54 protein-coding genes and 1 riboswitch (2 of these 55 cut by a window edge) are annotated in these 57,671 nt (G+C 36.6%); of the genes, 19 read left to right on the top strand and 35 right to left on the bottom strand.

Annotated features, from left to right (window positions below; genetic code table 11):
* Positions 1 to 58, top strand: the end of a protein-coding gene (locus ABMA76_RS06035; RefSeq protein WP_392908052.1) for a universal stress protein. The gene continues 392 nt to the left of window position 1, outside the view; only the last 58 of its 450 coding nucleotides appear in the window; its start codon lies off the left edge, out of view; the stop codon is at positions 56 to 58.
* A 9-nt stretch (positions 59 to 67) separates the two neighbouring features.
* Positions 68 to 469, top strand: coding sequence for a c-type cytochrome (locus tag ABMA76_RS06030; protein WP_392908054.1), 402 nt, complete (start codon positions 68 to 70; stop codon positions 467 to 469).
* A gap of 41 nt (positions 470 to 510) precedes the next feature.
* Here ABMA76_RS06030 and ABMA76_RS06025 read toward each other — a convergent pair whose 3' ends face one another.
* The 3 genes from ABMA76_RS06025 to ABMA76_RS06015 all read right to left on the bottom strand — a co-directional run bounded on the left by ABMA76_RS06025 (position 511) and on the right by ABMA76_RS06015 (position 3,087).
* On the bottom strand, positions 511 to 1,305 hold the full coding sequence (locus ABMA76_RS06025) for a hypothetical protein (protein WP_392908056.1): 795 nt from the start codon (positions 1,303 to 1,305) through the stop codon (positions 511 to 513).
* A gap of 100 nt (positions 1,306 to 1,405) precedes the next feature.
* On the bottom strand, positions 1,406 to 2,515 hold the full coding sequence (locus tag ABMA76_RS06020) for a hypothetical protein (protein WP_392908059.1): 1,110 nt from the start codon (positions 2,513 to 2,515) through the stop codon (positions 1,406 to 1,408).
* An 8-nt stretch (positions 2,516 to 2,523) separates the two neighbouring features.
* On the bottom strand, positions 2,524 to 3,087 hold the full coding sequence (locus ABMA76_RS06015; protein ID WP_392908061.1) for a hypothetical protein: 564 nt from the start codon (positions 3,085 to 3,087) through the stop codon (positions 2,524 to 2,526).
* 187 nt (positions 3,088 to 3,274) lie between these two features.
* Here ABMA76_RS06015 and ABMA76_RS06010 point away from each other — a divergent pair, with 187 nt between their 5' ends.
* Positions 3,275 to 4,600 carry a serine hydrolase domain-containing protein gene (locus tag ABMA76_RS06010; protein ID WP_392989014.1) on the top strand — a complete coding sequence of 442 codons (1,326 nt, stop codon included), beginning with the start codon at positions 3,275 to 3,277 and terminating at the stop codon, positions 4,598 to 4,600.
* An 8-nt stretch (positions 4,601 to 4,608) separates the two neighbouring features.
* Here the strand turns inward: ABMA76_RS06010 and ABMA76_RS06005 are convergent, their stop codons facing one another.
* A complete protein-coding gene (locus tag ABMA76_RS06005; RefSeq protein ID WP_392908063.1) occupies positions 4,609 to 5,109 on the bottom strand; it encodes a TlpA family protein disulfide reductase in 501 nt (166 codons plus the stop codon).
* A gap of 202 nt (positions 5,110 to 5,311) precedes the next feature.
* Between ABMA76_RS06005 and ABMA76_RS06000 the strand changes: the two genes are divergently transcribed.
* Positions 5,312 to 6,673, top strand: a complete 1,362-nt coding sequence (locus tag ABMA76_RS06000; protein ID WP_393061140.1) for a sensor histidine kinase — start codon at positions 5,312 to 5,314, stop codon at positions 6,671 to 6,673.
* 3 nt (positions 6,674 to 6,676) lie between these two features.
* Here the strand turns inward: ABMA76_RS06000 and ABMA76_RS05995 are convergent, their stop codons facing one another.
* Genes ABMA76_RS05995 through ABMA76_RS05985 form a run of 3 tightly spaced genes read right to left on the bottom strand, consistent with a single transcriptional unit; the run spans position 6,677 to position 10,190 of the window.
* The gene (locus ABMA76_RS05995; protein WP_392908067.1) at positions 6,677 to 7,171 is read right to left on the bottom strand and encodes a hypothetical protein; all 495 of its coding nucleotides are present in this window, start codon (positions 7,169 to 7,171) and stop codon (positions 6,677 to 6,679) included.
* A complete protein-coding gene (locus ABMA76_RS05990) occupies positions 7,168 to 8,268 on the bottom strand; it encodes a hypothetical protein (protein ID WP_392908069.1) in 1,101 nt (366 codons plus the stop codon). The genes ABMA76_RS05995 and ABMA76_RS05990 overlap by 4 nt, the downstream gene beginning before the upstream one ends.
* A complete protein-coding gene (locus ABMA76_RS05985) occupies positions 8,268 to 10,190 on the bottom strand; it encodes a hypothetical protein (protein ID WP_393061138.1) in 1,923 nt (640 codons plus the stop codon). Before ABMA76_RS05985 ends, ABMA76_RS05990 begins: the two co-directional genes overlap by 1 nt.
* 169 nt (positions 10,191 to 10,359) lie before the next feature.
* On the opposite strand from ABMA76_RS05985, the gene ABMA76_RS05980 reads away from it, so the two are divergent.
* Together ABMA76_RS05980 and ABMA76_RS05975 are read left to right on the top strand one after the other, a co-directional pair.
* On the top strand, positions 10,360 to 11,268 hold the full coding sequence (locus ABMA76_RS05980) for a hypothetical protein (RefSeq protein WP_392908074.1): 909 nt from the start codon (positions 10,360 to 10,362) through the stop codon (positions 11,266 to 11,268).
* Positions 11,269 to 11,285: 17 nt separating this feature from the next.
* On the top strand, positions 11,286 to 12,119 hold the full coding sequence (locus ABMA76_RS05975) for a hypothetical protein (RefSeq protein ID WP_392908077.1): 834 nt from the start codon (positions 11,286 to 11,288) through the stop codon (positions 12,117 to 12,119).
* A 49-nt stretch (positions 12,120 to 12,168) separates the two neighbouring features.
* Here the strand turns inward: ABMA76_RS05975 and ABMA76_RS05970 are convergent, their stop codons facing one another.
* A complete protein-coding gene (locus ABMA76_RS05970) occupies positions 12,169 to 12,573 on the bottom strand; it encodes a hypothetical protein (RefSeq protein WP_393061136.1) in 405 nt (134 codons plus the stop codon).
* Entirely contained in the window at positions 12,574 to 13,299 is a 726-nt protein-coding gene (locus tag ABMA76_RS05965) for a YebC/PmpR family DNA-binding transcriptional regulator (protein ID WP_393061134.1), read from the bottom strand.
* A 188-nt stretch (positions 13,300 to 13,487) separates the two neighbouring features.
* Here ABMA76_RS05965 and ABMA76_RS05960 point away from each other — a divergent pair, with 188 nt between their 5' ends.
* A complete protein-coding gene (locus ABMA76_RS05960; protein WP_393061132.1) occupies positions 13,488 to 14,303 on the top strand; it encodes a hypothetical protein in 816 nt (271 codons plus the stop codon).
* On the opposite strand, the gene ABMA76_RS05955 is transcribed toward ABMA76_RS05960, so the two are convergent.
* The 9 genes from ABMA76_RS05955 to ABMA76_RS05915 form a co-directional block, all read right to left on the bottom strand.
* Positions 14,300 to 16,348 carry a TonB-dependent receptor gene (locus tag ABMA76_RS05955; protein ID WP_393061130.1) on the bottom strand — a complete coding sequence of 683 codons (2,049 nt, stop codon included), beginning with the start codon at positions 16,346 to 16,348 and terminating at the stop codon, positions 14,300 to 14,302. The genes ABMA76_RS05960 and ABMA76_RS05955 overlap by 4 nt on opposite strands.
* A riboswitch (TPP riboswitch) is annotated at positions 16,339 to 16,451 on the bottom strand. (Overlaps the previous gene by 10 nt.)
* Before the next feature lie 73 nt (positions 16,452 to 16,524).
* On the bottom strand, positions 16,525 to 16,884 hold the full coding sequence (locus ABMA76_RS05950) for a hypothetical protein (protein WP_392860922.1): 360 nt from the start codon (positions 16,882 to 16,884) through the stop codon (positions 16,525 to 16,527).
* Positions 16,885 to 16,981: 97 nt separating this feature from the next.
* Positions 16,982 to 17,908: a hypothetical protein gene (locus ABMA76_RS05945; RefSeq protein WP_393061128.1), complete on the bottom strand. Its 927-nt coding sequence runs from the start codon at positions 17,906 to 17,908 to the stop codon at positions 16,982 to 16,984.
* Entirely contained in the window at positions 17,908 to 18,585 is a 678-nt protein-coding gene (locus ABMA76_RS05940; RefSeq protein WP_393061126.1) for a hypothetical protein, read from the bottom strand. Before ABMA76_RS05940 ends, ABMA76_RS05945 begins: the two co-directional genes overlap by 1 nt.
* Positions 18,586 to 18,603: 18 nt before the next feature.
* A complete protein-coding gene (locus ABMA76_RS05935) occupies positions 18,604 to 19,503 on the bottom strand; it encodes a hypothetical protein (protein ID WP_393061124.1) in 900 nt (299 codons plus the stop codon).
* Between the two features lie 19 nt (positions 19,504 to 19,522).
* Positions 19,523 to 22,486: a hypothetical protein gene (locus ABMA76_RS05930; protein WP_393061123.1), complete on the bottom strand. Its 2,964-nt coding sequence runs from the start codon at positions 22,484 to 22,486 to the stop codon at positions 19,523 to 19,525.
* A 132-nt stretch (positions 22,487 to 22,618) separates the two neighbouring features.
* Positions 22,619 to 33,265 carry a tandem-95 repeat protein gene (locus tag ABMA76_RS05925; protein ID WP_393061121.1) on the bottom strand — a complete coding sequence of 3,549 codons (10,647 nt, stop codon included), beginning with the start codon at positions 33,263 to 33,265 and terminating at the stop codon, positions 22,619 to 22,621.
* 354 nt (positions 33,266 to 33,619) lie between these two features.
* A complete protein-coding gene (locus ABMA76_RS05920; RefSeq protein ID WP_392908099.1) occupies positions 33,620 to 33,940 on the bottom strand; it encodes a hypothetical protein in 321 nt (106 codons plus the stop codon).
* 109 nt (positions 33,941 to 34,049) lie between these two features.
* Positions 34,050 to 34,664, bottom strand: coding sequence for a Crp/Fnr family transcriptional regulator (locus ABMA76_RS05915; RefSeq protein WP_392908102.1), 615 nt, complete (start codon positions 34,662 to 34,664; stop codon positions 34,050 to 34,052).
* A 115-nt stretch (positions 34,665 to 34,779) separates the two neighbouring features.
* Here ABMA76_RS05915 and ABMA76_RS05910 point away from each other — a divergent pair, with 115 nt between their 5' ends.
* The 4 genes from ABMA76_RS05910 (at position 34,780) to ABMA76_RS05895 (ending at position 37,790) form a co-directional block, all read left to right on the top strand.
* Complete coding sequence (locus ABMA76_RS05910) at positions 34,780 to 35,187, top strand: YeeE/YedE family protein (protein ID WP_392908104.1); 408 nt, start codon at positions 34,780 to 34,782, stop codon at positions 35,185 to 35,187.
* Complete coding sequence (locus ABMA76_RS05905; protein WP_392908106.1) at positions 35,187 to 35,603, top strand: DUF6691 family protein; 417 nt, start codon at positions 35,187 to 35,189, stop codon at positions 35,601 to 35,603. Before ABMA76_RS05910 ends, ABMA76_RS05905 begins: the two co-directional genes overlap by 1 nt.
* 78 nt (positions 35,604 to 35,681) lie before the next feature.
* Positions 35,682 to 37,028, top strand: a complete 1,347-nt coding sequence (locus tag ABMA76_RS05900) for a sensor histidine kinase (protein WP_392908108.1) — start codon at positions 35,682 to 35,684, stop codon at positions 37,026 to 37,028.
* Between the two features lie 3 nt (positions 37,029 to 37,031).
* Complete coding sequence (locus ABMA76_RS05895; RefSeq protein WP_392908110.1) at positions 37,032 to 37,790, top strand: hypothetical protein; 759 nt, start codon at positions 37,032 to 37,034, stop codon at positions 37,788 to 37,790.
* Here ABMA76_RS05895 and ABMA76_RS05890 read toward each other — a convergent pair.
* The 3 genes from ABMA76_RS05890 to bfr form a co-directional block, all read right to left on the bottom strand.
* Positions 37,762 to 38,202: a hypothetical protein gene (locus ABMA76_RS05890; RefSeq protein ID WP_392908112.1), complete on the bottom strand. Its 441-nt coding sequence runs from the start codon at positions 38,200 to 38,202 to the stop codon at positions 37,762 to 37,764. The genes ABMA76_RS05895 and ABMA76_RS05890 overlap by 29 nt on opposite strands.
* Positions 38,202 to 39,893, bottom strand: a complete 1,692-nt coding sequence (locus ABMA76_RS05885; RefSeq protein WP_392908114.1) for a FecR domain-containing protein — start codon at positions 39,891 to 39,893, stop codon at positions 38,202 to 38,204. The genes ABMA76_RS05890 and ABMA76_RS05885 overlap by 1 nt, the downstream gene beginning before the upstream one ends.
* Before the next feature lie 79 nt (positions 39,894 to 39,972).
* Positions 39,973 to 40,449 (bottom strand): bacterioferritin, encoded by a 477-nt coding sequence (gene bfr / locus ABMA76_RS05880; RefSeq protein WP_392860904.1) that lies wholly within the window; start codon positions 40,447 to 40,449, stop codon positions 39,973 to 39,975.
* A gap of 130 nt (positions 40,450 to 40,579) precedes the next feature.
* On the opposite strand from bfr, the gene ABMA76_RS05875 reads away from it, so the two are divergent.
* Positions 40,580 to 40,813, top strand: a complete 234-nt coding sequence (locus tag ABMA76_RS05875; protein ID WP_392908116.1) for a hypothetical protein — start codon at positions 40,580 to 40,582, stop codon at positions 40,811 to 40,813.
* A gap of 78 nt (positions 40,814 to 40,891) precedes the next feature.
* On the opposite strand, the gene phnE is transcribed toward ABMA76_RS05875, so the two are convergent.
* The 3 genes from phnE to ABMA76_RS05860 are packed head-to-tail and all read right to left on the bottom strand — an operon-like array spanning position 40,892 to position 43,718.
* Positions 40,892 to 41,986 (bottom strand): phosphonate ABC transporter, permease protein PhnE, encoded by a 1,095-nt coding sequence (gene phnE, locus ABMA76_RS05870; protein WP_392908118.1) that lies wholly within the window; start codon positions 41,984 to 41,986, stop codon positions 40,892 to 40,894.
* A 24-nt stretch (positions 41,987 to 42,010) separates the two neighbouring features.
* The gene (gene phnC / locus ABMA76_RS05865) at positions 42,011 to 42,772 is read right to left on the bottom strand and encodes a phosphonate ABC transporter ATP-binding protein (protein WP_392908120.1); all 762 of its coding nucleotides are present in this window, start codon (positions 42,770 to 42,772) and stop codon (positions 42,011 to 42,013) included.
* 28 nt (positions 42,773 to 42,800) lie between these two features.
* The gene (locus ABMA76_RS05860; protein ID WP_392860899.1) at positions 42,801 to 43,718 is read right to left on the bottom strand and encodes a phosphate/phosphite/phosphonate ABC transporter substrate-binding protein; all 918 of its coding nucleotides are present in this window, start codon (positions 43,716 to 43,718) and stop codon (positions 42,801 to 42,803) included.
* A gap of 219 nt (positions 43,719 to 43,937) precedes the next feature.
* On the opposite strand from ABMA76_RS05860, the gene ABMA76_RS05855 reads away from it, so the two are divergent.
* Positions 43,938 to 44,198 carry a hypothetical protein gene (locus ABMA76_RS05855; RefSeq protein ID WP_392908122.1) on the top strand — a complete coding sequence of 87 codons (261 nt, stop codon included), beginning with the start codon at positions 43,938 to 43,940 and terminating at the stop codon, positions 44,196 to 44,198.
* A gap of 14 nt (positions 44,199 to 44,212) precedes the next feature.
* Here ABMA76_RS05855 and ABMA76_RS05850 read toward each other — a convergent pair whose 3' ends face one another.
* Positions 44,213 to 45,661 carry a hypothetical protein gene (locus tag ABMA76_RS05850; protein ID WP_392908124.1) on the bottom strand — a complete coding sequence of 483 codons (1,449 nt, stop codon included), beginning with the start codon at positions 45,659 to 45,661 and terminating at the stop codon, positions 44,213 to 44,215.
* On the opposite strand from ABMA76_RS05850, the gene ABMA76_RS05845 reads away from it, so the two are divergent.
* Positions 45,660 to 45,905, top strand: coding sequence for a hypothetical protein (locus ABMA76_RS05845; RefSeq protein WP_103217354.1), 246 nt, complete (start codon positions 45,660 to 45,662; stop codon positions 45,903 to 45,905). The two genes, ABMA76_RS05850 and ABMA76_RS05845, sit on opposite strands and share 2 nt — an antisense overlap.
* On the opposite strand, the gene ABMA76_RS05840 is transcribed toward ABMA76_RS05845, so the two are convergent.
* Positions 45,868 to 46,989 carry a phosphatase domain-containing protein gene (locus ABMA76_RS05840; protein ID WP_392908127.1) on the bottom strand — a complete coding sequence of 374 codons (1,122 nt, stop codon included), beginning with the start codon at positions 46,987 to 46,989 and terminating at the stop codon, positions 45,868 to 45,870. The genes ABMA76_RS05845 and ABMA76_RS05840 overlap by 38 nt on opposite strands.
* 55 nt (positions 46,990 to 47,044) lie before the next feature.
* On the opposite strand from ABMA76_RS05840, the gene ABMA76_RS05835 reads away from it, so the two are divergent.
* Positions 47,045 to 47,752 (top strand): MgtC/SapB family protein, encoded by a 708-nt coding sequence (locus tag ABMA76_RS05835; RefSeq protein WP_392908130.1) that lies wholly within the window; start codon positions 47,045 to 47,047, stop codon positions 47,750 to 47,752.
* Positions 47,753 to 47,756: 4 nt separating this feature from the next.
* On the opposite strand, the gene ABMA76_RS05830 is transcribed toward ABMA76_RS05835, so the two are convergent.
* The 3 genes from ABMA76_RS05830 to ABMA76_RS05820 are packed head-to-tail and all read right to left on the bottom strand — an operon-like array spanning position 47,757 to position 49,556.
* A complete protein-coding gene (locus ABMA76_RS05830) occupies positions 47,757 to 48,932 on the bottom strand; it encodes an Hsp20 family protein (protein WP_392908133.1) in 1,176 nt (391 codons plus the stop codon).
* Positions 48,929 to 49,276 (bottom strand): hypothetical protein, encoded by a 348-nt coding sequence (locus ABMA76_RS05825; RefSeq protein WP_392908135.1) that lies wholly within the window; start codon positions 49,274 to 49,276, stop codon positions 48,929 to 48,931. Before ABMA76_RS05825 ends, ABMA76_RS05830 begins: the two co-directional genes overlap by 4 nt.
* On the bottom strand, positions 49,251 to 49,556 hold the full coding sequence (locus ABMA76_RS05820; protein WP_392860890.1) for a hypothetical protein: 306 nt from the start codon (positions 49,554 to 49,556) through the stop codon (positions 49,251 to 49,253). Before ABMA76_RS05820 ends, ABMA76_RS05825 begins: the two co-directional genes overlap by 26 nt.
* A 250-nt stretch (positions 49,557 to 49,806) precedes the next feature.
* Here ABMA76_RS05820 and ABMA76_RS05815 point away from each other — a divergent pair, with 250 nt between their 5' ends.
* Positions 49,807 to 50,727 (top strand): hypothetical protein, encoded by a 921-nt coding sequence (locus tag ABMA76_RS05815; RefSeq protein WP_393061119.1) that lies wholly within the window; start codon positions 49,807 to 49,809, stop codon positions 50,725 to 50,727.
* Between the two features lie 15 nt (positions 50,728 to 50,742).
* Positions 50,743 to 51,612: a hypothetical protein gene (locus tag ABMA76_RS05810; RefSeq protein WP_392908140.1), complete on the top strand. Its 870-nt coding sequence runs from the start codon at positions 50,743 to 50,745 to the stop codon at positions 51,610 to 51,612.
* A gap of 12 nt (positions 51,613 to 51,624) precedes the next feature.
* On the opposite strand, the gene ABMA76_RS05805 is transcribed toward ABMA76_RS05810, so the two are convergent.
* Entirely contained in the window at positions 51,625 to 52,512 is an 888-nt protein-coding gene (locus ABMA76_RS05805) for a hypothetical protein (protein WP_393061117.1), read from the bottom strand.
* 121 nt (positions 52,513 to 52,633) lie between these two features.
* Positions 52,634 to 53,296, bottom strand: a complete 663-nt coding sequence (locus tag ABMA76_RS05800) for a hypothetical protein (RefSeq protein WP_393061115.1) — start codon at positions 53,294 to 53,296, stop codon at positions 52,634 to 52,636.
* A 97-nt stretch (positions 53,297 to 53,393) separates the two neighbouring features.
* Between ABMA76_RS05800 and ABMA76_RS05795 the strand changes: the two genes are divergently transcribed.
* Positions 53,394 to 54,629, top strand: a complete 1,236-nt coding sequence (locus tag ABMA76_RS05795) for a hypothetical protein (protein WP_392908148.1) — start codon at positions 53,394 to 53,396, stop codon at positions 54,627 to 54,629.
* Here ABMA76_RS05795 and ABMA76_RS05790 read toward each other — a convergent pair.
* From ABMA76_RS05790 to ABMA76_RS05775, 4 genes are all read right to left on the bottom strand, one after another.
* A complete protein-coding gene (locus tag ABMA76_RS05790; protein WP_392908150.1) occupies positions 54,626 to 55,171 on the bottom strand; it encodes a hypothetical protein in 546 nt (181 codons plus the stop codon). The two genes, ABMA76_RS05795 and ABMA76_RS05790, sit on opposite strands and share 4 nt — an antisense overlap.
* Before the next feature lie 11 nt (positions 55,172 to 55,182).
* On the bottom strand, positions 55,183 to 55,938 hold the full coding sequence (locus ABMA76_RS05785) for a slipin family protein (RefSeq protein ID WP_392908152.1): 756 nt from the start codon (positions 55,936 to 55,938) through the stop codon (positions 55,183 to 55,185).
* Between the two features lie 173 nt (positions 55,939 to 56,111).
* Positions 56,112 to 56,240 carry a hypothetical protein gene (locus ABMA76_RS05780; protein ID WP_255407610.1) on the bottom strand — a complete coding sequence of 43 codons (129 nt, stop codon included), beginning with the start codon at positions 56,238 to 56,240 and terminating at the stop codon, positions 56,112 to 56,114.
* A gap of 9 nt (positions 56,241 to 56,249) precedes the next feature.
* Positions 56,250 to 57,584, bottom strand: a complete 1,335-nt coding sequence (locus tag ABMA76_RS05775) for a nodulation protein NfeD (RefSeq protein WP_393061113.1) — start codon at positions 57,582 to 57,584, stop codon at positions 56,250 to 56,252.
* Positions 57,585 to 57,615: 31 nt separating this feature from the next.
* Here ABMA76_RS05775 and ABMA76_RS05770 point away from each other — a divergent pair, with 31 nt between their 5' ends.
* Positions 57,616 to 57,671, top strand: the 5' end (the start) of a protein-coding gene (locus ABMA76_RS05770; protein ID WP_393061111.1) for an amidohydrolase family protein. Its footprint extends 1,267 nt past the window's final position; only the first 56 of its 1,323 coding nucleotides appear in the window; the start codon lies at positions 57,616 to 57,618; the stop codon falls past the right edge of the window.

Genomic DNA, 57,671 nt, shown 5'->3' with positions numbered 1-57,671 from the left:
CGAGTATATGGTGGGCCATGCCCCTTGTCGTCTTATGATCTTACGTGAAGTTAAATAAGGGGTGATTGTGAGAAATTTGATATTACTCTTTACGCTATTTCTTGCTTACTCTTCATGCTCAAGTGTTAACACTGAATCACGTCAGTATTATGAAGATAAGAGCATGAGGCATGGAGTTGTTCCAGTGGCCGAGAGTGAAGATAAGACTCCTGTGACTCGAATTTATAGTGCCGAATCTGTACTTAGAGGCAGACGTATTTACACTCGTTTCTGTTCTCAGTGTCACGGTGAAAATGGCAGGGGAGTTGATAAGGTTGATCTCCAAGAGCTGTCGAAAGAAATACCTAATTTTAATTTCTACTTACTAGTTTCTAGTTATAAACAAAAGATGCCTGGATGGAAGAATGTTTTAACTGAAAAAGAAATTAAAGACCTTGAGAATTATATTTATTCGCTTGCTAAAAAATAAGAAAGGCCCCAGTCTAAACAGGGGCCTTTGTCATTTTAAAATTATCTATTTGCGCGACCTTGGTGTCTAGGACGATAGCCTAGGGCCTTAAATTCTTCTTTTAGGGCCTTTTTGAGTTCCTTCTTATCGATTACTTGTCCAAAAGTCGTATAATCAAAGTAAGTGTAACGGTATAAAAACCATTCCTTGTACTCTGGTGTTAGTACAGAATCCACTCCATCGATTGTAAGAAGATCCATCCAGTTAAGCTTAACTCCTACTTCGACACTTTTTCTTTCAAGCTCTCTAAGCCCTGCTTCCGATATTTTGTGTACTCTATCACGAAGGCCAGGCTCATTACAAAGACTTCCATTTTCATCCATCTTAGTAAGAATAGACATTAAATCTTCATTTGAAACATGCTTATAGGCCGGAAGATAATTCTTAATTAACCATAGGTCTCTTGTGTTACCAGAAAGTACACTGTAGAGACGACTACTTAATTTAAGTTGGCGCTTGTGATCAATTCCTGAAATTCCATTCTCATCTTTATTTCCATTTTCTATTACAAGAACGATTCCTGCAAAAATTGGAGCAAGAATTGGTAATCCTGCACCTAATGAGACTCCAATAATCGCACCAGGGATATAGGCAGCAAAGCCACAATACAACATATTTTCTTTAAAGTTCTTTTGCTTCGAGAAGCATTCTTTAATCATCTTTCCAGGGATTTTTGATGGTAGATAACTTGTTGATTTAGTTCTAATTTGAATATCTCTTGCTAGTTCACTTTTACAGTTAAAGGCAAAAGTTTGTGTCGCCAGTAGTAGTGATAATGTAAGTGCTAATTTTTTCATTTCCTGTCTCCATTTTTATTTGTTTTTGTTATGGAGGCAAAGTAATGGATATTAGAATTTATCTCATTTACATGAGGTGACGTTTTCAAAAATCGTGTATTTATTTCATAAATACATGGCGTTTTCTTTTTTTGTTTCGATCTGTCATTTCAAAATCAAGTTGTATCCATTTTGAATATGAGTCAAATAAGTTGATAGTCTCTTTAACATCAAGATTATTTGGGAAGTGAAGAGGATACTTTCTCTCTAGTGAAACTTCATTTTCTACTGTTGTTGGAGAATCATTTAAGTATTGCCAAGTCAGGTATTCAAGAATCTCTGCATCGCCATCAAAATAGATATGCTCCCATGTCGTCTTCATTTCTTGATTGGCAACCTGAGCAATATCAAGATCAGCTAGTGTGAGTCCTGCCTTTTCAAAATAGAAGTTAAGCTTGGCCGTCTCTTGCCAGTAGCGTTTTGACTGTATAATTGAAAAAACAGAGTTTAGCTCTTCTTGTGACAAAGCTTTTTTTAGGTCACTGTATAGAGAAATGGCATGGTGTCTGGCAAAGATCTGACCGAGTCGCATATTTGGCCTGTGATCTGCCTGTGAATGTTCTTTTGTGTCAAAGAAGTCCTTTGTTGCAACTCTAAAAGGAAAGGGGGCCCCTTCACGAATCATTTTTCTTCTAACGGCCTCGCCGCGTGAATCCGTACTTTTTAAAAAGTTTTTCACATAGCTTCGATCTCTGATATTTAATAGGTCATTTCGTTGACCAACAAAGCCTTCCCATATTGGATATTCTCCCCACAGTGGCTTTGGTCTTTGACCGTGACATTCTAAGCATTTTGCTTGATTTACAAGCCATTTCTTTTTTTCTAGATCAAGGACGAGAAGTTCATAGCGAAGCTCTTCTTGATTCCAAGAAATCGCCTCAATTGAGTCTTCTTCGTGTTGATCTGTTTCAAATGTTGAGAAGGTGATAACAAATGAATTTTTCTCATTCCAAATTACTGGCCTTAATTTATCTGGCGATGCTGGCAGTAGAGCCCCTGACTTATAGGCCAGTGTCATATTTTGATATTCCTCTTCTGGGATACTTTCAATAACTTGTGTAAGTGTTTGAAAGTTATTTGATGTAACCCATTTTAGGAAGGCATCTTTGTCGAGGACCGTGGCCCTCGACATTGATGTGATAAATATCGTTAGAATGATATATTTAAGCATTATAATTACTATCTTCTGTCGTTGTAAGAGTCGTAATCAAAGTTTTCAAAAAGTACGTCAATTTCTTCTTGTGTCCCGTAGCGAACTTCTGAATCGATGCTACAACGAGCCTCGAAAGTTGTTTCGTTATTGTATAGAGAGGCAATTTTTAGCGTTCCTCTAAGATCATAGCTTTCCCAATCTGGGTTGTAGAGGTGAGCATCCAAGCTTGAAGCAGTTAGACTTAGTGTCGAAGACTTGTCGGCCGACTGATGACTTAGTTCTAGAAGATATCCTATTCTTGTTTGGTTAGTTAGTGGGTCGACAAATTTCTTAGCTTCGAATTTGTAGTCAATTTTTTCAAGTGTTTTAGCATCAATTGAAATTTCGCTGTAAATAGCTTCTCCAGATACTTCAGAGGTCACTTTCTTTACAATTAGTTTCTTGTTGAATTTACCGTAATTGCATGATGTAGTCGTTTCGATAACTGTGTTGATGTCTTCATCATAGTAGTCATCGTATCCGTCATAAGATGCGAATGATGTGTTAGAAGTAAATACAAGTGAAATAAGTAGAAGTAGGGAATTCTTCATTTGGTTCTCCAAGAAAAAAGTTTTGCTTGGAGAATTATTTAGTACGGATTTCTAAGCAGTCTGTCAAATTTAAACTGAGAAAGAAAACTATGTTTTTTCAGCTTTTTATATAATTACTAATGTTTATATTAGAATTTAATATTTAAAGAACAATAATTTAAAACCGATATAGTATTATTACAATTCAATAGAGGTCATCATAAAATCAATTCTTTTTGTCATTTTTGTTCTTTGTCTATCATGTCAATCTGGCCAGGAGTCTAATATTAATACTGAAAAATTAGATAAGTTTTTTGCTGTCTTAGAGAATAAGAAAGTCGTTTCAGGAAGTGCTACTCTCGTTAAAGATGGTAAGACAGTTTATGAAGTAAATTATCATTTTGATAAAAAAATAAAAAATCCTATTTTCCGCATCGGTTCTGTTTCAAAAATATATACAGCGGCAATAATTCTGAAGTTAGAAGAAGAGGGGAAATTAAAGCTATCAGATAAGCTTTCTCTTTATTATCCAAAGATAGACATGGCAAATGCAATTACTGTTGAGGACTTACTTCGACATCGTTCAGGAATTCCAAATATGACTGATCTTACTGATTACAAGGAATATTCTCAAACACCACAATCTGAAAGTCAGATGATGGAGCGTTTCTATCGCTATAAGTTGGAATTTATGCCAGGTGAAAAGTATGAGTATTCAAATACTGGTTATGTCATCTTATCTTATATTGCTCAAAAGGCGGGAAGTGATACGTATGCCAATTTATTAATGACGTATATTACTAAACCACTCTCATTAAGTAGTACTTTTGTTTATGATGCTAAAAGTATTCGATCTAATGAAGTCACTAGTTACTTCAAAAAAGTTAATTGGGAAGAAGCAACTAATACACATCAGAGTGTTCCTCTTGGTGCAGGAGCGATTGCTTCAACTCCATTAGAAGTTGCAACGTTTCTTAGAGGATTATTTAGAGAAAAAATAATCAGTTCAAGCTCTCTTAATAAAATGAAAGAATTTATCGGCGAGGGAGAGTATGGCCTTGGTTTAATGAAGTTTCCATATAGTGATAAATATTTCTTTGGTCACACTGGTGGAGTCGATGGGTATGCATCAATTGCTGCTTATAGTATCGAAGATGATCTTGCGATGGTAAATCTTACTAATGCAATGACATTCAATTTTAATGATATCTCCCTTGCTCTTTTGGCGGGATTTTATGGTGACGATTTTGATATTCCTGTCATTCAAGAGTCAATTTTAGTTAAGAAAGAAATACTTGATCAGTATAATGGAACATACGGAAGCAATGATTTTCCCATTAAACTTAGTTTTAGAAATGAGAATGGAATTCTTCTAGGTGAAGCATCAAGTGATAGTCAGAATGAGATTCCTTTTGAAGCTTTTTCTAATACAGTATTTAAATTTCAACGCGCTCATATCAAACTAGAATTTAAAGATAATGGCGAGACACTTATCTTTACTCAAGGGCAGGAATTTGAATTAAAGAAGCTTTAGGGGCTACTCTATTTAGAGATAAACTTTTCTGCTTTGTAAATCCCCATAAAGCTAATTCCTGTTGAAAAGTATTTGACCTTAGCACTGTCTAGAAAAACTGTTGTAGGCGTGGCCTGAATTGCTAGATCATAGCCAAGATCATTATCTTCGATAAAGGTAAAAGGATAGGGATTCTTTTTTAGAAACTTCTTTATCTGGGCAGTGCTTTCAAAGGGATTGACGGCATAGATTGAGCCTTTGGATATTTTTCCACTTTCAACTGATTTCTTTAATCGTAGCATTTCAATTTTACAAGGAGTACATGTTGTCATCCAAAAGAATGTAACCACCTTCTTGTCTGGTGGGAATTGTATGCTTTTAGGGTTAGCTTCAATTGTTTTGACAGGTCTTTTTGAAATATTCTTTTCTTTTAGTCTGAAGCTATTTGCGATACTAGGGTATTGCTTAAAGGCAAATAGAGTTAATGCAATTATGAGTGCTAAATTTTGTAAAGAGATATATTTTTTCATTTGCTTCTAATTTTATCATTAGACAATTCAGACGCAAAATATTTAGGTAAAGAGTTGGTTATTGAAGTTAGATTCGCCGTGGCACTAACAAAAATTTCGTATCACTATCATTTGTTTGACGTTTCAAATTTATGTGATTTGTTTTACAGCACCTAATTCTTAAACTATTATTTATACGATTGTTTTTATTAAGGTCGTTGGATTGAAGATTAACACTAATATTTTTAAGAAGAAGTTATTCTTGGCCTCTGTCTTGGCCTTTTTGCTTCTTAGTATTAGTAGTGCCTATTATTTTTCAAATAAGAATCGAAAGGCCGTCATTGAGTTAAATCAACGCATTGATCTCTTCGTGTCTGTTGTTGGAAATTTTGGCTATAACGGCCTAATTCATAATTTCAAAAATTTTGTCTTAAGATCAGATGAAGGCTATTACAATAAAGCTGTAAAAAAGTTTGATGAGATCGAAGAAGCTTTTATTCGATCTAAAGATTATAATTTATCCGAAACTGAGTTGAAGTCACTTGAAAATTTATTCTCTACGGCCAAAGAATATCGCGAAAATCTAGAAATATTAAAAAACCTTGATGTCACTCTTTCGGCCGAGCAAAGAGATAATCTCGTGAGAGTAGATGATACTCAAGCCGATCTTGCTGCCAAAGAAGTTATTAGAATACTAGAGAGTAAAGAAGCTCAGTTAAATGATATTTCACAAAATATTTCACGCTTTGGTGTGGCCGCAATTGTTCTACTTATATTGGCCATGGCGGCGATGTACTATTTTGACTTATTAGTTCTTGATCGTACAAATAAAAAGCTTTCGCAAACAAATGAAGAGCTTCTCCAGTTTTCATACCGAACTTCACATGACTTAAGGTCTCCTTTAACAACAATAAGTATTTTATGTGATTTAATCGTCAAGAGTATTGAGAAGAAACGGTTTAATGAAGATGAGATAAAAATAAAAGTTGAAAAGATCAGAAGTCGAGTTACACATTTGGCCGAACTTATTTCAAGTCTTTTAGATTTAGCAAGATTAGATATTTCGACACATACAAATGAGGAACTTGATTTTGAAGCAATGATTTCAGATATTGTTATTTCAAATGAGTACTTAATTGAGAAAAATAATATCAAATTCTCTACCGATGTAGATCTTTCTCGAGGACACTTTTCTCAAAAATTAAGAATCTTTCAAATATTAAGTAATATTATAGTCAATGCTGTTAAGTACTATGATGTAAATAAAGATGAACCTTACGTGAATGTTGAAATTCATGATGACTATAATAATCTTTATATTAAAGTCTCAGATAATGGCGTGGGAATTCCTTGTGAGGAAAAATCTGAAGTTTATGAGCAATTTGTGCGTTTTAATGAAGACAAGTCAATTGGTAGCGGAATAGGGATGTATATCGTTAAGAAGTCTGTTGATAACTTAGGTGGAACAATTGATTTTTCTTCTTCGAGTCAAGGTACGACATTTAAGGTTATTATTCCTACTGATGTAGCAAGTGCTAATATTAATTTGACCGCAAAAGATAGATCAAGTAATTCTCTTCATTAGTGCCTAAACTGATAATGAATAGATTCCATCTGGTGAAATAGTAATTTCGCCGTCTATCTTCTTTTTGAATCGGTAAAGAAGAGATTTAAAGCTTGTTTCTGCCTTAAGGTAGTCGCAGTCTTCCCCATAGATCATTAGTATAAGCTGTTGTCTTTCATATCTTGCTTCTTCTAATGCATTTAAAAGTATATTCTCTTTTTTACTAAGTTTCCCTGTTGTTTTTGGCGAGTTTTGCTTAGGCGCCTTCTGAATTAAGCTTGAAATTAAATTATAGAACGGGTCCTCTAGGGAAGAGTTCACATCAGCTTCTATTATTTTCGAGAAGTCTTCACGATAAAGCTTTTCTGAAAGAAGATAGAAAAGTGTACGATTTAATAAATTATTCTTCTTGCCTTTTATTAAGCTGTGAACAGTCTTAAGTTGTTCTTGCGAAATATTCTCAATATCTACTAGTTCAAATAATTGTTTATCAATCTCTTTTAAAAGGGCCTTAATCATACGATTGACTCCTTTGTGGCAAACTCTATCTTTTCATTATTGGAAAGAGTGAAGGATTGGCCTTCTTGATCGAATCGAATTAACCCCTCTTCCTTTTTGTTAATCCTTGAAACCAATGTCGTTAGACGGTTCTTCGCATCTATCTCACCTATATTTGGGTAAAGTTTATTTATAATCTCGTCAAAATGAATCGGCCCATGAGCAAGCAAAAGGATGAGCTGATCACTCGTTTCTCCCAGTAAGCTCACTATTGCCTTTTCTTCAAGCCTAATTTTCCAGGCCGTTGTCAGATGATCATTGTTTAATTTGTTCTTGCCATTGAGGTAGAGGTTTTCAATTGCTTTTGACGACTCTCTTATTTCATTAAATTCATAGCGATGAAGCTCTTCAAGAGTATTTTTTGCATTCAATTTTTGATCAAGACAGAATTGTGTCTCACAAAGGTGAGTAAGGGCCTGGGCATATTGAAGAGTATTTTTTTGGTCTTTAAGAAGATTGAGAGCTTTTTCGAGGTAGCGGTAAGCACTACGTTGCGCTCCGATTTTATGAAATTCATCTGCTATATTAACACAGACATTTGCGGCACTTGTGAATGATTTTTGTGTGATTAGTTTGTCCACAGCTTCAATATAATTTGAAAGTAGTCGTTTTCGTATATCAATATTTCCTTCAGCTGTAATTGTATTCATTTGTGCATTTAAGGCCTTCTTAAGCGCTCCAATTTTAGAATAAGAATGATAGGCATTCAAAAAATTATTTTTTACGGCCAAATGGTTTTCTTGTTGAGCAGCGATAAGTGCTATTGCAAAATATAGATCACCGATAAATGGTGAGTTCTTAAAAACCTCTATATGATCTATTTGATATGATGAGTTTTCTAATATTGCGATGCGGGCCTTCGTAAAAACATCTAGAAAAGATTTCTTTGTAAGCGTAGCTTGCATACGTTTCAACTTTACTATGTCGTTAAGGTAGTATGCCATCATGATCTGAATATAGTTGAATTCTTCGCTTTGGTACTCAACCTCAAACAAAAGCTTTGTTAACTCGCCGATATCGGCATCAATTAAATGTGAAGGATGGATTGAGTTTCTCATTAATTCCAAGTGTTTATTAGTGGAATGCTTCCTCTTGTACTATCTGATTTTTTCAGACTGTAGAGTACTCTAACTTTAGAGTCTCTTTGTATAGCATCTGAAAGTTGTTGGTTTCTACTACGTTTTGAAATACTTAACATATCTGTAAAGAATAGCTCCTTTATATCAGCAATAATTGAATATTGCTTATCAAGCTCTATTTCAAGTCTTGGGTTAAAATCCTGAAGGTCTCTATTTATTTTAATCGTCTTACGAAATTTCTTCTTATGATATTTCCCATTTATTGTAAGTAGAACCTCATTTTTTCTAGTTTTAAGAGATGATCTTATTGAGAAAGTCTCTTCTGTATTTTTGTCTTTGTTACTCTTGTTACTTTTTAATCTTCTTTTTAAGAGAGAGATCAAATCGATCGAGTCAGTTGTTTTAATTTCTTCACATTGATTGCTTTCGCTATATGAAAGTCCTTCCCAGTTTGCAAAGATATAATCATGATCATTCTTACTGACTTGTCCCTGGCACTTAAATCCAATAACAAGGTTTCCGTTTATTGCTATACCTGTTGGAATATTGATCCTTTCCCTGAAATCTAAAGAGTTTGTCGAAATAGGGCCTCCACCATTGCCATAGCCGTTTCCACCTCTGATGATCGTTTGATCTTTATTGTCGTTTTTGAAGTTTTTAATGACTTCAATTGTTTTAACATTGAGTTTGTTATCATTGTTTATGTCTATTTCTTTCTTCTTTGCTAGATATAGATCATAGAGTTCTTTGATTTTTGAATCTGTTAAGTCGCCATTCGCCTTCCCATGCGAACTTGGAATTTCTTCGATGATAGATTGTGTAGATTTCTGTCGATACGTAGATTGATACTTCTTAGAGTATTTAAATTGAACATTATCTAAGTGTCCACGTCTTCCTTGAATGTAGCTGTTAAGACAGTTCTTAATATTTGAATGAGATGCAAAGATGGATTTTTGCATAATACGATCATAAGAAGTTGCAATTCCGACTATCTCATATTTGCTTTGATTTAAGTCATTATTTTGTAATAGTGGTGAGCCACTCATACCTGGTACGATACTGGATGGAGTTATAATTGAGCGACTTATGAATGACTGGCGACTCTTTTCATGATCCTTTTCTTTTGAATCTAAGTTAATCGTACATTTATTATGAGAGATTAAGTCCATAATAGAGTTCATTGTACCTATTCGATTATGATGATTTTGCTTGTAAGGTATTGGGCCAATGGTTATGGCCTTAATTGCTTCAGAGATCGGAACAAATAGTGCGTTGCCCTTGTATGGTTCAGGGGAGCTTGGATAAAAATTGCATGAAAGATCATACATATTGCCAATTTGGACATATGAAAGAGTTTCACCTGTTCTCGAGTTTTCAAATAATGGCCTATTATTATAGTTCTTCGATTTACTTTCTTCAAAAATAAATTCGTTCTTTCTTATACTCCTAGGAGAGTTATTCATCCCATGGGTATAAAGACTATTCACTTTCGAGTTATAGACTCCAAAAGTTTCTTGTACTTCCTCGTTGACTTCAATAACGGCAATATCATGATTGGCGCAAGATAGGGTTTTCTTTTCTTCAATTGGATAAAGCTTGCCACGGTAGATGAAAAATTTATTTTCACCATCTATTAAGTGTGAGTTTGTGATAATGAATTTTTGATCTTCACTCTGTAGCGTAAATCCTGTTCCTGCAATAGGCATATCACTTTCTTTATAATGCGAACCTATAACAACGAGGGATTCCTTATCGTGAATATGATGTCTTTTGTAATATTCGTATATAGATGTATTGTCGACATTCTTACCAAGTAAGATTTCAGTATAGGGATCGGCGTGTGTTACTAGCGATATTCCCATAAACGTCGTAAATATTGTCTTATATATACTTCTATACATAGCTATTAAATACAGCAAAGTTTATGCCACAATTTGCCTTTGAAGATCAGATTTTTGTTAGTTGAATTGTTTAAACAACTAGGCCTTTGTCTATACTTTAGTCACTTTTTACAAAATGTAGCCTTAGAATTGTGTGATTTTTTGGCACTTTTTTTGCTTAATTAAATATATGACAAAATTTCTCGAAAACGTAATGTTTATAAGTACGCTATTACTATGTTCAAACACAACTTCTGTTGTGGCCAATGAATTATATGGTGTGGAAGCAGGTGTTAAAACAAATTTAGGAAATTGGTATAAAAACCCAAGTCTAGATGAAGGGCCTGTTACTCTGACTTTTAGGGCCGACAGTAATGGAGAGTTAGAACTTTCTGAGCTAGATTGGATGCAATTTGAAAAAAGATATCAAAGAGAAGAGTTTGGTGGAGTTGAAATTGCTCTTAGGGCCTTAGGTGCGAAGTATGAAAAACTCCATCAGTCTATTGGCCAGCATGGGAGCATTCAATATGCTCACTTAGTTATTAGAAAAGCATTTGTTCTCGATGACGGCGCTACAATTATTCTCTCTGGTGTTGCTAAGGCCAGTGATACTTGGAGTATTCATCAGTTTAATGAAGATGATGAGCGAAACCTCGGACGCTCTTATAAACGAATGTATAATCAAGATTCGATTAACTTAGATATTGAGGCCACTGGTGAGATCCATTTTAAAATAGGTGATGGGCGCGCTAGGGCCTATGGGTATTATAAGCAAGGTGATGAAAGAAGCTTTAAAACAGAAGATAATAAATTTAGTTACTCCTATCAAAGAAATGAATATGGTGCCGGTATTGAGTATCGGCCAAGCGAAAAATCAAAACACACCTTTGGCTTTAAGGTTAAGCGCAATGAGTTTGATGAAAATTATGGTAAAGGAAATCGCCAAGTAGATGAAACTCAATTTATGCTCACTTACCAATATCGTTTCGACATGCAAGAGTTTTTCTTTGGAAAGTCGTATGAAGTAGGTACGAAAAAAGGTGATGAAGAATATGATGAATATGTTGAAGAAGAACTCGATCTTCCAGAATTCTACTAATTTAAAATAGGCCATATATGAAGAGATTTTTATTATCAGTTTTATTATTCAGCTCTTATGTATTTGGGGAAAACCTAAATATCAATCATGCACACCTAAATGAGATTGTTGGTGATAACGATGCAGTCTTTGAGCCGATTGAAATTAAAGAGCTTGAACTAGATGAGGAATCCTTTCTTGATGGTATAAGAAAAAGATTTGTGATCTCCTACTCGCAAATAAATCGCTCTGAAATGGATACTTCATATAATGTTTCTCGAGATGATGAATCTGTTTATGACTTTTATGATGAAGATTTTAATCATTATCTTGAAGAGAATTTAAAATTTAAGGAAGGCCATAAAGTCACAATTGAATACTTAGTAACACAGAACTTCAGTATTGAGCTAGCTGATACTTATCGCCGCTATAATATGTCTGGTAGGCATGTTGGAGTGACAGAAGGAGGTCTCTTAGAAGATGATCGCTACGATGTATATGAAGCTAAAAATGTTACAATTTTAAATGATATTCAGCTTGGAATGAAATACGCTATTCGCTTGGTTGATACCCCAAGTTTTAGGTTCGAAGTAAGTCCTGGCGCGAGTGTAGGGCTTGTTCACGTCTATTCTGATACGAAGACATATTATAACGGTCAAAAGTACGAAGAGAATCACTTTAATGATATTGGTGGTTATTCTTATGGAGTCTCTCTTGAGGCAAAAGCCGTTTTTTGGGATAACTTCTTTGTCCAAATAGGTGTTGAACAAAGGGATTATGTCCTCGCTCCGATGTCACATGAAAGCGGTGTCTCACAACATATTGATCAAAGCGGTTATAATTTCTATATCGGGGCCGGAATTAGGTTCTAGTGATATTTTCATTGATAAAAAAAGGGATCCTAAGGATCCCTTCTATATTCTACTTTCTAAGGTCGCTTAAATGACATTTATAAGATTTGAAAACTAATCTCGATTTTTCTTCACAAGTTACATTGTAGAAATGGGTTCCACATGTGTTCTTATTTGAAGAACATGTCGCTTCATTGATGTCAGATAAGGCATCAAAAATATCTTGGGCCTCGCTTCCTTTTACTGTTTTTACAAGAATATCACCATTTGAAAATACACCAACCTTACACTTCTTTCTTTTTAAGATGTCTGTACATAGAATTTGGTCAAGCTCGATAAGACACTTTTTCCCACTACAATCAGGTGTTACAGTTGATTCAAGAGAAAGAAATAAGTTCTTTGCAAGATCTTTTTCAACCCTAAAGTCGCCAGCATTGGCCATTAGTGCGACGAGTGTTATAACTAAATACTTCATCTATTCCTCACTTTCTTCTAGGTTATGATAAACAGTTACGACATCATCATTTTCTTCGAGAAGGTCGATTAACTTTTCAAACTGTTTAAGAGTTTCTTCGTCATCAATTGCCTTGTAATTAAGAGGCACTCTTTCCAGTCTTGCTTCTTCTGGTGTAATACCAATTTCTTGTAATTTTTTTTGAATATCACCAAAAGACTCTACAGGTGCGATGATCTCAAAAACACCATCTTCAAGTGTAATATCTTCTGCTCCAGCATCGATTACTTCGAGTTCAAATTCATCGTGGTCAGATACATTTTCTTCGTTAACTAAAAAATTTGCTTCTCTTTTGAATACGAACTCTAATGATCCTGATTGTCCAAGTGAGCCTTGAACTTTATTGAAGTAGCTTCTTACACTTGCTACTGTTCTTGTATTATTATCTGTTGAAGCTTCAACGAATACGGCAACGCCACCAGGGCCATAGCCTTCATAATTAATATCTGTATAACCGACACCATCTCCACCTTGACCTTTTTTGATCGCACGGTCGATATTGTCTTTTGGAACGTTAAACTTCTTACAACGATCAATCGCAACCTTTAGAAGAAAGTTTGTTTCTGGATCGCCACTTCCACTTTTAGAAGCTAAGAATACATCTTTTAGTGCTCTCGTGAATACCTGTCCACGGGCCTTGTCTGCTGCGCCTTTTTTGGCCGCAATTTTTGCTGATTTTCTTCCCATAAATCTCTCTTACGTTAAATTATTATTCTATAGTTTTAGTCAAATCATCATAATTCGTCTAGTTTTAGGCCTGTTTATTTAAGCTAAGTATTTGAAATATGTATAAGTAATAGTCAGCAATGAAGTATATTCAAAATATGACACTCTGTGTTTTTTAGGTGTTAATCTGTGCTCAAAGGAAGAATATTATGGGTAAATACTTTGCATTAACACTTATCAATTTGAATCTCTTTGCTTCGTTTGGAGGCCTAGGTGGCATGGGGGGATTTGGCCCTGATATCGATCATAATCCTACATATCGCCATCGTTCTCAAAATCAAAAGCAAGAGGTTACAAAGTGTACCATCAGTCGTGGAGACCGTAATTTCGACTTAAATAAAACAAATTACCAACTAGATGATTTGTTCGCATTAGTGTCGACGACTAGCAAGGGAAAGGATGTTATCAAAAAGATCAAGACTCTTTTAGAAAGAGGTGAGCTAAAGATCAAAAATCTCTCGCAATATGAAAGGCAACGTCGAGGATTATCTCATAGAACTTCAGCACTCTTTGATTTCACAATGGAGACTCCAACAATCTTCATTGGCCTTGAAGATGAGCTAGGCCTTGTCGCGCACTTCTTTGTTCATGAAGCAACTCATGCGCTAGACGAGCTAATTCCACAAGAATACGAAGTTGATATGATTTATTATAATACATTTAAAGACTTTCAACGATTATTTGGCCTTGATATAGAACCAATGAAAGAGCTTACACCTTATGAGACTTCTAAAATGTATGAAATCTATGAATTAAAAGAAAGAAACCGCGCCCAACACGCATATCGTGCTGAGCGCTTCGCTTTTGATCAACAGGGCATATTCACGAATCAAGTTTTAGAAGCTAATGATTGTTACGAAGAATATATTTCGCAACATCGAGAGAGAAATAAGCTTAAACTCTATCGTCATACTCCTGATGATCATATTTTCAATGCCTATGGCATTAATAAAGACTATCTTTAAAACTCGTAGCTTGCACTAATGCCATAACTACGTGGTGCCTCTTTTTGTGTATAGAGGTCGTCTTGCCACGCTGGAGGCATATTGGCGAAATAGTAACCACGAAGAGAGTATGTTTCATCAAAGATATTCTTGCACCAAATTGAGATATCTAAAGACTTATAACGATAACCAACTTTCGTATCGACTAATTGATAGGCCGTTGACTTTAAGTCGTGAGAGTTTGAAAAATAAAAATCATCAGATGCATAGAAATTGATATCCCAATACATACCGTTCTTGTACCTGTAATTTAAATTGAGGTTTACTTGGTAATTTGGAGCATGAGGCATCTGTCTACCATCGAGATCTCTTGTTCCGATATTATAATCACCATACCTTGTTCCTAGAAGGCCTAGTCCCGAGCTAATACTTAGGCCATAGGTCTTAGTCAGGGCCGCTTCAATTTCTGCTCCATAATTGAAACCACTTGCCGCATTATCTGTATAGAAAGTAAATGAGCTCGGGTCCATTGGATCATCTTGAAATGATGTTTTTACTTGTGCATTGTTTCGGTACATGAAAAAGAGAGAACTACTTAGTGAAATCCCTTTTTCTTTTAAATGATATTTTTGACCAAGTTCAAATGAGTAAAGATCCTCTGGTCTAAATTCTTTACGTGTATCAGGGATTGCTGACTGTGTATTGATTCCACCAGGCTTATACCCCTTAGATAGTTTTAAGTAGGCAAGATCTCCAAGTAGGCCTTTCTTAGATAGTGTAATATTTAGGCCATACATTAAATCTTCTGGTGAAAGTTTTGTTTTGATTCCACTTTCTTGCGCTTCAAATTCGACATTGCGATATTCGATACGGCCACCATAATTTATATCAATTTTTTCACTTAGGTCTTTCGTTTGTTCGGCATAGATTGAGACTAGTTTAGTGTCGACTTCTCCATCGATACTTTTTCTAACCGCTGAATCTTCATATCCTATTTCTTTAAAATCTTCATTTGATGACTTTAGATAAACACCGATAGTACTGCTTTTTGATGAGAGTCGCTGATCAAGAGTAAAGTCTTCGCGCTTTCTTGGGAATTCAATATTGTAGTCGTAGTCAGCATTCCAGCCAGGGATTGTATTCCAGTAAGGGTTGTTGCCCCAGTCTTCATCATAGCTATAGTATGAGTTATTTTTAAAGTGGGTAAGAATTGTTGTGCTTGTTGAGTTTACACTAAGATCCTTTTCGTATTTTAGGTACTGGCCAAGAGTTTCACTCTTATCCTTTCCTGGTTTGTCTGAACGAGTTGTGTGGCCATTATCTTGCACAAAAGCATCATAACCGTTGGCCTTATCAAAGTAGTGAAGTCCAAAAGTAAGAGTTGAATCGATAAAGTCTTTAACTAGACTTGCACGAATATTTAGTTCATCTTGGCCATTTGTATCGTTGCGTTTGAGGTATTCATTTTCCATGAAACCATCACTGTCTCTCTTTGATAGGCTTAGAGCCAGCCCTGTCGATGAATTAAGCATACCTGAGTAGCTAATGCTCTCTTCCCATGTATTAAATGATTCATATGAAAGATATGTTTTAAACTTTGATTCCTGCGTCGGGTCTTGAGACTTTAGATGAATCATTCCCGCCATTGCACTTGGCCCAAAACGTGTGGCCTGCGGCCCTTTGTATACTTCTAATTGCTTAATACCATTTAGATTTGTTGTTCCTGAAACACCAGTATAGTCGATTTCATCAACCATCAGCCCTACTGAGTAGTTTGATATACCTTCGTAGGCCGATCTCTCGCCAATTCCTCTAATTTGGAAGAAGTTAGAACGTGAGCTTCCATTTGCCATATTAAGATTAGGAACGGACTTAAATGATTCACTCATATCTGTGGATTGTTCTTGTGAAAAGTCTTTGGCCGTCTTTAGAGATGTACTATTAGCGTCGCTATAATATTCTTTTTTTTCAAATAGTCCGTAAATATAAATAGCATCGTCACTATTGGCCGAAGTTGTTTGTGCAAATGTTAGTTGGGAAATTAATACTAATATCAGTATTTTCATCTGAGTCTCCTTACGCCAGCATTACCTGGATCAAGTTAAAAGGTTTGACGGCCAAATCCGCTCTTCTCAGCCACATTATGGTGTAGCTCCCTTGGGTAAATTTTCGTATTAATTACATTAATATAATTAAAAGGGCAAATAAAAAGGCCAGCTTAGCTGACCTTCATATTTTAAAATTAGAATTTAACTTTGTAGTTTTTAACTTTTACAACGCCTTTTTTCATTTTCGCTGCAATGACAAGCTTAACATCTGTTGCACCCTCACATTCGTAACGAAGGTAAACATTAAATAGAGTTGCAGATGCCTTTTGTGGTTGAGCGATACATGCAGCAAGATAGTCATCTTCAACTGTTTCAACGATGGCCTTTACTTCATCACTTGCCATGAGTTCCTCAACGGTTTCTGCAAATACACGCTGAGACTCTTCAATTGCATCAAAGTCAGGCATGCTCATACCTGGAGGTAGTCCAATAGAGATACCAGCTTGTGCGTTAAGAGTTAGTAGACATACTAGAGCTAGAAGTACTTTTTTCATATATTCCTCACTTTTATTTATATTTCTAAATTGATTTACTAGATCCCATTTTGCTCAAGATAAAGCAAGTGAAGCTGTCATTGTTTGAAATAATTTCTTACTTAAATTCAGTAATAATATCGAATATTTCAGTGTAGCTAGTTGATTCAATGTCATCTGAAATTGATAGGTTAAAACGAGTCTGTATTGAAAAGTTAATGGCCGAGCAATAACTCTTTGCTGTGTTATTCTTAATTGTAAGATAAGGAAGGCGTGATGTGAGGGGAAAAGGGACTTTTTCACATTCTATTGAGAATGAATCTCCACCACTTTCACTAGGTGCCACGACAATAAGTGAGTCGATAATTGAGTCACAAGTTGGAAAGTAGATAGGATCAATACTACGTGGTGCTAAGCTTATTAGTGCTTCATCGTTTGCGCCGAAAACACCCTCTAACTCGATATTCCAACTCTTTGATACCGGATTATAGAGATCCTCTTCAGAGATAGAGTAGTTGAAATGAGATTGGTTTCTTATTTGTAAATAGCGACTATTTGCAGGATCTCCAGAACCGTTACTTATAATCCATTCGAAGTCATCGATATTAGTGAGGAAGGGGATTCTAATTCTTATTTGCTCTAATGTTCTGGAGTTGCCTGAGAAAGTGTGGCGGTATGTTTGCCAATACCAACGATCACCATCAACTGCGTCATAAACGACTTGGTTTCTAACCCTTTGAACATGTCTTACACCGTTTGATGTGATGGCCTTAATATCGAGTTCAGCACTACGATTAGTTTTAAAACTAATCTCAAGTGTCACGCCTGCTTGTACACTTATGTCTTCAATGTCTAAATTGTAATTACGTGTACGCCATGAAACACATGAGTAGCTTCCCTCATAGGCTTGCCAAGGGTTGAGGTATAGTCCATCAAGGCCATTATCAGAATAGCTCTCACATTTGAAAGAGCCTCCCATATTACAGCTAGCTTGGATATTAACTGCAATAAGAAGTATGAATGTGAGAGCTATGTTTTTTATCATTAATTACCGTCAATACCTGTCAGGGCAACTTTGATTCTTGTTGAAAAGTCACGTGATTGTGTAGTATCAGTTGTTTCAAGTGAGATAATTCCCCTTACTGTTAGTGCAGTATTGTCTTGAAGAGCAGAAAGTACTTTGGCATTAGCTACGCCTGGGTTTGCAGCTCCTGAGTCATATACGCCTGCTGCAACGTCAGTAAGAACTTCCTTTGTGTCAACCATGATTGAACCATTTGATAGGTTAGAGCTTGTGTCTCCAAGTGTTTGTTGACCAAATAGGTTCGAACCAGCTGATACGAAGATCATTTTTTCAAGAGCAACAGAAACATCGCTTGAAGGGATTTCTAATGACTTTGAGATTTTTAGAGTGTCACCAGCGAAAAGTAGCATTTTAGATTTGATTTCAAATTTCACATACCTTACGTTCGACTCACCATCTAAAGTTCCTAGAGATAGAGATGCATCCTTTTGGTGAGAACCAAATGTCGTTGACTCAAGAGTAGCATCACAGTCGTTAAAAGATACATCTTTCCCACAGTCAACTAGTGCAATTGAAACTGTACTTACTTTTGGCGAAAAAGTACCAGAAAGTGTGATTGACCCATTTGCAGTAGAATCTGCTGCAAAAGAGCTGAAGCTAAGTGCCGAAGCAAGTGTTACAAGTTTAATTAATTTCATGTCTTCTCCTTAAGTAAATTAATTAGTTTGAATCATTACTGATTTTAATCCTAATGGTATGTTTTTATGATTTTTCCAATTTTCATAGTCAATGCCATAGAGAGGAATGGCCGTAAGGTTTAACACCTCAGGGAATTCCTGACCTGGGAATTGATGTTTGAATTGTTTTTTCAAGTTTCTAATATGTGAATCTAAACTGATTTGTGAAAGAATTGTCTTTCCTCCTGGAAGTAAGTGGTTTCTAATATTTGCTTTAAAAAGATACAGCTCGTCTTCATCCACAACCCCGCGTGATTCAAAGCCAGTCATTGGGTCCGTGTAGATCAAATTCATTGTAAAGAAAGTGTATGCATTACCTTTATTGGCAACCGCGTAAGCAAGTTTCTTCTTCTTTTTATCAAATTTCAAAAATCTTAATTGAGGTGATACTTGTGTCTGCTTCGTTGAATAGTAAATTTCTCCAACGATAAAAGAAGTTGATCCATTTAAGTAATCAATTTTGTAACCGGCCTGAAAGCTTCCTATGTTTTGAGCTGCTGGAATATTAATTTGAAGGCCGTAGTGTCTAGTTTCTCCTGGGGCCAGGCGTTGCTCAATGGCAAAACTTTCATTTCCTCTCTCATCAAGAAGAGACATAAAGGGTGCTAGTGAGAATTTTATATCCTGTCCAATTTTGTAAGGGAGGTAACTATAGCTTCCATCTCTTGACTGGATAAGTTCTGTCTTAATGATTGTGAACTGACATGTCTCATCACTCATATTTTTAACAACGATTTCACGCTTCTTGTCTCCACCTTCAAGGTAGTGCTTGATTGCTGGGTGAGACTTCTTGCCGTTGTCGTCTTTTTGGAGGACGAGGCAAGCGGAAGTTGTAAGATTTGCACAAAGTAGAATGAGTGTTAAAAAGTATTTCATCATTATGACCTTTTATGTCCTTCTAATTATTGTAAAAGAGATTTCTAACTCTTTTGATTTGTATTTTTTTACCGTTTTCATTTTCTAATTCAATGTCAATCGTGATCTCATTTTTTTGACTTATTAATGAGATAAGATTTTTAAGGTCAAGATTGATATCCCACAGTCCGGAATATACCTCTTGTGTATCGATATCAACTTGATAGCCATCAAGTTTTACCGAAATATTTGAAAGAATATTATATTCAGTTTCTGCCGTATCGAGAGTTAGAAGTGCGCTAAATTTAGGTGCACTAATAATGCTATTATCAAATTCTGTAATGATTAAGTCTTGGATTGGAAGTGTATCCACATCAATTAGCTCAAAACCAAATGTCACGGTTTGCATATTGTCTCTAGGAAGATCAAGAGTAACTTCCTTTTGAATATCTTTGTAAATAGAAGAGATTGCTACTGCACTCAATTTATACTGTCCATTACGAAGACGTGAATAGTTAATTGTATTTAAAGACTTACCACTAATAGGGATGATCTCATTGTTTTCATCGATTAGTTGATAAGTGATATCTCCTATAAGTGTATCGAAGTCTTTATCATAACGTCCATTCTTATTGATATCATTGTAAGAGAATGTATTAATTGTTGAGATTTCTTTAAGAGCAAAATCAACGTACACCGTTTGATTCTTAAGAACTTTTGTTCCTTTATAATACTCTGACGACTCAAGTGATTTGGCCGTAACTTGTCGCTCTATAAGGGAGATATGATCAATATCTGGCTTAAGCTCATTAATTAGATACTTTCCATCTTTATCTGTTGTAGCACTCCCTGTAACGCTATAAATACTTAGGCCTTCAACACCTTTTTCAAAGTCTTCACAAGTTCCATTTAAGTTGCGATCGATGCAGATGCGACCTGCAATACTTCCGGTACGTTTTCCACCAAAGGCGTCTTCAACTTTTCTTGGAGTTTTTGCTCCAAAGCGGTATTGAAAACGAATTCCGACTTGATAGTCAATATCATCATATTGGTGATTATCTTCTGCTCTTGTGTAGATCTCAAAAGAGTAGTTACTATCTGTTCCTGTACGGATACCAGCTTCAATATAATCGAGATCAGTTTCTGTCTGAGTAACATAATCTCTTCTTTGGCCTTCATCGTGTCCGATTCTTACGTAGGCATTTCCATTGAAGTGATTATTGTCGATATTATAATCGATTCCAATATTTGTGCGCGTACGATATGAGTCATCACCGTATGACTCATATTCAACGTGTGATCTAATCGTAAATTTCGGTGCTTTATAGCTTAAGTCAACTGAGACAAATGGCTCATTTGTATAGTCTTGAATATTACCATCAGTATAATTCTTGCTAGCAACACCTGCTCGCATCGCCGCATATAATTGTTTGTTTTGGTAAGCAAAGGTAATGAATTTTCTCTGCTCTTTCACACTTGAGCTAGTGTGGTCTTGGTAGTTAACACTTGCAGAAAGGCCACCACCCATTGGAAAGCTTACTCTTACTTGATTTGAACTACGGTGTTCTCTATTTTGCTCATTTGTTGCAAAAGTATCTCGATCTAACTCGTCATTGCGACTAAGCTCAATTAGTACTCCGTCAAAGTCATAAGAAAGGGAAGCGTTATTATAAATGACTTCTTGAAAGCGATCCTTTCGATAACCTGATGAAATAGCAATTGGAAGGTTCTTTCTCACCATATAACGAACGGCCGTACGGTAGTCTTGAATGACTCCACGTTGTGGATCATCTGAAATTGTAAGGGATGGTGCAAATGAAAGCTTATCATTCGGATTGAAATTTCCACGATATCCGATTGATCCAGATGTTTCACCTGAGTCCGAGTTTTGATTAATGACTACAAATGTACGCTGTCCTGGCCTTGGGTCGTATTGAACCATGGCCGCAGTGTTAAATTCATCATTTTCGTCAACACCCACAAGTGTTCCAACTTTTAAGTTTGGAAGAATATCTCTTGTATAAGCGACACCATCACGGGCCTCGTTACCAACATTTGTATCCACGTCAAGATCGACGTTATTTCCAGCACTAAAACGCCAGCTGTCACCATCAAAGTGGAAAGTCCCACGTGCATCCTGTGCTTCTCCGTTAACCATATTGGCCTGCACGTAGCTTGATAAAGAAACGTAGTCTGATAGGGCGCCATTTGAGTTTAGAACAACTGAGCTAAGGTTGGAGTCTCTTCCTTCGACACTCATATAATCATTTGTGATGGTAAGTGTTGTATCAAGGTAATTTCCTTGACGGTCTTGATTATTAGCAGAGCTAACAAATTTAACCTGAAACTTCTTCTGAAATTTTGTGATTCCACCAACTTTGGCATTTACTTCGAATGCTGCATATGTCGAAGTACTATTTTTAAAATTAACTCTAACTGGAAGAAGCTTCACCTCATTAGTTGCAATAGTAATAGGGGAGCTATTTACGCTTACACTTACTTCTGGTGTTAGGTTTCTGATTGAAAAATGATAAACCTCGCTTGCATTACCAGTATTTTTAACTTTTAAATTAAGTGTGTGGTTTTTCTTATTTGTTTCAATATTTTGATCAGCATCAAAGAAATCAAGGTCTCGCTTCTTTGCTACAATAAAGCTTATGCTATTTTCAATCTTTTCCTGAGTTTCAATATTTGTGAAAATAATCTTTAACTCATGAATTGTCCCTGCATCAACGAAGCTTGGAGTATATGTATAGAAAGTTAGGTAAGTCAGATCACCTGCAATCAGCTCAACAGTTTCAGGGCCCTCGGCTCGCCACTGTTGATTGCTTTCAATAGAAATTTTATAAGTTGTGTTTGTTGGCGACTTAATCGGCAGAACCTGAATGGCAACCTCTCCAGGTTGAACACTCTTGTCTGGAAGCATACTAATATCGAGTTCACTACCAAGTACTAGTAAATTAACGAAAAACACAAATAGGGACATGGCGATTTTTATCTTCTTCATAATGCTCACATCTTAACTTAAATAAGATGAAAATATTCATTGTTTAGCATTATTTATAACGATGTATACGCTTTGTACATGAGTAATATCAGTGTTTTGTAAGGCGAACTTTTGTAGGGGCCTAATATTGCCTTAGAGGAAATATTCTGCGACCCCATAGAGCCCATTTTGCTCAAATGGGAAGATGATTGAGTCATTTGTCGGGTTGTAGTCGAATTGCACTCCGCGACATGAAAGTTGTGGCATTGTCCAGCTCAGGGCACCTAAGTCTGTATCTGTATCAATATTGTGGCCATAGAGACGACTTCCATAACAGTAGTAAAGGTATTGAGTTCCACCGCGTCTCGTGTAGACAAAACCATCGTCAATATTTCTTGCTGTATAGGCAATCTGCTCGACGTTTCCGTCTTTTATAGCAATAACTCTTCGTTGGGCACCACGGTACATTTTGGCCGTAACATACTTAGCATCGACACTATCGTAGAAGATATTTCTGTAGTTATCCCAATATTCATACTCACATGTGCTTCCCGACGTAGGTGCTGTTCTAAGCTCTGTACAACCTTCGTTTACATCATTGTATCCTAGAACACCCCAAATATGCTCTTGTCTGTAGCTATCGGCCGAGTCGTAGGCTTTAAGCATAAAGTCTTCATATCTAAGATCTGTTGAGTTATGTTTCATTCTACTTAAGAATAACTTTCCATTAGCAAATCCAACAGGGAGGGCCCTGTTATTGCTTCCGGCAACGTCAATGTCACTTCCAATTTTACCATCTGCTGTTGGATCATAGTAGCTTGTACCGCTAGTATTGCTGAAGACATCTTCCCACATACCAGTTGAGCGGTTAAGCATAGCGAAACGGCCATAGTGCCATTCCACTCGGTCCATATAGATATTTCCAGTTGCGCGGTCAACAACTGTCCAGTACGGGTTTCTTACTGGTTGTGTATTAGCAGCTGCAGATGTCGATGCTGTTGCAACGGTACCATTACCAGCTAAAATATTGATATTTCCTTCAATTGTGAATTCTTTTAGATAGTAAGAAGATGTGTCATTTACAACGACCTTTCCATTATCAAGTCTTGTAACACGGCTAATATTACTAAAGCGTGCATTAACAGCATTGACGTTGTCACCATACGACTGACTTTGACCAAAAATCGTCACAACTTTTCCTTCTTCATCAAGTGTTCTAATTCTTCCACGGTCATTAAAATAAACCTTTCCGTTCTTATCGACAAAGACAGAGTAGATATCCATATTACACGCTGTCGCTAGCGTTCCGTCTGCACACTCACCAAGAGTTCCAGAGCCTAGAATTCTTGTATAAGTTCCATCAAAGTTATTTCGATTCATATAACTTCTTGCAACTGTTACATAAGACTTACCATCCATTCCTGTATAGTTGTAGTAGTGATACCAGCGGTAACTATTATCAAATGGTGTGATTGCCTGACCTGTTGTTGGGTCAAAATAAACTCTGGCATAAGTATAGTCAGAAGTTGACCCATACATATCACATCCTGGAAAATTCTTATGGTGGTAGGCCGTTCCAGTGATCCCTTCAATTTGAGATGTTGCCTGATTGAATTTAATTCCAGTATAACCAACACGACACTTAGAAAGGTCTTGAGTTGACTGCCAACCATCTCCTGTTCCACCTAGATAGAATGATTCAACTTGTCCTGTCGCGGCCTTATAGATTCTAACTTTAAAACTTCCGTCAGTATTAATACTCTCAGATCTTTCAGCATTAAACCAAAGGTCACCATTAGGAAGCGGTGTAAAGAGAACAGCATTTGTTCGATAATCTGAGCTTGATAAACTTCTCATTTGAAGATCAAGTGGGTTTGCTACTGTGTCGGCCGTGCTTGAACCACCACCAATAATCGTTTCAATTGTTGGGTTTTCTAGATTTAAGTCAACTCTTCTAATTCTATTATAATCTAGAATTAAAAGACGTCCTTGATAATCTAGAGTAATCTTCATTGGATAGCGGAGAGTTGCACTCTCGGCCGGTCCACCATCACCTGTCGATGTTCCAGTCTTTGCAATAAAGAGCTTTTGCTTACCATCGGCTGGGTCAACTGTAATGATTCCTCTTTTATAGTCAGCAAAGTAAATATTCCCATCATCAGTAAAGACGAGAGTGTGAATATCTGAAGAGTCACCAACACGCTTATTAAAGAATAGGGCAGACCTTGCATCTCCACCAAGGCCGGCCTCAGTATTACCTGCAATAATCTTAATACGATCAGCATTAATTGGCGTCGATGTAAGCTGAGTGCTAATACCAGCTAGATTCGTTACTTTTACTCTAACTTTGTAAGCTGTTGCTAGAGGTGAACCACCTGTCCATTTAAAACAGCCTTCATTTGCTGCCAGTGAAATCCCTGGGCAACCATGGTTTGTATGAGGTGCGATTCCTTGTGCTCCAGCAATCGCAGTAAATGTTTGTTCATCTTGTGTGTAATAGATATTGATTGCTGTCGCAGGAAGGCCAATCGAGTCATCTACTTTCCAACGAATATATAAATCAGTCCCAGTTGGAACAGCTGAGTCAGCTCTTGTTGGAGGAATTGAAGAAGTATCATTATTTGCGGCCGCAACGTCCCAAATCGTCGGAGGAGAAGCCTTGTCATAAGTAATTTGATCGTAGTCAGTACTTAGCGCTTGCGTATTTGAAGAAATATTTCCAGCTTCATCTTTTACCCATGCATAGACATCATATAGTGCTGGCTCCCAACCAAGTAGGTACGAGTAGTCTGTCACAGTGATATTCTGTGCAGGAGTGATTCCAATTGATGTTGAATTAACAGCAATCCAACATGCATCATCAATGGCCGGCTGAACTGTGTTATTTGATTGAAGACAAATATGTGTCAGATAAACATTCGCATTTTGTGAACTGGCCGTTAACGAATATGGCACAAAGTTAGTTGGTGATGGATCTGTAACTCCTGCTGTAATTGAGTTTACTACTGGAAGTCCTGTCTCTCGATACCAGTATCCTAAAACAGTTGTTGTATTTGATGCTCCATTTGTTTGAGAAAAATTATAAGTGTTGTTAACATCTGACGCTGTCGTGGCCGTTGTCCAAGACCAAGTACCAGAAGAACATGTTGTTGTTGTCGTCTGAGGTCCAGTGATATTAATTGTTAGGCCGTCTTCACATGTTCCTGTAAAAGTTGCAGTCGCACCATTATTCTTGATTGAACCAAGATCGATAGCAAGAGCAGGGAAGTTAGAGTCTCTTGTCCACGTATAAGTTAGGGCCGAAGTATTCCCTGCAGAGTCTGCTTGAGTAAATGTAAAAGCTCTTGTTGCATCTGTTGTATAATTTGCAGATGTCCAAGTCCAAGAAGAAGCTGAACAAGTAATCGTGTCTGTTTCAGTTCCAGAAATTGTAATAACATTTGTTCCTTCACATGTTCCCGAGATTGTGAAATTGTCTCTTAGTAGAGTTTCAGATTGGTTTTCTCCAATCTCAATTTGAATTGGGGCCGTGGCATTAAATGCAGGAGGAGTTGCATCTCTTTGCCAAGAAAGAGATAGGGCCGGAGAAGATGTATTTCCTGCAGCGTCGGTTTGTACTAAATTATAAACAAATGTTCCATCTGTTGTTTTTGGTGATGGAGTCCAGCTCCATGTTCCAGATGAACAATTAAATGAAGTTGTTTCATCACCTGTAACATAGATTGTATAAGCTCCTTCACACGTACCAGACCATGTGTTTGGTGTATTGGCATTTGTGAAGTCCGGTGAGATACCAGCTGTCTTTGTTAGGATTGGTGCAACTTCATCGCGAATAAATGTTCTTGAAGCTGATGTTGAGTTACCTGCAGCATCAACCTGATTGATTGTAACAACCTTAGATCCATCATTGTCAGAGAAGTTTACTGTTTGTGAGAATGTTCCACCTGAACAAGCAATAGAGAAGCCTGCTTGAATATCCCCTGAGATATTAATATTAAGGCCACTTTCACAATTACCATTAATCGTTGTACTTGAAAGGTGATATGAGTTATTGGCCGGTGATGTATAGCTTAGGGCCGGGGCAATTGAGTCAATCTCGAACGCACTTGATTCAACTGTTGCAGAGTTTCCTGCAAGATCAGTAAATGAAACTCTAAACTTAGCATTAGTCGTATTAATTGAAGGCACTGTCCAAGCTCTAGTAAATGCTTGTGTGCTAATTGGGCCGTTAATTGCGGCAGTAGTACCTACTGAAGACCAGCTACTTCCATTATAGAAGTCTACTTGGAAGTTTTGAGCTGATGATGTGCTCGCATCAGTTGCATTCCATGCCAGGTTGATATTATTTCCACCCTTTTGAATTGTAGGTGTTGTTAGCGAAAGACTAGGGTTAATCGTATCGTAATAAACACTTATATTTGAAGATGTTGTCGAGATATTACCATGCGGGTCTTTTGACCATGCTTTAAGTGTATGAAGACCCTGAGTCGTACTAGCAAGAGTATATGTTGTTGCATTTGCTCCAGTTGAACATGCTACCCATGCATCGCCAGCAGCTGGTTGAGTTCCCTCATTAATAATAATCGATGCGATATCGCTACAGCTACTAATTGTCATCGTATTTGCTGTAGAAGTTGTGTAAATTGCAGATGTCAGTGCAATTGAAGGAGGCGGCGAAGGAGTTTTGTCAGTTACTGTGATCGTAACTGTCTCAACAGAAGCTGCATCAACAGTTCCATCATTTGCGATAAAAGTGAATGTTTCTGTTCCATGGAAGTTTACATTACTAGTATAAGTACAAGTAAGGTCCGTTCCATAAGATCCAGTTGTGATACAATTTGAAAGTGTCCCATTAGATGGTGCTGTAACAATCTTATATGTTAGAGCATCACCATCAACATCACTTGCATTACTAAGTGTAATTGCTAGGGCCGTATTATCATCAGTTGAATATGACTGATTTGCCGCCATAACAGGAGCATCATTAATAGAATTTACAATAATCGTAACTGTCGCAACACTTGAGTCCGCAACACCGTCATTCACACGATATGTAAACGATGTTGTTCCATTATAGTTTGCAACAGGCGTGTATGTACACGAGCGAGACGTTCCACCTGAACAACTTAGCGTCCCTGTTGCTGGGTCAGTAAGCTTAACATAGTAAAGAGTGTCGCCGTCAATATCCGCGCCAGCATTTAAGCTAAAGTTAAGTGGAGTATCTTCATTTGTTGAAACAGTTTGTGTTGCTGCAAGAGTTGGAGCATCATTAACTGCGTTAATTGTAATATGAACAGTTGAAATGGCCGCTGAGTCTAGTAGCCCATCATTAGCAAGATAAGTAAATGAGTCTGTACCATTAAAATTTGCATTTGGCGTATATGTACAGGTGATATCAGTTCCATAAGAACCTGTAGTAATACAATTTGAAAGAGTCCCATTAGTTGGTAGACTTACTACTTTATAACTAATCGTTTGTGCTGGCACATCCACATCCGTTGCACCATTTAGAGTGATATTAAGAGGAGTGTCTTCATTTGTTACTTCATTTTGATCGGCCACCATTTCTGGTGCATCGTTGATAGCGTTGACAGTAATACTGACTGTTACTGTATTTGAGTCCAGAGCACCATCATTTGCTTTATAAGTAAATGAGTCACTTCCTTCGAAATTTGAATTTGGTGTATAAGTACAGGCCGTTGAAGTTCCACCTGTACATGATAAGTTTCCATTTGTTGGATTCGATACAACGATATAAGAAAGAGTGTCATTTTCAATATCTGTTGCTGGAGTTAGGTTGAAGCTATGAGCTGTGTCTTCATTTGTTGAAAATGACCAGTCGCCCGCTATAGTTGGAGCATCGTTTACACTATTAACAGTTAAACTTACTGTTGCATTTGTAACCGCAACACCAACACTATCAGTTGCTGTATAGGTAAATGAGTCACTTCCGTAGAAATTAGTATTTGGAGTGTACGTACAAGAGATATCAGTCCCATAACTTCCTGTTGTAATACAATTAGAGAGCGTACCATTTGATGGGGCAGAGATGACCTTATAGCTTAAAGTTTGTGCCGGTAAGTCTACATCAGTCGCACCATTAAGAGTGAAGTTTAGTGCTGTGTCTTCATTAGTTGAATGAGCTTGGTCTGCTGCCATAATTGGAACGTCATTAACTGCGTTAACAGTAATTGTTACGGTTGCAGTATTTGAGTCAAGTGCCCCGTCATTTACTTTGTAAGTAAAAGTTGTCGAACCATTAAAGTTTAAGTCCGGTGTAAATGTACATGCTGTCGATGTTCCACCTGTACAGCTAAGGATTCCGTTTGCTGGAGTTGAAACGATAATATAAGACAGAGAATCAGCTTCAATATCTGATCCGGCCGTTAAATTAAAGTTTAAAGCTGTATCTTCGTTTGTTGATACACTTTGCGTGGCCGCAAGAGTTGGAGCATCGTTAACAGACGTAATTGTAATTGATACTGTCGAATCAGTTGCTGAATCAGTTAGCGTATCATTTGCTCTATATGTGAACGAGTCATTTCCATTAAAATTCGCCCCAGGTGTATAGTTACATGTAATATCTGATGAATAAGTAGATGTGTTAATACAATTAGACAGAGTTCCATTTGTAGGAGCTGTAATTAGCTTGTATTCGATAGTTTGTGCCGGAATATCAACGTCTGTTGCCCCGTTAAGTGTGATACTTAAGACCGTGTCTTCATTTGTTGTTAGGTTTTGATCAGCTACCATAACTGGTGCATCATTTTCTGATGTAACACTTATTGTTACAGTCGCAACACTTGAGTCTAGTTGTCCATCGTTTACTTTGTACGTGAATGCTGTTGATCCGTTGTAATTTAAGTTTGGTGTGAATGTACATGCCGTTGAAGTTCCACCTGTACAGCTTAGAGTCCCATTGGCAGGATTCGATACAATCAGATATGATAATGAATCACCTTCAATATCTGATCCAGCAGTTAAGTTAAAGTTTAAGACTGTATCCTCATTTGTTGTTAAACTTTGAGTTGCTGCAAGTGTTGGAGCATCATTAACAGAGGTAATCGTAATTGATACCGTTGAGTCTGTTGATGAATCTGTTAATGTATCATTTGCTCTATATGTGAAAGAGTCACTTCCGTTAAAGTTTGCACCTGGAGTGTAGTCACAAGTAATATCGGTAGAGTAAGTTGTCGAGTTAATACAGTTAGTAAGTGTTCCGTTTGCAGGAGGTGTAATGATCTTATATTGAATAGTCTGTGCCGGAATATCGACATCTGTGGCACCTGAAAGAGTAAAACTTAAAGTGTTATCTTCTGCAATTGTTTCGGCCTGATTACCTGCCATTACTGGAGCATCATTTTCAGATGTAATATTCACAGTTACTGATGCAGTAGGTGAGTCTAATTGTCCATCATTTACTTTATAAGTAAACGATGTTGAACCATTATCGTTTAAATCAGGTGTATAAGTACAATCCCTAGATGTACCACCTGTACAAGCTAAAGTTCCTTTACTTGGCCCTGAAACGATTAGGTATGAAAGTGAATCTCCCTCAATATCAGAACCAGCATTAAGTGTAAAGTTAAGTGGATTATCTTCGTTAGTACTAACTGTTTGCGTAAGTGCTAAAGTTGGAGCATCATTTACTGAATTGATTGTGAGATTTACTGTCGCAAAAGTTAGTGCATCAGTTATCGTATCATTTGCAATATAAGTAAATGAGTCAGTTCCATTAAAATTAGAGTTTGGTGTATATGTACAATCTCTATCATTAATATATGAAGCAGTTGTAATACAATTTGATAGGCTACCATTAGTTGGGCCACTAATTAGCTTATATGAAATTGTTTGTGCAGGTAGGTCGACATCTGTCGCAGCATTCAGTGTGAAGTTTAGAGTCGTATCTTCATTAGTTGACTCTGTTTGGTCTGCGCCCATCACAGGAGCATCATTTTCTGAAGTAATATTAACTGTAACTGTTGCAGTTGTTGAATCTAATTGGCCATCATTTACTTTATAAGTAAAAGAGGTTGTGCCGTTGTCATTTAAGTCAGGAGTATAAGTACAATTTCTTGAAGTTCCACCTGCACAAGTTAAAGTTCCTTTTGTAGGATTTGTTACAATTAAGTATGAAAGACTATCTCCCTCTGTGTCTGCTCCAGCATTTAATGTGAAGTTAAGAGCTGTATCTTCTGTTGTATTAACTGTTTGTGTTAGCGCTAGAGTAGGAGCATCATTGACTGCGTTAATTGTTAGCGTTACTGTCGCAAATGTCCCTGCATCTGTAACTGTATCATTTGCAATATATGTAAATGAGTCTGATCCGTTATAATTTGCATTTGGTGTATATGTACAATCTCTATCGTTAATATATGGGCCTGTTGTAATACAATTTGTAAGCGTCCCATTAGTTGGGCCAGAAACTAGTTTATATGAAATTGTTTGGGCCGGAAGATCCACGTCTGTAGCAGTATTTAATGTGAAATTAAGAGCAGTATCTTCATCCGTTGCCTCAGACTGATCAGCACCCATTACTGGAGCATCATTTACTGTATTTACTGTAATAGTCACTGTCGCAGTCGTTGAATCAAGTTCTCCATCATCAACTTTATAAGTGAAGCTATCAGTCCCAAAGAAATCTAAATTTGGCGCATAAGTACAAGCTGTTGAAGTCCCTTGACTACATGAAAGGACACCATCAGATGTCGTTGTAAGTATAGTGTAATTTAGCGTCGTACCTTCGATATCACTACCAGTATTAAGATTAAAGCTAAGTGCCGTGTCTTCATTTGTCGACTCCGCTTGAGTAGCTGCAAGTGTAGGAGCATCGTTAACTGGAGTAATGGTTAGAGATACTGTTGCTACACCTGCAGAATCTAGAGATCCATCATTTGCTATATAACTAAAGCTATCACTTCCATAGAAATTTGCATTTGGTGTATAGTCACATGTTAAATCATTTCCATATGCACCTGTTGTAATACAATTTGAAAGTGTTCCATTACTTGTTGAGCTAACGATCTTATAAGTGAGAGTTGCTTGGGCATTATCCACATCAGTTGCCTGATTAAGTGTGATTGCAAGTGTATTATCTTCTGCAATCGTAAGACTTTGATCCGCCCCAATAACTGGCCTATCGTTTACATTTGAAACATTTAAAGAGACTGTCGCTTCTGTTGAGTCTAGCTCTCCATCATTTACTTTATATGTGAAAGTATCAACACCAACAAAATCAGCATTTGGCGTATAAGTACAATCATTAGTTGTTCCTACACAAGTTAGTGTTCCGTTTGCTGGTAGTGAAGTTGTAATATAAGAAAGACTTGGAGAGTCTACATCATCACCTGGTGTTAGAAAGAAATTATGTACAGTATCTTCTGTAACATTCACACTTTGTGACGCTGTCAGAGTTGGGGCATCGTTAATTTGTTCAATATCAAGTGTGTAGGTAAATTGATGATGTGGTAAATCTGTGTTTACATTTACATCGCCATCATTCTTTTTCCCAATTCTAACAATAATATTTGCACTTGCAGCAGTATCTGCTGGTGGAGTGTAAGTCCATGTACTTGCATTTGAAACAGTCGTACCATCAAGTATCCATTGGTATGCAACTTGATAAGATGAATCCCAGTGAACAGCATTAGCTTCGAAATCACTTTGAATCCCTTCTTTTAATGAAGTTGGTGTTTCAAGTGTTTTCATCTTTGGTGCAGCATCTTTTAAAATTGACGCTGTTTCACCTTGAGTTATCTCGCTAAAGATAAGACCAGCATCAGTATTATTTTCTAACTCAGTATAGATGAGATCGTAGTCGATTGTTTGGTTATCAATATTAGCTTGAATTAATGATTCAGTTTGATCTAGATAATTTGCAAGTTCTCTAGTTGGTGTGTATTCAATATCTGTATTCGTAATCTTTGCTAGAAGTGTTGTAACAGGAGTAATATCTTGTGGTTTAAAATAACTTGTAACAACTTTTTCTAGCTCGTCGCTACATCCCGAAACCTTAACCTTGTAACGAGCAGGTGCTGTTAGGTCTAGTGCTAATTTCTTTGCATCAAATTTAAAATATGTTGAAGTGTTAATCCCTTCAAATGTAATAGGGTTATCTTCAAGCACTGTCATTGTCACAAGATCAAAGAGTTCAACTTTTGGATCTGTACATGTCGTCGCTGCATAGGCATTGCTAATAAAGAGACTCTTGTTATTTGTCTGAGTAATTAGTCCAGATAGTGGAGGAATGCGTCCTTCAATGGCCGGAATTTCGATAACAACATTATTTGAACCGTTATTTTGTTGGCCATTTTTTGTCTCATCATCTCCCTCTTCTTCATCATCCTTTGGAGGTGTTGGAAGAGAGTAAACAATACTTTTTTCTTTTTCTTCGCCTTCTAATTTCTTATCTTCAGTCTTTGCAGGGGTTCTTTCAAAAGAGTTATTTGCATAGAAAGGTCTTGAGTCACCTGAATCATTTAAGAAGACTTGTGTTGATACTTTCTTCTTTTCATTAATTGCATTTTTTGAAAGCTTGTAATCGGCTACTTTCTTACTAGGAGCAACTGATTCTTCTTGTTCGCTTTGTTCAACAGAAGAAGGATCTCTTTTTGTAAACGGCGATGTTGAGTTTAGCCTTGCTTTAACTTTTGGTTTAACAAGCTCATACTCGATCCCAATCTCTTTCGCTAATTCACTATAACTATCAGTCTTCATTGCATTATTATCTGCAAAGAAGATATAGCTAAAGCTAAATAGTGATGCCAGAGCAAGTCCGACGTAGAGTATTGGTTTTTTCAAAGTCCCTCACAAATCATTCGTTTTTCGTTACTTGTGAATAAAATTTATTCTTAAATGTTTTCGACTTATTACAATATTTCTTTAGTATTTAAACACTTAATGAACAAATCACTAAATTCAGAGACTTATATCGGTTTTTTGGAGGAATTGTTTAATTTGGTGGCAATTTTTTGTGGACTTTCAAAAATGTAAGACGTGATTTCAAAGTGTTAAAAAGTTAATTGTTTAAACTAAATATTTTTACATTCAGGTTTCTTGAGGATTTCTAAAGACTATTACGGGATATTTATTTAGTTGTTTAAAAGGGCCCAACTTGAAGCTGGGCCTGATATTTTTTAAATTTATTTGCTAGGATTATTCGGCCGCAAAGTAGCCAATATAATCAATCGAGCATGTATCTGGGTTAACTGCAACTGCAGCATTGAACCAACCAGAGTGCTCTGAGCCGATTGCTGAGTAGATAAGCTTGTCTTCATTGAATTGTGCTAGCTTATTACCTCTTTCATTTAGAAGTTCAGTTCCTTCAGTTAGATACATTAGGTATTTAACTTGTAGTGGACGATCTGCTCTAATTTTTCTTTCAAGTCGCTTATTGACAACATTGTCACAAGCAATTGAATTAGAGCTAATGGCTAAAAATGAGATAAGAGTTAGAAGAGTCATTACTAGTTTCATAAGATGGCCTTTGTGTGGGTTTTAGTTGGCCGCATCCTATCTAAGTAGCGTCATATAGACAAGCTTGAGCTACTTTAAATGTAAAATTTGCTATGAAATTAACAAGATCTTAATAATTCTCACTAGAGTATTTTAGAAGCTTTTGCTCGTCCACAATTTCGATACTTCTGCCACTCTTTGTAATTAAACCTGCGGACTCTAGTTCACTTAAGATTCTTGTAACACTCTCAAAAGTTGATACCGCAAAATCTGCAATTTCTTTACGAGTCCAATTATGCTCAGGGTGCTTAAGTTTTAAATAGACCAGGGCTTCAACGATTCTTGCTTTGGCCGACTTATCTGCCATTCCTGCCAGTCTTCTTTCAGCATTTCCAAGCTCCCTCGCTAAGATCTTCGTCATATTCTTAAGTAGGGCCGGGCTTTTAAGACAAATATTGTCACATTGTTTACGATCAATGAGCATTAGCTTTGACTTTGTCAGACTAATTGAGTTGGCGTGATAAGGTGTTTCTAAAAAGTATGAACGATGACCGAAGATTTCTCCTGGCCCATAGACTCTTAAGAAGCTCTCTTTGCCATTCTCGCTATTGTAGTAGAGGCCAACTATACCTTCTTCAACAATATAGAGGTATTGAGGGGATTCTGATTCTCTGTAAATTGTTTCACCTTTTTGATACTGTCGATAGATAGGTTGTTCAATATTATTTAAGATTTCCTTAATCATGTTTTTCCAAGTTTGATGGCCATCAATGTTAATTTATAATCATTATATATAATTAATTTAAGTTTGAAAGTCTTTGGAGTATTGCAAAGGACTGATTTATAAAAAAGGTGAGTATATGACTAACTTTACATGGCCTCTCGTTGGCGGGATATTAATTGGAGTTTCTGCTGCTTTTTTGCTCTTTTTTAATGGGCGAGTTGCTGGGATCTCTGGAATATTTTTTAATTTTCACAAGAAGAATGACGGTGGCTTTTGGCGCATCTTCTTTGTGTTAGGACTCTTAGCTGGGGGTCTTGTTGTTAAATTAGTGGACCCAAGCTTTTTTAATTATGCCCTCAATCTAACATATACTAAGGCCATCGTAGCTGGATTATTTGTCGGTGCTGGAACACAACTTGGCTCAGGTTGTACTAGTGGGCACGGTGTATGTGGCCTTTCTCGTTTCTCAAAACGATCTCTGGCCGCAACTCTTACATTCATGGCCGTTGCTGTCGCAGTCGTATCTTTAATGGGGTTATTATAATGAAGAAATTAACAAGTTTAATTGCAGGTATGATATTTGGTATTGGTTTAACTGTTTCAGGAATGGTTAATCCAAAGAAAGTCATCGGTTTCCTAGATATCTTCTCTTTACAGGGGGGATGGGATGCCTCTTTGGCCTTTGTTATGGGTGGTGCCGTTGTTATTGGTGTTATTGCCACTAAGCTTATTACTAAGCGTGGTGCTCCGATTTGTGATGTTCAATTTCACTTACCTACAAAGACGATTATTGATAAGAAGTTAGTCTCAGGTGCGGCCCTGTTTGGGATTGGTTGGGGGATTGCTGGTATTTGCCCAGGCCCTGCTATCGTCAATCTAATTAATCTTTCAGCTCCGATGGTAGTATTTGTTCTAGCAATGATCGTGGGTTCCCAAATCTCTAAGAAATTGGCTTCATAATTCCACTTTTTTAGATAATTTTTTTATGCGTCAATTAGTCTTATTGACTATGGCGCATAAAATCATTACTCTTGTTTAATGTATGAATATTTACACCAATTCTCTCTAAATTTTTGGCTTGCTTTTGGTTATGTCCTAATTGCTCTTGGAGCTGCGACATATTTAATCTCATTAGGTGTGACAAGTATTCATCTCAATCGCCTAAGCCAAAATGCACAGTCTTCTCCTATCAAGACAGTTGTGATGTGCTTTTCTCAAGCTGCAGTTTGCTTAATCATTGTCTCTAATTTCTTTTTTCCCCTCTATTCTGTTTATAAAGTTCCTTTGACATTGGTGATGTTTATTTTCACTTACACTGCTAGGTGTTTTTATTGGCGCAATCTTTCAGAAGTATTTAACGAGAATAAGACTTTAAGAGTTATCTATAACGGTATTGTTGTAGGTGCTATTGGTTGTTGCCTCATCCATTTATTTTGGTTTTTAATAAAGGGACCAGGCCCTTGTTGTCTCGGGGAAGAATTTGTTAAAAATCCTGCATCAAATTATATCTTAAAGGTACAGATTCCATATTTAATGAATGATAGTTTTGCAGGTTTTGTAAAGTTTTTTACGATCTCAGTATCTCTTGTCTACATTCGATTTTTTCTAATCTCATTAAAGTCTCGAGACTACCTCATGATATTTGGACTCTTTATTAGTGTTTTAAATATCTTTTATACAACGAGCTATCATGCTTTTGGTTTCAAGTATTGGATTCCACTCTATTTTATAGTGGATTTATTAGAGTACACAAGGCTGCAACAACTTGAGGTTTCTCATTTTGCTCAAAAACTTAAAGAGCAAAAGCAATCATATAATTCTATGATTCATGATTTGGCCAACCCACTACAGTTTACAAACTTACGTTTGCAAAAACTAAAGCGTGAAAGCTCGATAAACGAGTCCAAAGAAGTTAAGGCGATTTATGAAGGGACAAAAAGTGCCATTGATATTTTAAATAACTATAAAAATCAAGGCACAAACGACTCTCTTATATCGGATGTTGTAGAAGAAGTGATCTCAATTTTTCCCGACGTTAAAATTATATATACTAGGCCTCATAAAGAAGTGAAGGTAAATAAGGGTATTATCAAGAACTCCTTGATTAATTTGATTAAAAACTCTCATGAAGCACTTAAGGAAGAACTTGAGTGGATAAAAATTAACATTAACAATGTTGAAGATCGTCTTGTTATCAAAATTATTGACAATGGAAAGTTTGTTAATTTCAAATCTCCTGAATTGGCCTTTGATTTTGGCTCCTCAACTAAAGGCGACAAAAGGGGAGTAGGACTTTATTCAATAAAAAGAGAAATTGAAAAATTGAATGGTAACTTGAAGTTAGATAATGAAGAATCATTTACCTGCTTTACTATAGAGATTTAAAATATGCTTGATCTAAATCCAAATGGTAGCACTATAAAATTGATTCCAGTTGTCTACTGTATCTTCACATTTATGGTTGGTTTGTACTTTCTCTATTTGAGTTTAAGCTCCTTTCGTGTTCGCCAAGTCTTTAAATCTAATTATGCAATTGAAAGAATGCCTTTTTATCAGGCCATTATTTGTTTTCTTGTCGTATCTGTATTCTTTGTTCCTTTCTATTCCGACTATAAAGTAGGAGTTGCGCTCTTGATTTTTCTCTTTCTTTTCTTGGCCCGTTTAGAATTATGGAAAATACTTGGAGATTATCTTCAGGAACATCACCTGTTGATGATTCTATATAAGATAGTGGTCTACTTAGCACTATTTATCTTTGGTATTCATTATCTTATCTATTTGATGGAAGGTAGCGGTGCTTGTTGTATAAGTGATAATGTTATTGCAAAAAGTAATAATCAACTAGCAAAAACTCTATTACCATTTAACTTGAGTAATCTTCTAACTTCCTCTTATCGAGTCGTGGCGTTCTTAAGTCTTGCTATTTATATGCGCTTTACTTATCTTTCTTTTAAGAAGGCCGACAAATATTTATTTGCGGGCCTTGCAGTTCATATTATTTACTATCTACATTTTTTTGTTAATTTCTTGGTGACTCATGATTATTGGGTACCTATCTTCTTTCTTGCTGACTTAGTTATCTATTTAAGATTAATTAAGCTTGTTAAAAAAAAAGTAGTTAATTACATTTTCCAAGTTCAAAATTAATTGTTCCGTATCCGTTTACACAAGTCGAGCAATTCATATATGCTTTAACTTGATCTCCAGGAGCGATATGGACGTTAACATTTCCTCCTGGAAATGAAACTGGCATTCCCGCTGAAATATTATTTAGGTAGACTTCAAAATTTGCTCCTGAAACATCTCCAGATTTTGTTTCAATATAAATATTTTCAATACACCAATATTGAGATGTATTGTAGCCTTCAACATCTGTTGCATTCGTCCCAACTTGATTTTGAATCCCGAAATACCAAGTTAAGGTTGTATCCGCATTAAAGAAGTCAAAAGAGATAACGGCCCTATTGTCATTTTCAAAAAGGTAGGCATTCCCATCAGCATCTGTTTTAAAGCATGAAGATAGACCTAGTAGTATTGTAATTAGTAGTAGCGTTCTCATTAAAACTCCATTTCATATAAGACGCTGAAGTCTTTATTTTTAATAATGATATCTTTTACGATAAATTCGCGATGTAAGAAATTAAATAGTAGAGCAGTTGATTTAGAAAGATGTCTTCTTGCTCCAAGCTCAAAGCCTTTTCCTGAGTAGATGGCAATATTAGGATGATGAGAGTCAACAATATATGAGCGGTAACTTGTTAGGAAGCTCCAGTTATCACTGTAGTCATATTCTGCTCCAAATTTTAGATAAGGTGCAAATTGTGTTCTCTGATCCATGACTGGTGTAAGGCTTGTTTCAAATCGAGCTGTTAGAAACATTTCGTCATTCATGAAAAATCCTGTTGTAAGTCTAAAGCGATTATTTAGCCTGTAGTATGCTTGAACTCCTAACTCAAATGTTAAGATGTCATCATCCATTTCTTCTGGCTCAAGATCTCCGCGATCCATGAAATAGGCGTGAATTCCAAAAATATAATCAAGATATAATTGTTGATTTAAAACATGACGGTAATGACCAATAATATCCGCTCCAAGGCCACCATAATTGTCATCATCGCCACCGTTATTATTGTCCATATTAGCGTAATTCATCTGCTTTACACTTAGGCCAGTTTTTAATCCCCATGAGTTCTGCAGTCCTGCTAGTCTAGCAGGGCCAGAATTAGGCCCATGATCAACAACTTCATGTCCTTGAACTTCTTTGTATTCAATCTTTTCATTAAGTTTTTTGACAACTTCTTTCGTTTCATCGTCTTGTTTCTTTGCGACAAAGCCCTTCTTCTTATCAAGTTCAATTCCATTGGCCGCAACAAATTGACCAGTGTTCTTATCGACACTACCGATATCAAGTGACTCGTCTTGAATCGCTGGAATAAAGATAGCTGAATCAAGGTCGACGATGGCACCATTTTTTGGAACTTCATCGGCTTCGACATTATTTCCATACAGCTTAGTGATTTCTTTCTTACTCAACTCTTCATTGCTAGCAACTTGAATATCACTTCTTTTTACACTTTCAAGATTTTCGTTCTTTTCAAGGGCCATTAGCTGACTTGGGTTTACTTTCTGTGGTGGAATTTCATCGTATAGGTGAGCGTACGTTGTCGAGGCCGTCCCTTTTTTAACGATTGTTACATCATCACGGTCAACATTATCTTTAACTGTCTTTTCCGGATCAATACTCTCGCTATTGATCTTCTTAACTGCAACTTCACCTTCTAGTGTTACTACTGATGTGGCCTGGTTCTCTTGACTTACCACCGTAACAAATTCTGTTCCACGAACACCTAAGGCCATGGTCTTTGTCTTTACATAGACTTTATTAAAGGCACTATGTCCTTTTGACTTTTTTGCAGGAACGATCTTTGATCGCATCTTTCCATTCAAAACTTGGATAATACTTCCGGCCTTTTTTTCGACCTTTGTTAACTCGATTTTTGAGTTTGGCCCTACGACGATATAACTACCATCTTCTAGAATTTCGATCTTCACAAAAGAGCGCAATCTCGTGACAATCGATGTATTTTCCTTAAGGAGTTGACCTTTCTTTATCCAGCTGGCCTGCATGGCCCCTGGTGGAAGCTGAGAAACTTCTCCTCGAATATTGACGACCTTGGCGAAGGCCGCAATTGCGTTTGCTTGGAAAAGACTAAGTGGAATTAAAATAAGTAATAGTTTAATTAGATTCATAAAAGTAAACATCCGTGTTTAATTAATTTATCTAATTATAAATAAAAAACAGGTGAATGTTTACTTTTTTTTACTTTCTTTAAACAGATTCAGATGCAGTCTGTAGATAATTTTGTAAACCAATTTTATCAATTAGTGAAAGTTGAGTCTCAAGCCAGTCAATATGATCATTTTCAGTATCTGAAAGTAGCTCTAAAAGAATATCTCTTGAGACATAGTCATTAACTGACTCGCATAGAGCAATTGCTTTTCTGAGTAATTTACTATTTTCAACTTCATATTGAAGCTCGTCTGATATCAGCTGCTTCACATCGCGACTTGGCTTATATGGTAGGCGAGTACCTAACTCAGGTAAGCCTTCTAGAAAAATGATTCTTTCAATAAGCTTAGTTGCGTGGATTGTTTCATCATCTTTCTCATGATCAATGCGTTCATAAAGCTTTGTTAGCCCCATGTCTTGGAAAAGGCGTGAGTGAAGGAAATAGAGATCGATGGCCGATAGCTCTTGTGTTAATAATTCATTAAAAATATTGATAACTTCTTGATTTCCCTTCATTTTTTCTCCTTTCATAAAGCATACATGAAAGGTGACTTTTTTCAAATACAATAATAGTTGAGTAAGATGCTAAAGATATTCTTAAGTATATCCGATAAATTTACTACGTGAATAGGACGTAGGAGGAATTATGAAAAAATTAATGGCCATGGCCGTATTAGGGCTTACGCTCGTTTCTTGTGGGTCTTCCCCCCAACGGGATATTGCCTCAGTAGATGGTGCTTGTTCACTACAAAAGCACCCAGCTAAGAATCATTATCGGATCTTGATTAATGAGAAACCTCATAGCCAGTATTGGTACACAAAAGGTGATGCATTGAAGATTCAAGATTCATTCTCGAAAAAAGGAATGTGCGGTAACTAGAATAAATTATTAAGGGAGAGAAATAAAAAGGCCCGCGGATGCGGGCCTTCTTTTATATAGAAATCAATTAGATTAATTCTATTTGATGGCCTCTCTAATTTTAGAAGATAGCCAGTCCATGATCCAAACAATCGCTGCAATAACGATTACTAGAAGACCAACTTCGTTCCATTTTGCTAGACCTTGGTACTGCATTAGCATTGTACCAATACCACCACCACCAACTAGACCAATTACTGTGGCCATACGAACGTTGATGTCCCAACGGTAGATTGAGAATGATAGGTATGGAAGAACGATTTGAGGAACAACACCAAACCAAATTACTTGGATAGGGTGAGCACCAGTTGCCATCATTGCTTCGATTGGTCCATTTGAAACGTTTTCAATTTGCTCAGAGTATAGCTTCGAAAGTGAAGATACTGAGTGAAGGCAAAGTGCCATCATACCAGCGAAAGGCCCGATACCAACCCATACAGAGAAGATAATCGCCCATACAAGTGGCTCAATTGAACGTGAAACGTTTAAGAAAAATCTAACGACAGAGTAAACTGTCATTGTTAGACGAGATCCATTCATAAGGTTTCTTGCTGCAAAGAATGCTAGAACAAATGCAATTGGAAGTGCTACTGCTGTTGCAATAAATGCCATGTAGATCGTTTCAATTGCTGCAAAAAGAGCTTCTTCAAAAATTGCAAAATTTGGTGTTAGAAGAGCAGTAAAGATCCTCTTTGCACCAGTCATTCCTGATTCAGAAAGAAATTCATAAATTGAAATTTGTGAAACATAAATACTAGCAATAAATGTTAGTACTACAGTTGCAATAAGTACGAATGAGAATGGCTCTTTCATGAATAGAGTGTTCTCATCTCTTTTCATAATTCCTGTTAGCCCACGTCCAAGAGACATTTTAGTTGTGTAAAGAGCTGCTGCTACTACAAAACCTGCTCCAAGAGCAATAAGTGGCTGGTTCCAAGTAAAATCAGGGTAGCGTAGACCAAGAATTAGTCTCTCCCATACGATCTTCCATGAAACAAGAATCATGTATGACCAAAGAAGGAAATCAATTAGGAAAGAAAAGAAATTCATCTTAACTTTGTATGATGTGTACTCTTCTCTTGGTTTTGGTAAGTTATTAACTTGCGTATCTGCCGTTTGAGTCGTCGTTGTCATTATTTAATCCTATATCCAAAAAACTTAGTTAATTGTTACTTCTACAGCATCTTCACCGTAGATTGTCTGGAACCATTCTTCGTTAATATCAAGTGGTTGACCTTCATAAATTAGCTTCCCTCCTTTAAGAGCTACTACGCGTGAAGCGTATTCTCTAACAAGTGATAAGAAGTGAAGGTTACAGATAACAGTAACACCAAGTTCTTCGTTAACTTTCTTAAGGTATTGCATTACCGAGTGAGAAGTTGCAGGGTCAAGAGACGCTACAGGCTCATCAGCAAGAAGTACCTTAGGGTTTTGCATAAGAGCACGAGCAATAGCAACACGTTGTTGCTGACCACCTGAAAGATTGTCCGCACGTACGTTTTCTTTACCTTCAAGACCAACGATCTTGATGTATTCCATTGCTTTTTTCTTATCTTCTTCAGAGTAGATACCAAGTACCGACTTGATAACTCCTGTTCTTGCAAGCGTTCCTGAAAGAACGTTAGTCATAACAGTTCTTCTTGGGATTAAGTTAAAGTGTTGGAAGATCATTCCGATGTGTGAGCGAGCATTTCTCATTGCTGCACCCTTAAGTTTCGTAATGTCTTTTCCTTCGAAGATGATCTCACCACTTGTTACATCGTGTAGGCGGTTCATACATCTAAGCATTGTCGACTTACCTGAACCAGACAGACCGATAATAACAAGGAACTCACCCTTGTTAACGTTAAAGCTAACGTTATTTAGAGCGTGGCATCCGTTAGGATAAACTTTGTTAACATTTTTAACTTCTAGAATCATTTCATTCTCTCTTTATTTAAAATAAAACCTATTTCTTGTTTAGTTGTTCTTCAAGATTGATATTTAGTGTTTTAATTACGTTTCTTAATCCATCGTAATCTGCATCAGTTGTATCAACTAGGCCACCTACACTGTAAATATTTTCAAATACATCTTTACCTTCCGGAGTAGCGATATATTTTTTAACAGCTGCAATAAACTTCTCTGTTACTTCTGCCGGAAGATCTTTTCTAAATACGAATGGGTCGTTAGGAATTTTTTCAGTGATTTGAACGATTTTTACTTTATCTTCAACATCTGGGAATTGTGTTTTTACACGTGAACGTGCATCACGGATTGTTCCATCAGAAGATGGAGCAGAGTAGTAAGTTGCACCAGCATCTACTTGTCTTTGGTAAACCATTGTTACAACGTTGTCGTGCTTAATAGCAAAAGTTGTATTACCTGGCTTAACATCATTTTCCATCATAATCTTAAGTGGAAACATATAACCTGAAGTTGATGAAGGATCTGTGTAAGCGAATTTCTTACCTTCTAGGTCTTTGATTGAGTTAATTCCGCTATCTACGTGAGCGATGATTTGCCCTTGGTAGTAATCGTGTCCATAACGAAGAACTTTAAGTTTTGCACTAGCTCCATATTTTTCGTTTGCCATTAGGTAACCAAAAGAGTTCATAACTGCAATGTCTGCTCTTTTTGAACCAAATGATTCAACTACTGAAATGTAGTTTGTTGGAATACCTGTTTTGAAGAATAGGCCAGTCTCTTTTTCTAAGAATTTGATAAAGTGAACTGAGTTCGATGCAATTGTGTCTGCATCAACTGAAGGTGTGAAGTATAGTTTTACAGGATTGTCTTTACTTCCTAATTTCATATCCCTCTTGCAAGAGATTCCTGTTGTTATTGCTAGCACTAAGCTCATTACCGCAACAATAGTGTGTTTCATTGGTTGTTCTCCTCGTATATTGAATCCTAATATATAGAAACCTAAAAAAATCTAACATTTTGAAATTACGCTCTTTTAGCATGAATAAGGCATTTTTTTAATGTCAACCTAATCACAATTATAATTTTCTTTAAAAACTGAATAATTTCAGTAATTTAATGAAGGTAGTTTTTATAATATTTAATCTTTGTTTAATTTGATCAAGGCTATAATATATACATGGCGTTAAATATCAAAAAACTCGAAAATCCTGTGCGTCCAACTGATCAAATTAGCTCTGATCAGACACGCGTCAAGAGGCTACACAAAGGCTGTGATGGCTCAAAAAATTTTGATGAGAGCAATAATGATAGTAAGCGTATGTCATTGATTAAAAGCTTCCTAGAAGAGCTATACGAACGTAAGCACTCCGTGAAAAAGAAGCTTAAGGACAAGAAGGAAAAGGTGAATGAGGCCATTAGAAGACTGGATATCCTCTAATTTTTTTTCAAAGCCTACAGCCCTGATGTTGGACAGAAGTCGAGGTGGTTTGGCCTTAGTAAAGTTGTTTTCTTTAGGGCCTGATGGGCCAGTTTTCCAAGCTTTGATTCTGTAAAAACCACTCTTTTAAGCTCTTTTGGACCTTCCAATAAATTGATTTCTTCATTCATCAGAATTTGTAATCTCTGCATAAGAATTAATGCCAGATCCTTATGGTAAGGGCCAAGGCCAGGATAGAGTTTTATGAGGTTTTGATGAATATATTGCTGAGTTTCTCGATGAGACTCAAAGATATACTGACAGGCCATAAATACTAACTCGAGCTTGGCGATCAACGGTTTCTGATTTCCCGCTATTTTCTTGGCAAAGACAATGGCCAGTTGAATTTGATGATAGCAGTCCTCTGAATTATTACTATTAAAGGCCACTTGAGCATGATTGAGATAATTCTTTATCGTAAAGATCTCTTTTATGGACTTTGATAATCTTGGTGTCTTCTTTGTCACAGAAGGACTCGACTGAAAAAGGTCACTGTAGTGAATTTGCTTAATCTCAAAATTCTTTGAATCAATAAGTGAAAGAAAAATATCATTTGAATCAATCGTTAGGGCCGAAACTGTTGTTGGCCAATGCTTCTTTTTGTAAATCTCAAGATGATACTTAAAGGCCTCTTTTGTGCCTCGTGATTGTCCATCGCGAATATCTACTTCTTGGCCATCGATTGCGATGATCTTATAATTACCTAGCGAGTCTTTTACGTGAAACTCCCAATGAAAGACTAATTGTTGGCCCTTTAAAAATTTCTCTACTTCAACAATATCATTAAAGCCAAGTAAGATAACAAGGGCAAGAAAGCTAGCACTCATTCCATGGTAATTAATCTTTAGAGCATCTCTTTGAACTAACTGAACACTTAGGCCTGACTCGTTGACGCCACCATATGTTGCAAATGGAGACATGAGATTTTGAATGACAATGGCCTCAAGATTCTCCGGTGATTTGAAATGAACAAATCTTAGCTTGTCATTAAAAGTCTCTTGAATTGGAGTATTAATTAATTCAATTGGAGAGTTACTTTCAAGGTGATGATCTTTAATTCCTTCAAAAATTGCACTTGGATTATTTAAGTACTCATGCATGAAGCTTAGGTAGAGAGCGTCCTTGGCCCTTATACCAAGACCTTTGGCATAGCTATTAATTAGCTTATTATAAGAACTTTTGAAGAGTTCTTGTGAGTCTTCCTTTTCCTTTAAAAAGGTACTCTGGTAGGCAAATACCTGACTAAAGAGTTTATGGATTGCGCCTTTTAAGATATTTGGCCCAAAGTATGAACTTTCTTTCAAGTTGCTCCAGGCAAGATTTACGTCTTCCTTATCTAATGCGGCCAATTGATAAATTGATTCTTCTAAGTTGTCGAAGAGTTCTATGTATAACGGAGAATTTTCTTTAAATGGAGCGCTCATGTCTAATATTTTAAGTTCACTTGTTAATCCTAGCAATCAAACTTTTATTGCCGTATGTGTTGCCTTATCAGGCCTCAGAGTGGCCATAGAATTAACTCGATTTTCTCCAGCTAATTGGCCTATTTCAAAACAATTTTCTAAAAACTTTGGTGAAGATTTCACACAAAGGTTTCACAAAGTTGGTCTCTATATTTGTATTGGACAAATTATTCTGTGGGCGCCTGAGCTTCTATTTGCTTCTTAGAATCTTCCTTAAGAAGGTTTCCGTCATATAACTCAATCTTTCCATGATAAGAATTAAATGGAGCACGAATATTCAGTTGTGACTCATTACCTTTCTTTCTAATGTAGATCTTTACTTCTTTATCGAGTCCGTGGTGTTTGACGTTATCTTTGATTTGGAAAATCTTATTTAAGAAGAGTCCGTTTTGACGGGCCGTAACCTTAAAGTCTTCTACGCGTTTTAGCTCATTCCAAAGTTGTCTTGGTTCCACTCGTCCGGACATTAGTTCTGAAAATGTTAAGTAGATTAGTGGATCAGACTCAAAATTATCACCCATTAAAACGACTGAAGATGGGATATCTGTCATATTAACAATATCAAGGAGGTGCCCAAGTTTATAGATCCCTTGAGTCTTGATATCTTTTGGAGTTAGATCATTTTCTAAGATCGAAAGAATACGACGATAGTCTTTTAAAAAGATTCCGGCCGTAAAAATCTCATTAGCGTAAAGCCAATCGCGAATTGCATCTTCATAAAAGTGCGGAGACGCAGATAGAATAAATGGATGGTAGCCCATTTCAATATATGATTTTAAAAGCTTTACTGAATTTTCTAGAGTTGGATAGTTTTTTAAAGGACTCGTCAGTGAGTCATAGATCTCACTCGGTTTAGAGTACTTTGTTTCAACTAATGTTTTATCAAAGTCACAAATGATGATCTTGCGATTATCTGTAATCTTTAATGGGATAAATGTTCCAAGATGTAATTCAAGCCCTGGGTATTTTGAAATTTCGTAGGCCTCAATCTTTGCTAAGCAATCCTTGCAACCCTTTGGCAGAGGAATTTTGGCAAGCAGCCCACCATATGAATCTGTTTCTAAGTTCTTTGTGAACAATTCCTTGTTATTGTGATCAAGGGCCACAACCTTGATTTCGAACTCATAGGCCCTAAGTAACTTATATGCTTGAATAGGAAAACGCGCTTCAAATTTTTCAAAATCCTTATTCTTCGAATACAAGTTTTCACTCATTGTGAAGTCTGCCTTGATATTAAGGTAGTTATTCGTTTGAATAGCTAAAAAATTTACGGCCTTGGCCCTTTTCAACTTATAAATCCTTGTTAAAATAGACTTTAGTTTATTTTATTCCACAAGAGGTTATATGTATATTGAATTCATTGGAGAGCAACCAGTTTATATTTCGATGGGCATCAAAGTAGTTAGCTCAATTATTCTAGGTGGCTTTATTGGATATGACCGTGAGCAGAAGATGAAGTCTGCGGGGATAAAGACGAATATGTTGATCTGTCTTGGAGCAGCGACATATACTTCCTTAAGTGTTTTAACCATGAGTGAGCATATGGGAACGGTGGCCGACCCCAATCGGATGGCCGCGCAAATTGTAAGTGGGATCGGTTTCTTAGGTGCCGGTGCCATTATTCAAGGCCGTGGCAATGTCGTTGGAATGACAACTGCTGCAACAGTCTGGGTTGTTGCCGCTATTGGGATGACTGTAGGATTTGGCTACCCTGTTATCGCTGCTTTAATTACAATCTCTCTCTTTGCTGTTCTTCGTTTGATAAACCCGGTTTATCGTATGCTTGAATCAGACAAGGCAAAGCAAAATTTCTATATCGAAGTTCTTTCAAATGGACGTATTCGTGGCCATGTAAAAGAAATTCTTTACTCTAGAGTTGAGGATATTGAGATTGTAAGTGAAGAGGTTCTTGATGCGGTTTCGGATGAAAGACTTCTAACTCTAAATGTTCAACTTCACCCTCGTTGGGTTGCACTAATTAAGCGTGAAATAAAAACACTTATTCGTGTAAACAAGGTAGAGTTTCATCAAAGAGATCGCGATATTTTATAAGAAATTATCTTTTTGCTATACGATAGGTAAGAGTCGAAGTTCCAATATCGTAATTTCGACTTACCTTTTTTCCATCAAGAATATCTGGTACATCAAATTGTCTAACTAAACTTTCTGAACGCTTTGACTTGAATGTACTACCATTTTCTTCAACTCGTTGATCAAATTTTCTGTTTTGAGTAACTGTTATACCACGCTCTTGAGCATTGATATGTATGGTTTCTTGCTCATGCTTAGGCACTTCGATGGAAAAGTAATAAAAGTTCTGATCACTCTTAATACTAGGTTCTAGCTTTGTAATATTATAGAAGCTGTCCTGGCCTTTTTCTTGGATCGTTTCCTTGGCCTTTGTGTAGTAGTTTTTAAGAGTATTTAGCTCTTCATCTATCTTTGTTTTAAGACGTCCCATAAGCCCTTGATGCTCTTTTTGGAGGGCAACATACTTTTGTTCAAAAGCATCCTTTCTACTCTTAACTGTATCCTCGTGGAATGCTTTTTGTGTTTTGAGCTCATTTTGTTGGAAAACACCTGTTTGTGTCAGCTGTTGATAATGATCGTTCTTAAGCTTAGACATCTCTTTTCGTTGCTCTTTTTCAAGATCTTTCACCGTTGTGGAGTTTTCTTTTGAGAGCTTTTGAACACGCTCATCAAATTGCTTATTAATTCGTTGAATAAACCCATCATTTCGAACAGAGATTTCATTAGCAAGGTTTTTGGCCTTTGCCGTCTCATCAATGATGAACTCTTCATTGTCATTTTTTATCTTATTGGCCAGATCATTTACTGTATTGGTCGTGTCTTCAAGGTCGTCACGGCCTCTTTGATGGACATACTCTAATTGCTGTTGGTAATTATCTCTGATGGAGTCGATATTTGCATCAGCTTGAAGTTTTGCATAGCTTTCTTGCTTAGCAAATTGTTGGCCTGTCTTCTCAAGACTTTCTTTGATATCATTGAGCCTGGCCTCTTTGTTATTGAGTGATTCGATGATAGCGACTTGATTCTGATCACGAACTGAGTCGAGTTTTTCTTCTCCAATAATTCTTTGGTCATTTGCCATTTGATTATAGTTTTTACGGATTGACTCAATTTCTTGTTTCTTATCTTTTATGAGACGATCACGCTCATTTTTAAGCTTTAGATTCTGCTTCGTAAATTGGTTGCTATCTTCAATTCTCATAGAGCTGCATCAACTCCTTGCTGTATCGCTTCAGGGTTGTCTTGTGGGGTTGTCGTGTCCATGAGCTTTGCTAGGGGAGCATTACAAATTGGATCTCCTCCAGTATGTCCTTTACACATCCAAGTGTTAAGAAGATTTACACGAATTGAACGGTTACCACCGTGATACTTCACATAAGAGTTTGGGTCTAATGTCGAGGTAATCACAACACTTGCTGGCCCTCTTGGGTTTAGGCGAGAAGAAACCATATACTGATAGACACGGTACTCAGCGCTAGCGCTTAGTGTGATTGCAACAGTTGCAACGAAGAATAATGTTTTACTGAAGCTGCGGATTAGCATCAAGAATCTTTCCTTCGACCATTTCAACTAGGGCACGGGCCACGATGTATTGATCAATTTCATCAAAAGTTGAAAATAACACACGTTGTTTTTCAAGATTGTTATGAGATGAGATTTTTTTAAGTAGAGACTTTGCTTTTAGACGTTGTGCTTTAGTCATACGAACTTCTTCAAAATTACTTCCCATAGCAATGTCTTCAAATAATGGGAAATATCCATTTGCACCAAAATCGATTAACCTTTTAATTGAATCATAACGTTTTAAAAATCCTAACTCGATCAACTCATTCCTCCTGAAATTCTCTAGAGATATTTTATAAATTTTAGGGGCCTTTTGGCAGTCGGAATACATTTCCATTGATGCTATACGTATTTTCGGCCTAATTTATGAACGCGTATCAGCAAGTCGTTGTTATTGTAGGCTTAGTTGAGCGTTGTGGTAGGATATGCTCGCATTGAAATTAAGAAAATATAAAGATACAATTAAGTAGGCGCTAAGAAGGCGTTAGTTTTTTTATGAACAAGGAATGTTTTTGATGAATATCTTAACAGCTGCAACCCTGACTATTTTATTTAACTTTTCTGCACTTGCTTTGGTGGACTATTCTCCAAAGTCATCTGGTACCAACTCATATAATCCTGTGTCTACGAGATCTAGTGCTCCTGCTAGAAGTGAAAGGGCAGTCCCTCGCCCTCAAGCTCCAAGCTCTAGCTCTGATTTTTGGGCCTTTCTTCCTGATTATTATGATTTTTCGTTAGGATACGCAGCTCATAAGTCTTTTTTCACTGACGAGAATATTAATTTTGTTAACTTCAATTTAAAGATGGGATTTGCTCATGGGATTTTTCTCGATCTGGCAGCAAGTGGTGCACAATCTCTTGAGACTGCTGAATTTGAGCAGGCCAATTCCGGAGTGAAACTAGGTTTTAACTGGCTCGAGGTTGGAAATGACTATAATAAACTTATTATTGACTCATATCTCGGGATGCGATTTAAAGGAAAGAGCGAATACGCAACTCAAAGAAATGATCGCGTGCTAGGGATTACTACTGAAAAGCGTTTTGGTGCGGCGGCCCTTGGTGTCGATTACGAAAGAATATTCGCTGACACTCTTGATACTGACGAAGAGATGGCCATTGGCGATATTTCTCATATTAAAGCAAACCTAGGAATTATGGTTTCACATGAGATTCAATTTCTTCTTACGTATGGTGAAGTAAAGGTTGCTGCTAGTGATTTCTTTACTGCTAATTCTTTGCGTTCTGATTTAAAATACTCATACTTAATGCCACAAATGTTCCTTCGTATGTCACGTTCTGTTCGTTTAAATATGGGGGCAGGATTTCAGGTTACTCGTCCTGATTCTTCTGTGTTAAATGAAACAGCAAAGCTTTGGGACCTGCCTGTTTTATACGGGAATACGCTATTTGCAGGCCTTAATTTATCAATTTAAAAATAGGATACGTCATTGTTAATTTCAGATAATATTTATTATTGTAAAAATTGTAAAAAAGTTGTTCCTTCAATTGAAGACTTACTCTTTGTTGAAGATGGATCCAATCTAAGCTTTTGTAGTGAAGCCTGTATTGAAAAATTCTATTCTCCACTAATTGACTACTTTACAGGAAAGATTGAAAAGAAGAGAAAAGATCTTAATATTGTGGATGAGGCCGCTCTAGAGGCCTTGGAAAATCCAAATTTTGTTGACCGCGTTCTACATAAGCCTGATGAGATTTGGCGTTTAGAAAATGACCTAAAGGAAGAAATCTTTACTTTCATTTCCAAAGTAAATCATAACGGCGAAGATATTCATTTGATGGCCCTGTGTTTTGTTTTTAATCACACACCTTCTTTTGTCTTGGCCCTTACGGCAACGTCTAATGACTACTTCGTTCAAGACTTTCAGGTAGGTGAGGAAGTTGAATCCCTTGAAGACTATCATCGTGAAATTGAAGATAATTCAATTTTAGAGCCTGAAGACTTTGAGCTTATTGAACTTAAAAAATCTAAGCTTCTTGCTGAAATGATGATTCATAGAAAGGAGTTTGATATTCCTTTTGAAGACTTCTCTCTTTATATGGATTACTTGCGTCCTACGATAGAGACGTATGATGAGCTTTATGAATTTAAGGATGAAGATGGTGATGAGGCCTTTGCTTATTTTAAGGCATTTGAAAAAAGTGGTGTTAGTTTTTTCTATATCGCTCTTTGTACTCGAATCGAAAAAGGAGAGCAGAGTTTAATTGTGCCAATTATCTCTTTTCCAACAATTGATGGCGATCTGTCTAATTCATATAAGTCAGGCAAGCTCATTGATGGAAATAAGCTTGCCCATTAATAACTGGTACTTTTAAATGGTGTTAACTTCGTACTGAATGTATTTGAAGTTGTAATAACTTATAAAGATATTTATATGTCTCTGAAGCATTTTAGGTGATTTTGTTGAACACCATGTTTTTCTGACTAATCGGTTAATAGAGTCCCTAAAGATTGCACAGGTATGATTTAAAATAAAAAGTGGGTCATATCCTTTTCTCTTTAATTCCCCCTGCCCAGCTACACATGAGCGACCACCTTCATAAGCTTTGTAGGTACAGGATGAAAGATATTTTGAAACGAACTTTGGATAAGACTTATGCATGTCTGATTTTATAATAGCGTCTTTATCAATTGTCTTAGAAATGCTCTCAAATAATTTGGTAAGTCCAGCTTCGTGATAGCTCTTTCTGTACCCATACTTTCTTCGTGATTTCTTAGCGAGGTGGCCAAAGGCCGGTATCTGTGAGACCTGTGCTCCAAGGATCAGTCGAGTGTCCTTATCAACTGCAATAGAGATCGAAAGTGGTTTCATTTTCGTATGCTCAATTGTTATCATGTCATCAAATTGCATATGAGTGACTTTTTTCTTTTCTAGATAATCTAAGAGCTTACGGTGTTGTCTTAAAGCTCGTTTCTCCAGAGCGATCATTCTTCTTGCAACAGTTTTTCGATCCATTTTTAATACTTTTGCAATTCGTCTCATTGATACTTTTGCGCAAAGTAGATGTTCAATCATTGAACTATCACGTCTTCTTCTTAATCGATAATGATCATTTGATGTCGCTTTGGAAAATCGTTTACCACACCCTTTGCAACGATACCTTTGAATACGTTTAGAGTCGTCAGCTCTAAAGTAGCTTCCATCTTTATTGATATTCTCAAAACTCTTACATGTTTTATTTGGGCAGATAACTTTCATAGGGAAAGTTATGCAAGTTGATTCTCAGATTAATTTATGTAAGTTATTGGAAATTAAGGGAGTTTGAAATGGCGTATCTAATTATTTACTAAAAAGATAACACCATTTCTCAGGACCAGTTTTAAAATGATTTGTAGAAATACTGATTTAGTGACTTGAAAGCGTCACAGTATGTGCGGTCATTGTAAAGGTCAACATTGATTGAACACATAAAGTAAGCATCATAAGAGATTAGCTCACGGTTAAATGGAGAAGGGAATTCATAAGTCTTCTCCTTCATGACCATCACACCATTGATTCGAAAATTTTGATAGCGTCCATAATCACGGTTTTTAGTTAAGTTAAACAGTGAGATCGTCCCTGAGCTATCAATATACTTACATTGAGCAGATCCTAGATAAATTGAATTTCCAGATGCTTCAGAAGTAGGGATGACACAAATTCGAGAATTTGGATCCGGGTTTTTAAGTTGTACATAAATTTGAGTTTCGTTTGTACGAGACTGACAAATAGTATTTGGTCCAAGGTGACTATTTGATGTATTTGCAAAACCTGTTTGGCCGTCTAATGACCAGCTACAGTGAGCAATCGCACTAGGAATATTTGCATTTGAGCCATTAGAAGTTGAGCTTCCCGAGTCATCAATGTCGATAACTGAGCCACCACCTGTACCTAGGTTAGAGTTAGGGCCTGTACTATTCGTATCATAAATAGAACGGGTTTCTCTTGGAGCGACACATGAGGTAAGCGCCATAATTGCTGTGATAAAAATTAGTCTTTTCATTCAATTCTCCGAATTTACCACCTAACTTATCGGTAATTTTGAAAAAATATTAATTTTTTCATGTAGTTTAATGGTCAGTTAACCGATAAATATCATAATGAAGAAGTTAATCTTCCTAACAACCATTCTTGTTCTCGTAATATCAAGTGCTTATCTTGTTGTTACGATGCCATATCGATTTTATTATACCTTCCAAGATGAAGGGATTCAATCGGACTACTTTATTGCCACTAATCGATATGAGGTGCTTTACAAGGGGCTTTCACCATATGAAAAATCTCGTGGTGTGACACCATTTTGGAAGAGTATTCATTTTCAAAATTTTCAATTTGATATTCCATTTGATGATGTAAGCTTTAAGGTCTTTCCAAGGCCAAATATTTCAAAGATTCAGGCGCAACCTTATTTTGATATTGTCGATTATAAGAATAGGCGCGTTCTAAGTGTGAATGATTTTGAGATTGAAAAATTTAATGTCGCAATACCGATGGACCCAATTTTCAACCTTCCTGTTGTGACTCAATTTATCAAGGCCTCATCAAATCAAGAAGTTTGGTTAGATGTTCTAAATCTTAATATAAAGGTTAAAAAGCTAAGTCTTTATAGCTACAAAGATATTAAGTATCTTCTTTCAAATTACTCACTTTCAAAATTAGGCTACTTTCTCTATATCTATAAGATGCGTGAGCAGTTGTTTGATAAGGATGCAAGCCGAATTGTACAAAATGGGCCCTTTCATATAATGCAATTTTTTGATGAGGCCAAAAATATTGGAGTTCTAAAGAATTACTTTTATGAGAAAGGACGTATATATCGTGCGACGATACGTTATAATAAGAATAATCCTGACCATAACGTTGTTCTTAATAAGCTCGTGAAAAATTTCAAGTTAAATCTCTCTCGTGATGAGGAGAGTTCGCTTGCTATGTATAATGAATTTAGAAAGCTTAAGTATGAGAAGCGTTTTGAGTATAAGGGGATGGCCTTACTTTATAGCGCATGGTCTCATGAGCTTGAAAATGAAGCTTTCTATCGTGAAATGATTTATTACCTTGAAAAAGGAAATTATAAGACAGCGCAGCTATTTAGTCTTTATGATTTTGCTAAGAGAAAATTTGGGAAAACATTTTCAAGCCGTGATGAAGTTTTAAAAAACGATCTTAAGGCAAAGATTGAAATAGAGACGAAGAAAGAGAGAAAGAAGCAAGAAAGAGACCTTGCTGACTATCAAATATCTGGAGAAGTTGACTTTAAAGACGACGATGCCAAGCTAGATTACATTCTGAAAAATATCGAAGTAAAAGAAGAAAAAGACGATTTAAGCGAATACTAGGAGATTAAGTCTTCAAAACTATCTGGGTGGTGAAAGTTTGGAGAAGTATCTGGGTGCTTATTTGAATAGTAGTATGTTTTATCTCCTTCGGCCGTTAAGACACATGTAGGAGATACACGCAGATTTGAAAGGTCTTCAAAATTATGGCCAAGCTTCTTTAGCTCAAAACGACAATTAAGAGTGAAGAGTTCGTCTTCAGATTTAATGGTGATATTTTCAATTTTAATATCTGTGTATTCTGTTAGTTCTGATCGATAAGAATTAAAGATGAAACAATTCCAGCTTGAATCACTTCCAAAGTTAAATTCAAAATACTCACCATCAGTTTTATTAAGAATAAAGAATTCAAAACATGTCTGAGTCCAAAGTCCAATAACTCGATTCAATTTGCCATTGTCGCGTTGTATATAAATAGGAGAGAGATCTCCTTTTAGACAAAAGTGAAAGTTGACATGGCCGTCAATGACCTTGATCTCAGCACTGGCATCGAGACCAAGGTCATTTTCAGCAAATGGTATTAAGTTGAAGTATTTTGAAATCATATGTAATTTTCTTAGTTACCTTTACTCATGATATTTGTTAAGAAATCAACTGGTAGTGGGAAGAATGTCGTCGACTTTCCATCTCCACTTGAGATCTCTTTCATTGTATCAAGATAACGTAGAGTAATTGCATTAGGTGACTCATTAAGTACCTTTGCAGCTTCTGCAAGCTTCAGGGCCGCGTCGAACTCACCTTGTGCCGAAATAACCTTTGCACGTTTATCTCTTTCTGCTTCCGCTTGTTTTGCCATCGCTCTTTGCATCTCGATAGGTAGGTCAATGGCCTTAACTTCAACCGTTGAAACCTTAATTCCCCATGGCTCAGTATGCTCATCAAGAATTGCTTGTAGTCTTGCGTTGATCTGTTCACGCATTGATAGAATTTCATCAAGTTCGAATTGACCAATTACAGAACGTAGAGTTGTTTGAGCAATTTGACCAGTTGCTAGTAGATAGTTCTCTACTGCAATTACAGACTTTTCTGGGTCTTCGACTCTAAAGTAGACAACACCATTTACTTTAAGAGTTACGTTGTCTTTTGAGATAATATCTTGTGAAGGAATATCCATCGTCACTGTTCTAAGATCTGCTTTTTGCATTTTTTCTAATCCTGGAATTAGAAGAATTAGACCTGGCCCTCTTACTGAAGTGAAGCGACCTAGAAAGAAGATAACACCACGTTCGTATTCTTTAAGAACCTTAACAGTGTTGAACAATAAAATTAATAGTAGAATTATAAATGGTAAGTAAGGCGCGAAATTTATCATATATCCTCCGTTGAATTGACAAAAACTTTACATTTAACTGACTCTAAAAAAAGCTGAGAGTTTAATATTAATTTAAGAAAACTAAGGGGAGATTTTTAATAAACTCTCTCTCTTCCTTGTCAAAAATCAATCGTCCCTCAACGTCCCCTTAGTTTTTTCTTTCTTTATTTCAATTATTTAAGCCATAAAAATTTCTTAATCTCTCTTCTTACCCAGTCGATATCGCTCTTCGTTGGCAGCTCATTCTGACACATAGAAAAGATTAAACTCATTAATTGGCGAAAAGATTTTCTTTGACTCATTTTATACCTCTATAGTTTTACTTGTAGTTTTAAGTTGTCTTTTTTGATGACCTCTACCTTATCACCAACTTTAAGCTTTGACATATCGCCAGTGGCCGTAAGTTGCCATAATTCTCCATTGTAGCGGGAGAATACTTTATCACCATCAATATCTGTAATTGTGATCTGAATACCTGTGTAAGGATCATCTGGTTCAGAAAATATTCTCTTTCTGGACTTATAAAAAACATAAGCAATTAGGCCAATAAAGGCGAGAATTGCACCGATACTAGAAAAGAGAACAGTTGAAGAAATTTGTAGGTATGACTCTTCTGTTTGAAATAGAAACATGGAGCCAAAGATTAAGCTGGCTATGCCTGCGAGGGTTAAAAGGCCAAAGCTTGTAATATATATTTCTAAAATAAAGAGAATAAAGGCCGCAATGATAAGAAGAAATGCGCCAGTATTTAGTGAGAGAACATTAAAAGATATCCCCGCTATTAAGATGGCCACTGCTCCAATACTTCCAGCGATAAATCCACCTGGTGCTTGAAACTCAACATAGATAAGGGCCGCACCTATGAGAAAAAGAATATAGGCCATATCTGGAGACGCAAAAAAACTTAAAAGCTTTTGACCCAGCGTTTTTTCAAATGTTGTAAGGACATAGTTATCGGCAATCTTTACTTTAAATGGCCTGTGGTGAGAATAGAATACCTTATTATTAATAGTGCTGACTAAGCCGCCCTTACCTTGAATTGTATCCACAATTCCATTATGGACATTTTCTTTTAAGGCCTCTGTCTCAGTATAGCTCTTTGCCTCAGTAATCATTTTTGTGAAAACTTTTTCATTCTTACCTGTCGCTGAAGCTTGAGATTTTACGAGGGCAACAAGATCGTTAACAATCTTATTTTTCATATCGCCTTCTTTTATATCTGAAGTCCCTGAGATTGGCGTGGCCGCACCGATGCGTGTTCCATCTGCCATGTAGAGTACTGGGATACTACTTGCGATGATGGCCCCGGCACTGGTGGCCGATGCTGAGCTTGGCCCAACCCAACCAATGACGAGATTCTCACTATTAGCAATTAAGTGCATAATCTCTTTTGTAACGCTAACTAGACCACCAGGTGTGTTTATCTTAATCAAGATGGCACTCTGACTTTGGCCCTCAATACTTTGAAATGCCTTTTGGAGATAATTTAAAGTGGCGGGAGTAATGGCCTCTTCAATATTAACTGCAACGATTGAGTTGATATTTATCTCTTTAGGTTCTTTTGAGCTATCTTCTGCAACTGCGCTGAATGACGCTAAAAATAGGGTAAAGAGTGCTACAAAACTTGTAATGATACGCTTCTTCATATATGTTGACCTGCTTATTAAAGGAGATTTCATGTCATCAAATAATATTACTTATAAAGTAATTATCGCTCATTTTTTCAATCCTAT

The sequence above is a fragment of the Halobacteriovorax sp. ZH5_bin.2 genome (assembly GCF_043196375.1).
GTDB lineage: Bacteria > Bdellovibrionota > Bacteriovoracia > Bacteriovoracales > Bacteriovoracaceae > Halobacteriovorax_A.
Note: the sequence above shows the minus strand (reverse complement) of the source record. Positions and strands in the feature narration are given on the sequence as shown.

Coding starts and splice junctions, on each gene's coding strand:
- ABMA76_RS06025 (WP_392908056.1), bottom strand. CDS start 1,305: ATGAAAAAATTAGCACTTACATTATCACTACTACTGGCGACACAAACT.
- ABMA76_RS06020 (WP_392908059.1), bottom strand. CDS start 2,515: ATGCTTAAATATATCATTCTAACGATATTTATCACATCAATGTCGAGG.
- ABMA76_RS06015 (WP_392908061.1), bottom strand. CDS start 3,087: ATGAAGAATTCCCTACTTCTACTTATTTCACTTGTATTTACTTCTAAC.
- ABMA76_RS06005 (WP_392908063.1), bottom strand. CDS start 5,109: ATGAAAAAATATATCTCTTTACAAAATTTAGCACTCATAATTGCATTA.
- ABMA76_RS05995 (WP_392908067.1), bottom strand. CDS start 7,171: ATGATTAAGGCCCTTTTAAAAGAGATTGATAAACAATTATTTGAACTA.
- ABMA76_RS05990 (WP_392908069.1), bottom strand. CDS start 8,268: ATGAGAAACTCAATCCATCCTTCACATTTAATTGATGCCGATATCGGC.
- ABMA76_RS05985 (WP_393061138.1), bottom strand. CDS start 10,190: ATGTATAGAAGTATATATAAGACAATATTTACGACGTTTATGGGAATA.
- ABMA76_RS05980 (WP_392908074.1), top strand. CDS start 10,360: ATGACAAAATTTCTCGAAAACGTAATGTTTATAAGTACGCTATTACTA.
- ABMA76_RS05975 (WP_392908077.1), top strand. CDS start 11,286: ATGAAGAGATTTTTATTATCAGTTTTATTATTCAGCTCTTATGTATTT.
- ABMA76_RS05970 (WP_393061136.1), bottom strand. CDS start 12,573: ATGAAGTATTTAGTTATAACACTCGTCGCACTAATGGCCAATGCTGGC.
- ABMA76_RS05965 (WP_393061134.1), bottom strand. CDS start 13,299: ATGGGAAGAAAATCAGCAAAAATTGCGGCCAAAAAAGGCGCAGCAGAC.
- ABMA76_RS05960 (WP_393061132.1), top strand. CDS start 13,488: ATGGGTAAATACTTTGCATTAACACTTATCAATTTGAATCTCTTTGCT.
- ABMA76_RS05955 (WP_393061130.1), bottom strand. CDS start 16,348: ATGAAAATACTGATATTAGTATTAATTTCCCAACTAACATTTGCACAA.
- ABMA76_RS05950 (WP_392860922.1), bottom strand. CDS start 16,884: ATGAAAAAAGTACTTCTAGCTCTAGTATGTCTACTAACTCTTAACGCA.
- ABMA76_RS05945 (WP_393061128.1), bottom strand. CDS start 17,908: ATGATAAAAAACATAGCTCTCACATTCATACTTCTTATTGCAGTTAAT.
- ABMA76_RS05940 (WP_393061126.1), bottom strand. CDS start 18,585: ATGAAATTAATTAAACTTGTAACACTTGCTTCGGCACTTAGCTTCAGC.
- ABMA76_RS05935 (WP_393061124.1), bottom strand. CDS start 19,503: ATGATGAAATACTTTTTAACACTCATTCTACTTTGTGCAAATCTTACA.
- ABMA76_RS05930 (WP_393061123.1), bottom strand. CDS start 22,486: ATGAAGAAGATAAAAATCGCCATGTCCCTATTTGTGTTTTTCGTTAAT.
- ABMA76_RS05920 (WP_392908099.1), bottom strand. CDS start 33,940: ATGAAACTAGTAATGACTCTTCTAACTCTTATCTCATTTTTAGCCATT.
- ABMA76_RS05915 (WP_392908102.1), bottom strand. CDS start 34,664: ATGATTAAGGAAATCTTAAATAATATTGAACAACCTATCTATCGACAG.
- ABMA76_RS05910 (WP_392908104.1), top strand. CDS start 34,780: ATGACTAACTTTACATGGCCTCTCGTTGGCGGGATATTAATTGGAGTT.
- ABMA76_RS05905 (WP_392908106.1), top strand. CDS start 35,187: ATGAAGAAATTAACAAGTTTAATTGCAGGTATGATATTTGGTATTGGT.
- ABMA76_RS05900 (WP_392908108.1), top strand. CDS start 35,682: ATGTATGAATATTTACACCAATTCTCTCTAAATTTTTGGCTTGCTTTT.
- ABMA76_RS05895 (WP_392908110.1), top strand. CDS start 37,032: ATGCTTGATCTAAATCCAAATGGTAGCACTATAAAATTGATTCCAGTT.
- ABMA76_RS05890 (WP_392908112.1), bottom strand. CDS start 38,202: ATGAGAACGCTACTACTAATTACAATACTACTAGGTCTATCTTCATGC.
- ABMA76_RS05885 (WP_392908114.1), bottom strand. CDS start 39,893: ATGAATCTAATTAAACTATTACTTATTTTAATTCCACTTAGTCTTTTC.
- bfr (WP_392860904.1), bottom strand. CDS start 40,449: ATGAAGGGAAATCAAGAAGTTATCAATATTTTTAATGAATTATTAACA.
- ABMA76_RS05875 (WP_392908116.1), top strand. CDS start 40,580: ATGAAAAAATTAATGGCCATGGCCGTATTAGGGCTTACGCTCGTTTCT.
- phnE (WP_392908118.1), bottom strand. CDS start 41,986: ATGACAACGACGACTCAAACGGCAGATACGCAAGTTAATAACTTACCA.
- phnC (WP_392908120.1), bottom strand. CDS start 42,772: ATGATTCTAGAAGTTAAAAATGTTAACAAAGTTTATCCTAACGGATGC.
- ABMA76_RS05860 (WP_392860899.1), bottom strand. CDS start 43,718: ATGAAACACACTATTGTTGCGGTAATGAGCTTAGTGCTAGCAATAACA.
- ABMA76_RS05855 (WP_392908122.1), top strand. CDS start 43,938: ATGGCGTTAAATATCAAAAAACTCGAAAATCCTGTGCGTCCAACTGAT.
- ABMA76_RS05845 (WP_103217354.1), top strand. CDS start 45,660: ATGTCTAATATTTTAAGTTCACTTGTTAATCCTAGCAATCAAACTTTT.
- ABMA76_RS05850 (WP_392908124.1), bottom strand. CDS start 45,661: ATGAGCGCTCCATTTAAAGAAAATTCTCCGTTATACATAGAACTCTTC.
- ABMA76_RS05835 (WP_392908130.1), top strand. CDS start 47,045: ATGTATATTGAATTCATTGGAGAGCAACCAGTTTATATTTCGATGGGC.
- ABMA76_RS05830 (WP_392908133.1), bottom strand. CDS start 48,932: ATGAGAATTGAAGATAGCAACCAATTTACGAAGCAGAATCTAAAGCTT.
- ABMA76_RS05805 (WP_393061117.1), bottom strand. CDS start 52,512: ATGAAAGTTATCTGCCCAAATAAAACATGTAAGAGTTTTGAGAATATC.
- ABMA76_RS05800 (WP_393061115.1), bottom strand. CDS start 53,296: ATGAAAAGACTAATTTTTATCACAGCAATTATGGCGCTTACCTCATGT.
- ABMA76_RS05795 (WP_392908148.1), top strand. CDS start 53,394: ATGAAGAAGTTAATCTTCCTAACAACCATTCTTGTTCTCGTAATATCA.
- ABMA76_RS05790 (WP_392908150.1), bottom strand. CDS start 55,171: ATGATTTCAAAATACTTCAACTTAATACCATTTGCTGAAAATGACCTT.
- ABMA76_RS05785 (WP_392908152.1), bottom strand. CDS start 55,938: ATGATAAATTTCGCGCCTTACTTACCATTTATAATTCTACTATTAATT.
- ABMA76_RS05780 (WP_255407610.1), bottom strand. CDS start 56,240: ATGAGTCAAAGAAAATCTTTTCGCCAATTAATGAGTTTAATCTTTTCT.
- ABMA76_RS05775 (WP_393061113.1), bottom strand. CDS start 57,584: ATGAAGAAGCGTATCATTACAAGTTTTGTAGCACTCTTTACCCTATTT.